Here is a 57209-nt window from a genome sequence, read left to right as displayed (position 1 = left end):
CGGTGATGCTCGCGGTCATCGCCGTTGGTGCGATCGGCATCGCCGCCGCGGCGATCGCCGCCAGCCGACGCATCGCACGCTGAGCGCACTCACTCCTCGTCGCGCGGCGGGACGACCCGGCGCGGGCGCTCGGTGGCCTTCTCGTCGAAGTCCACCTTCTTCATCTGGTGGGACATGCTGCGCATGAGGAAGAAGAGGCCGACGCACAGCCCCAGGATGATCAGGAGCGCCACCCAGCCGGCAGGCTTGAAGTTGGTCTGCGCGGCGGCGGCGAGCACGGCTGTGGACATGACTCCAGCGTACGCCCGCGCCTGCCGCCCTCAGCGACCGCAGCCCAGCACCCTGCCGATCAGCGGAGCCCCGCACTCTGCCGATCAGCGGAGCCCCGCAAAGAGGTCGTCCTCCGGCACGGTCGTCTCGACGAAGGACTGGACCAGCTCGTAGTCCTCGGTCGGCCAGGCCTCGGCGCGCACCTGCTGCGGGATCGCGAACCAGTGCCCGTCCGGGTCGATCTGCGTGGCGTGGGCCCGCAGCGCGTCGTCCGCCACGCTGAAGTAGTCCGCGCACGGCACCCGCGTCGTCAGACGCTTCTCGTCCTCGGGGTCGAACTTCCACTCCTTGAGCCGCTCGCGGTAGGGCGGCTCGAGCCCGTGCTGCTCCATGGCGGCATCGATGGCCTCGAAGCGCGCCCGCGACCAGCTGCGGTGGTAGTAGAGCTTCTGCGGCTGCCACGGCTCGCCGAGCTCCGGGTACGCGTCGGCGTCCCCGGCCCTCTCGAACGCGTAGACGCTGATCTTGTGGCACATGATGTGGTCCGGGTGCGGGTAGCCGCCGTTCTCGTCGTACGTCGTCACGACGTGCGGCCGGAACGACCGCATCAGCGCGATCAGCGGCTTGGCGGCGTCCTCGACGGGGACCAGTCCGAAGCAGCCCTCGGGGAGCGGGGGCTGCGGATCGCCCTCGGGCCAGCCCGAGTCGACGAAGCCGAGCCAGTCCTGCTTGATCCCGAGGATCTCGCGGGCCCGGTCCATCTCCTCGCGGCGGATCTCGCCGATCAGCTCGGGGTTCTCGAGGATCCCGGGGTGCTCGAAGCTGGGGTTCAGGATCGAACCCCGCTCGCCACCCGTACACGTCGCCACGTGCACGTCGACACCCTCGGCGACGTACTTCGCCGTGGATGCCGCCCCTTTGCTCGACTCGTCGTCGGGATGGGCGTGCACGTGCATCAGGCGCAGCTTCTCCGCCACAGCAGTCCTCCGGTCGATCGCGTGACTCACTCAGTCACAATGGTGTCATGCCCAGCACGGAGCCCGACCTGTCCACCACCCGGTACGGCGGCCGCAAGCCGCTGTCACGGCGCACGTGGGCGATCATCTCCGTCGTCGGAGTGACCCTGGGCGTCGTTGCTGCGTGGTTCGTCTCGGACGCGTACAACAGCAACCGGTTCCACGCCGACGTGATGGCCTACGAGGTCACGTCGGACCATGCGATCTCGGTGACGATCCGGGTCGACCACTCGTCCGGCGATCCCGCCCAGTGCGACGTGGCAGCACAGGCGGCCGACCACACGTACGTGGGCGAGACGACCTTCGACGTCCCCCGTACGGACGGGGACGAGTCGATCGTCACCGACGTGGTCGCGACCGAGCGCCGCGCGGTGACCGCGGTCGTCCAGGAGTGCCGACTCCTCGACTGAGTCCTTGGCGCTGGGCCCGAGGCTTGCTAGGCTCGATGTTTTCCAGCCCCAGGCGTGATGTCTGGGGTTTGTTACATCCGAGGAGCTATCCCCATGACGACGCCCAACGCTGAGAAGAACACGATCTGGCTGACCCAGGAGGCGTACGACCGTCTCCAGGCCGAGCTGGACCATCTTCGCGGGCCGGCACGCACGGAGATCGCCACCAAGATCGCGGAGGCCCGCGACGAGGGCGACCTGAAGGAGAACGGCGGCTACCACGCCGCCCGCGAGGAGCAGGGGAAGTCCGAGGCCCGGATCCGCCAGCTCGAGGACATGATGCGTCGCGCCGAGGTGGGCGAGCAGCGTGCCGACGACGGTCTGGTCGAGTCCGGCATGGTCGTGACGATCAAGTTCTCCGGCGACGACGACACCGAGACCTTCCTTCTCGGGTCCCGCGAGATGCTCAGCCTGGACGCCTCCGTCGACACCGACGTCTACTCGCCCCAGTCGCCGCTCGGCGCCGCGATCCTCGGCAAGCGGGCCGGCGACACCGCCACGTACGAGGCCCCGAACGGCCGCGAGGTGACGGTGGAGATCGTCGACGCCAAGCCGTACGTCGCCTGACCCGTCCACGCCTGACTCACCCGCCGTCCTCGAGGGGCGGCGGGTGATTCACGTGTAGGTGATGACGTACCCGTGCTCGCGCAGCGCCTGCTCGACCGCGAAGCGGTGCTCCGGCCCTCTGGTCTCCACGCTGAGCGTGACCTCGACCTCGTCGATCGCGAGGGTGGACGCGGTGCGTTCGTGGACGACGTCGAGGACGCTCACCGCCATCTCCGCCAGCACGCGCAGCAGGACGTCGAGCGAGCCCGGCCGGTCGGAGATCCGAACCCTGAACGACAGGAACCTGCCGGCCGCGGCCAGCCCGTGGCGTACGACGTTCATGAGCAGCAGCGGGTCGATGTTGCCCCCGCTGAGGACGCACACGACCGGGGCGTCTCCGCCGTCGGCGAAGACCTCCGGGTGCTGCATGATCGCGGCGACGCCCGCAGCTCCAGCGGGCTCGACGACCATCTTGGAGCGCTCGAGGAGGAGCAGCAGCGCCTGGCTGAGCGACTCCTCGGTCACGGTCACGACGCGGTCGACCCAGCGCGAGATCTCGGCGAAGGGGACGTCGCCCGGGCGTGAGATCGCGATGCCGTCGGCCATGGTGCGCTGGGCCTCCACGGCGGTCGGGCGCCCCGCCTCGAGCGAGACCGGGTACGGCGCGACGCGCTCGGCCTGGACGCCGATCACGCGGACGTCCGGTCGCAGCGCCCTCACGGCGAGCGCGACGCCGGCGACCAGGCCGCCTCCACCGACCGGGATCACGATCGTGGAGGCATCGGGCACCTGCTCGAGCAGCTCCAGCCCCAGCGTGCCCTGGCCGGCGACGATGTCGGGATGGTCGAACGGGTGGATCAGCACGGCGCCCGTGCGCTTCGAGAAGTCGTGCGCTGCCTCGAGGGCCGTCTCGACCGAGGTTCCTGCGAGCTCGATCGTCGCACCGTAGTCACGCGTGGCCGCCAGCTTCGGCAGCGGCGCGCCCTCCGGCATGAACACCGTGGCGCTGGTGCCGAGCAGCGAAGCGGCGAGCGCCACACCCTGGGCGTGGTTTCCCGCACTCGCGGCCACCACGCCTCGGGCCTTCTCCTCGGCCGTCAGTCGGGCGATCCGGACATACGCACCGCGGATCTTGAACGACCCGGCGCGCTGCAGGTTCTCGCACTTGAGCAGCACCGGACGGCCGAGCCTCTCGGCCAGCGGGCGGGAGGACTCCACGGGAGTCCGGACGGCCACGCCTGCGAGAAGGGACTCAGCGGCACGGACGTCGTCGAGCGTCACGGTCATGGGATCAGCCTAGGTCGCCGCAGGGGGTGGTTCTCCGGCCGCCGCAGCCTGGACTGCGTCCGCTCGCGCCGACAGGTGGCGTACGACGGCGTTGATGCAGGCTGCGAGCGGCACCGCGATGAGCGCGCCGACGATGCCGGCGACGGTCAGACCGGCTCCGATCGCGAGGATGATCGCGAGCGGGTGCAGCTGTACGAGGTGCCCCATCAGGAACGGCTGCAGGATGTGCGCCTCGATCTGCTGGACCGCGATCACGCCGGCCAGCATGAAGAGAGCGTCCCAAGGACCTTCTGCGACGAGGGCGACGAGCACCGCGACGAGACCGGACACGAACGCACCGACGATCGGGATGAAGGCACCCAGGAAGACGAGGGTGGCGATGGCCAGCACCAGCGGCACACCCAGGAGCCAGGCGACGAGGGCGATGCCGATGGCGTCGACGAGGGCGACGAGCACGGTGGCTCGGACGAACGACGTGAGCGATGCCCAGGCGATGCGCCCCGACGTGTCGGCGTGCTCGCGAGCGTTGCGCGGGAACAGCCGCACCACCCAGTCCCAGATGCGACCGCCCTGGTAGAGGAAGAAGTACGTCGCGAACAGGACGATGAAGAAGCCGGCGAAGAAGTGCGTGACCGTGGTGCCGACCTCGGTGACCCGGTCGACCACGCCCGGGCCGCTGCCTCCCCACTCCTCGACGGAGTCCGTCACACGGTCGATCCAGCTGTTGAGCTGGGCGTCGCTGAGCCCCAGCGGGCCGGTGCGCGCCCAGTCCTGGATCTCGTGCAGACCGTCGACCACCTTGGTCCAGAGGTCGTCGAACTGGGTCGAGACCTGCTGGCCGACCAGGGTGAGCATGCCGACGACCGCGCCGATGCCGAGCACCATCACGACGAGGGTCGCGAGGCCGCGGTGGATGGAGAGGCTCTCGACCCTGTTGACGGCCGGACGGACGAGCGCCGTGACGAGGATGGCCACGGCGATCGGGACGGTGATCTCGGAGAAGTAGCCGAGCAGCCACATGACGCCGTACGCCGCGCCGGCGATGACGATGACGCGCCATCCCCAGGCTGCCGCGAGGCGTACGCCGAACGGGACGCTCGGTCCGGCGCCGTCGTGCGGCACCGGCTGCACGGCTACGGCGGGGGCGGCGTACGGGCTGGAGGCCGGGACCGGGTCACCCAGGACGCCGCGACGCTCCTCGAGCATGGCGAGGTCCCGGCGCGCCGTCGACCGCATCCGCTCGACGAGCTCGTCGAGCCGCTCTCGGCGCGACCTGGCAGCCGCCACCTCCTCGATGGTCGGTTCGCCGGCCGCTTGCTCGCCCGGGGTCGGCACATCGCCGGCTCGGTCGCCGGGGGTCGGCACGTCAGTGGACGCATCGCCCGCGGGCGTCGCGCCCTCGTCGCCGCTGCCGGTCACCGCGCCAGCCGCTCGAACGCCTGGGCGAGGTCGGCGACGAGATCGGCGCCCGTCTCGATCCCCACGCTGACGCGCACGAGATCTGCCGGGACCTCCAGCGGCGACCCGGCAGCCGAGGCATGGGTCATGCGTCCGGGGTGCTCGATGAGCGACTCGACCCCACCCAGCGACTCGGCGAGGAGGAAGAGCTCCGTGTGCTCGACGACGTCGAGCGCCGCCCGCTCCCCCGCTGCCATCCGGAACGACACCATCCCGCCGAAGCGCTTCATCTGGCGGGCGGCGACGGCGTGACCCGGGTGCTCCGCGAGGCCGGGATAGATCACCTGCGACACCTCGGGTCGGTCCTGGAGGAACGCCACCACCTGCTCGGCGTTGTCGCTGTGGCGCTCCATCCGCAGGGCCAGCGTCTTGAGCCCCCGGAGCACGAGCCACGAGTCGAACGGGCCGGCGACGGCACCCATGGAGTTCTGGTGGAACGCGATCTGCTCGGCCACGCCCTCGTCGCGGACGACCAGCGCACCGCCGACGACGTCGGAGTGGCCACCGGCGTACTTGGTCGTCGAGTGGACGACGACGTCGGCGCCGTGCGCGATGGGCTGCTGGAGGTAGGGCGACGCGAAGGTGTTGTCGACGACGAGCAGGGCGTCGGCAGCGTGCGCCACCTCGGCGAGCGCGGCGATGTCGGCGATGCCGAGCAGCGGGTTCGTCGGCGTCTCCACCCACACGATGCGGGTGGTGCCGGGGACGATCGCGGACCTGACCGCGTCCACGTCGGTGATCGGCACCGGGTCGTACGCGAGACCCCAGCGCGACTCGACCTTGTCGAACAGCCGGTACGTGCCGCCGTACGCGTCATTCGGGATGATCACGTGGTCGCCCGGTCTGGTCAGGGCGCGCAGGAGGGTGTCCTCGGCGGCGAGCCCGCTCGCGAAGGCGAATCCGCGGGCGCCGAGCTCGAGCGATGCGATGCACTCCTCGAGCGCGGTGCGCGTCGGGTTCGCGCTGCGTGAGTACTCGTAGCCCTCACGCAGGCCGCCGACCCCGTCCTGCTTGTAGGTGCTGGTCGCATAGATGGCCGGCACGACCGCCCCCGTGCGGGGGTCGGGCTCCTGGCCCGCATGGATGGCACGCGTCTCAAAACCGAAGTCGCTCACCTGTGCGAGCGTAGTCTCTGCGGCGATCGCATGCGGGACAGGAGCCAGGGAGGGCGTCGTCAGCGGTTCGCTGACGCCAGGCGGCTCGACCGCGCACGGACGGCGAGGTCGGGGAAGTCCGAGAACACACCGTCGACGCCGAGCGCGTAGAAGGTGCGCAGCTCACCGTCGAGGTCGCCGTGGGCGTTCGGATCGGTGCCCTCTCGGAACTCGACGGGGAGGAACTGGTTCTCGGCCCGGAACGTCCACGCGTAGACGTCGAGACCTGCCCGATGTGCATCACGGACGACGTTCGTCGGCGTGCCGAGCGCCCCGGACGGGGTGCGCGGGATCAGGACGTTCTTCTCGGCGCTGAGGACGTCGGCGTACTTCGCCATCGCCTTCAGCCCCGCAGGGGTGACCATGTCGGCGTACGTCGTCGGATTGCCGGCGACCACGTGGTCGTACGGCGCGCCGCTCGGGCTCACGTTCTGGGCGATCGGCACCCGGACCCGCTTCGACAGCGCCTTCAGGTTGGCGGACTCGAACGACTGGATCGTCACCGGCGACCAGCGGTGGTTCAGCCCACGGCGGTTCAGAGTGCGGACCAGCGGATCTTCGAGGTTCTTGCCGATCGACTGGAAGTAGGTCGGGTGCTTCGTCTCCGGCGCGACCCCGATCAGGCGCCCGCGGCGGATGCTCTCCTTGCGGGCGAGGTCGAGCACCTCGTCGAGCGTGGGAACCGTGTAGCGCCCGTCGTACGCCGTGTTGCCGGGGCGGACCAGCGGCAGACGCTCCTCGGCGCGGAGGGTCTTGAGCTCGGCGAGGGTGAAGTCCTCGGTGAACCATCCCGTGACGGGGCGGCCATCGATGGTCTTGGTCGTCTTGCGGGCGGCGAACTCGGGGTGGTCAGCCACGTCGGTGGTGCCCCCGATCTCGTTCTCGTGGCGCGCGACGAGGACCTTGTCCTTGGTGATGACGACGTCGGGCTCGATGACGTCCGCGCCCTGACGGATCGCGAGCTCGTACGCGGCGAGGGTGTGCTCGGGTCGGTACCCCGACGCGCCGCGGTGGGCGATGACGATGGTGGCGCGCACGTGGTCGCGGCCTCGAGAGTCGAAGGCGTCGCGGTCGTGGGTGGTGGCGGCCGAGGCGGAGGACGCGGCGGTGACGATCATCGGCGCAGCCAGTGCGGCAACGACGCCGGCGAGGACGGTGGTGGGAATCGATCTCATGCCTCGATGCCACCGGCGCAGGGTTGCGTGAGCGCGGCTCCCCGAGGTGGGTCGCGTGAACGATGGGCGAACGCCGGTGGATCTGGGGTACGAGGCGGCGCTCGAGCGTGGCAGAGACTCGACTGAGAGTGATCGGTCAGCGGCGTGACACAGTCACCAGGTGCTGCAGTCGGGCTTCCATCGGTGACCACGTGCCGGTCGGCGGCGACGTGCCGCTCAGCCGGGCGACGGCTGCGTGCTGTCCGTGGCGTGACTCGTACCGGTGGCCGGTCGGTGTCGACCAGGTCAGGACTCCGTCGTGGTCGCGGTCGACGCGCCAGCCGCGGGTCTCCTTGACGAGGTTGTCGGCGCGGCAGTCGCCGTCGGCGTTGTCCAGGACGGACTCGCCGCCGCGCGCGTGCGGGAGGACGTGGTCGATCTCGCGCACCCGGCACTCGCACCACAGCCGCGCACACAGGTCGTCGGCGGCGCGAACCAGCCGTGCGACGCCGGCGGGAAACCTGCGGCGCCTCGGGTCGGCGGCTTCGAGGCGGTGTCCGTCCGGCCGGGTGAAGAAGCGCCGCAGCCAGCTGCGCTCGCCGGTGGCCAGCTGTCGGGCGAGCTCACCGGGGATCGGACCGTAGCCCTGGAGCACCGCTGAGGCGTCATCGGCGCCGTAGAGCGTCTCGGGCCGCATCAGCACTCCGACCTCGACGCCCACCTGCGCCGAGCCGTCCGTGGCGACCCTGATGCCGGTGAGTGCCTCGACGGCGGCGTCGCACGCGATCTTCGCGATCGTGCGCGGGTCACCGTCAACGCGACGGGCGGACGCCTCGTTGTCGAAGCGCTGCCAGGCGGCGACGAGCTGAGCCGCCGGGGCGTAGACCGACAGCGTCGCCATCGCGTCGAGCTCTGGTCGCAGCCGGACATGTCGCTCCTCGCGGGCGCGCACGGTGCGCTCGAACGCCGCGTGCGGCTCCTTGTCGATGACCAGCCGCCGCGCCGCCGCGGCGGCACGCTTGGGCCCGAGCTCTGCCAGGGCAGGGGCGAGCTCGGCATCGACCTCGGCGCGCCGCTGCGGGTCGAGGAAGACGGTCTCCCGGCAGACCGCCGCCACCACCGACTGGTTCACACGACCCTCGTGCAGCAGCGCGTGCGCCTCGGGGTGGTCGGCGAGGTCGCGGGTCAACCGGTACGTGGACTCGCCCGCGGTCGCCGAGACCTGCCGGGCCAGCCCGATCTCGGCGAACAGCGAGCGACACAGCTCGCGCTCGTCGACCGACTCGCCCACCACCTCACGCCGTCGGACGTCGAGGACTGCCACCGCGTCAGCCTGCAGACCCTGTGCGATCCGCACCACCGACTCGCACAGCCCCACCACCTCGACAGCACCTGAGCCGGCCGCGATCTCGAAGTCGTGAGCGGCATCGACACGCACACCGGCAGCCGCGGCCGCATCACCGACCCGGCCGAGCAGGTCGGCGATCAAGCGGTGTGCCACCGGATCGCTCATACGTTCGATTCTCGTGCGTCGCTCGGACAGCGCCGGACGTGGTGCACAACCCCGACGGGAACACGCGAGGGGGTGCCATGGTTGTGAGTGGTGGACCAGAGGAGGAACCAGATGTTCTCGTTCAAGACGCACCTCATCTCTCCGGACCAGGCGCTGCCGGGCCGGGATGACCGACCGTTCGCGGTCGGAGACCAGCACCTCGTGCTGGGCACACCGATCATGGCCGATCCGCCGGACGGCTACGAGGTCGTGGTGCTCGGTCTCGGCTGCTTCTGGGGTGAGGAGCAGACCTTCTGGAACGTCCCCGGCGTCTGGTCGACGTCGGTCGGATACGCCGGAGGCTTCACGCAGAACCCGACGTACGAGGAGGTGTGCTCGGGTCGCACCGGTCACGCCGAGGTCGTACGCGTGATCTACGACCCCGCCAAGGTCTCCTTCGACGACCTGCTCAAGGTCTTCTGGGAGAACCACGACCCGACCCAGGGGATGCGGCAGGGCAACGACCGTGGCACGCAGTACCGATCCGTCATCTACACCACGACGCCAGAGCAGCAGGAGCAGGCTGAGGCGTCCCGCACGGCGTACCAGAAGCGGATGACCGCGTCCGGCTACGGCGAGATCACCACGACGATCGCGCCGCTGCGTGACTACTGGTACGCGGAGGACTACCACCAGCAGTACCTCGTGAAGAACCCGTTCGGCTACTGCCCGAACCACTCCACGGGCGTCGCCTACACGACCAGCTGATCACGCTCCGTCCGACGAAGGGCCGGGGTCGCCTCGCGGCGGCCCCGGCCTTCGCCGTCGGGACGACTCAGCTCAGTCGGTGAACTCGTCCTTCACGTGGACCGGGTAGTAGATCACGTCCCTCCCCTGTCCGTTGTCGGGGCCACCGCCGGAGCCGGGCTCCGACATCGCGATCTTGATGCCGACGCTCAACGGGATGTTGTGGCGGTGCGGCGTGTGCTGGGAGTACGTCGGCTCGGTGAACCCGAGCTCGGTGTACGTCCCCGAGATCGCCATCGCGTGGTCGATCCTCCCGTCAGGCTTCTCGTCCGGGTCCCAGTCCGCGTAGAGCAGGTCGCCGGGCTCGAGGTCCCAGATCCTGTCCGTCTCGCTCGGCCGTCCGGACTTCCAGTGCTCCGCGCGGTCGGAGTGCTTGCCGTACCGCCATTGCTGGTACGCGATCGTCCATGTCTCGGAGGCGTTCGACGGCCCCCAGAGCGAGTCGGTCCAGTTGTCGAGGTCTCCGGGATCGATGCCACCGTTCGTGGTCCAGCCGCCGGCGTACAGCATCTGCGACGTGAAGTTCGTGCAGTCGTTCACGTCCGACGGGTGCTCCTCCCACACGTGGTCCCAGTCGCTGTTGTACCGCGGGACCACGAAGGTCGTCCCCAGGAACGTGATGCGGTCCGATCCCGACCAGTACCGGGCATACTGAGCAGCCGCCTCACGGTCGTACGTGTGGGTGTCGAGCGTCCCGACGTCCTTGGCGTCGGCCGGGGAAGCGCGCCTCGCGGCGGCCTTCCGGTCCACGTTCGACCGTGGCTTCGGCCTCCCCGCCGAGCCGCGAGCGGACTCCTCGGTCGTCGGCGGGTCGACGAGCGAGACCTTCACGATGCGCCAGTCGCCGCCCGGTGTCGACACCTTGCCCCGAGTCCGCGTGAGCTCGACCCGGTAGGTGTCGGCGAGGCTGGACTCCCCGAGCTTCTGGTCGGCCCATTCCAGGAAGGTCGTGGGCGTCGTCGTGACCGTCGCGCGGTGTCCGCGGATCTTCACCTGCGTCCTTCTCGGGAACGCCGTGCTGACGTCCTCGACGACGAGCCCGCGCTCCTCCGCCGCCGCCCGCGCGACGTCGTCGACCTCCTGCGAGACGGCTGCGGGCTGGGCCGCGACGCGCGAAGCGGCGACCGCGGGTGCAGGTTGCTCGGTCGGCGGCAACCACCCTCGGTCCCGGTCGGTGAAGTAGTCCTGGACCACCGCCGTCACCCGCTGCTTCTGCCCGTGTGAGGGGTGGCCGCCGTGGCCCGGATGTCCGTGGTGCGCGGGTGCCGATGCACTGAGAAGCGCAGCGGTCAGCCCGGCGCCGGCGATCGTTGCCAGAGCCTGGACGTGCATGGTCGTCCTCCTCGTCTCGTGAGTTCGTGACCCGGCCACGCTGCTCCCGCCCGCTTTCACCGCGGTTTCACCTGCCGCGACAGCAGGGTCGCAGGGCAGACTGGTCCTATGCGGATCACGCCGGTACGCACGGGGGTGGCCGCGATCGCCCTTCTGGCGACCGCGGCGTGCACCGGCGAGCGCACCGAGGACGACGCCGGGCCGACAGGACCGACGGCCACGGCGCCCAGCACGGCCACGGCGACCGACCCGCCACCCCCGGCCGCGCCGAGCCCGAGCCCCAGCGCGCCGCCCCCCACGCCACCCGCTCTCCCGACCGCCGAGAGCACGGTGTCGCTCCCGGCGCTGATGGCCAAGGAGTACGACGGCCGCGCCCTGCGGCTGCGGGAGACGCTCGCGCGCACCGACTCGTACGTCCGTCACGCGGTCACCTACCGCAGCGGCGACCTGCGGATCTCCGGCATCCTCAACATCCCCCGTGGCGACGGCCCGTTCCCGGTGGCGATCCTGGCCCACGGCTACATCGACCCGGCGATCTACACGACCGGGCGCGGCATGATGCGCGAGCAGGACTACCTGGCGCGTGAGGGCTTCGCGGTCCTGCACGTCGACTACCGCAACCACGCGTCCTCCGACGACGACCCGACCGCTGAGCGCGACCTCCGGCTCGGCTACACCGAGGACGTGATCAACGCCGTCCACGCCGTGCGACGGTCGGACGACCCGAGGCTGGACGGCGAGCGCGTCGGTCTGGTCGGGCGTTCCATGGGCGGCGGCGTCGTGCAGAACGTGCTGGTGACGCAGCCCGGCCTCGTCGACGCCGCGGTGGTGTTCGCCTCGGTCAGCAGCGACACCGTCGACAACTACGAGCGGTGGATCGCGAACGACCGGCCCGAGGTTGCCGCGAGGATCGTGCGTGCCCATGGCACCCCCGAGGAGAACCCGACGTTCTGGGCGCAGGCGTCGCCGAGGACGTACGTCGACCGGGCGACGGAGCCGCTGCTCATCCTGCACGGCACCGCCGACGACACCTGTCCGCCACGGTGGGCCCGACAGACGGCTGCCGCGTTCGAGGGTGCAGGCAAGGCCGTACGGCTCGTCTGGTTCGAGGGGGAAGGGCACGCCTTCGGACCGCAGTGGCCGGCGTCGATGCGGCAGACCGTGCGGTTCTTGCGAGCCCAGACGTCCTAGCTCGCGAGCGTCCCGTAGCGCTTTGCCGCACGGGCCTTCGCCTTGGCGGCCTCGACCTCGCGGTCCTTCGGCGGCGCCTGCGTCACCAGGTCTGCGAGGAGGTGCTGCGTGATGTGCGCGATCTCGTGGACCGCCCTCTCGAACACCTCCTCGTTGGCCTGCGAGGGCTTGTTCATCCCGCTGACCTTGCGGACGTACTGGAGGGCCGCGGCCTCGATCTCGGTGTCGGTCGCGTGCGGCTCGAAGTTGTGAAGGGTTCGGATGTTGCGGCACATGCTTCCACGCTACGCCCCGGCACCGACGACGTCAGCCGTGCGACCGCCCGGTGCAGTAGAGTCCCGCGCCATGGCGGACAACGGAGCGACGCGATCGTGGTGGGGCTGGGGCACTGCTGAGGGTGCGCTCGACCCGCTCGAGACCGACGCCCTGGTTCAGCGCGTCTCCGGGATGCTGCCCGACGCCGACCTGACGGCACACGAACCCCCTGACGTCGGAGTCGACGCGCTGCCCGCCGTCCGCGTCGAGGCACCCGCCTCCTTGGCAGACCTCTGCAGCACCGACCCTGTCGACCGGGCGGCGCACACCCACGGCAAGGCGTACCGGGACGTCGTCCGCAACCTGCGCGGCGACCTGGCCCACGCTCCTGACGTGGTGGTCCGGCCACGGACCGAGCGCGACGTCGTCGACGTGCTCGACTGGTGCTCGCGCGCAGGCGTCGCCGTCATCCCGTACGGCGGTGGCAGCTCGGTCGTCGGCGGGGTCGAGGCACGGCTCGAGGGTGACTACGCGGGTGCTGTCTCCCTCGACGTGACGGCGATGGACCGCGTGCTGGAGGTCGACCGCACGAGCCGTGCCGCCCGCATCCAGGCCGGAGTGCTCGGCCCCCACCTCGAGGGCCAGCTGCGACCGTACGACCTCACACTCCGGCACTTCCCGCAGTCGTTCGAGTTCTCCACGCTCGGCGGCTGGCTCGCGACCCGCGCCGGCGGCCACTTCGCCACGCTCCACACCCACATCGACGACCTGACCGAGTCGCTGCGCGTCGTGTCGCCGTACGGCGTCGGCGAGTCGCGGCGCCTTCCGGGGTCCGGCGCGGGCCCGTCCCCCGACCGGATGTTCCTCGGGTCCGAGGGCACCCTCGGGGTGATCACCGAAGCCTGGATGCGGCTGCAGGACCGGCCGCGCTGGCGCGCCGGGACGTCGGTGCACTTCGACGGCTGGGAGTCTGCGGTGGCGGCGACCCGCGAGGTGGCGCAGTCCGCGCTCCACCCGGCGAACTGCCGTCTGCTCGACCCGGCCGAGGCCTACCTCAACGCCGGTGCGACGGTCGGCGGCGGCGTGCTCGTACTGGGTTTCGAGTCGGCAGACCATCCCGTCGACGTCGCACTGGCTCGCGCGGTCGAGATCTGTCGCGACCACGGCGGTGTCCCGACCGACGACGGCTCGACCGGCGGCGCGACCGACAGCGGCGCGACCGCACGCGATGCGTCGGCATCGGCATGGCGCTCGTCGTTCCTCCGGATGCCGTACCAACGCGACGCACTCGCGGCGCGCTCGGTGATCGCGGAGACGTTCGAGACCGCGACCACCTGGGACCGGTTCCCTGCCCTGCACGCGGCGATCACGGAGGCCGCGACCGCCGCCATCACCGAGGTGTGCGGCGTCGGGGTCGTGACGTGCCGCTTCACCCACGTCTATCCCGACGGTCCTGCGCCGTACTACGGCGTGTACGCGGCGGGCCGGTGGGACAGCCTCGTCGGCCAGTGGGACGAGGTGAAGGCGGCCGTCTCGGAGGCGATCATCACCCACGGCGGCACGATCACGCACCACCACGCGGTGGGTCGCGACCACCGGCCCTGGTACGCCCAGCAGCGCCCCGAACCGTTCGCCGCGGCGCTCGCAGCAGTGAAACGCACGCTCGACCCGGCCGGGATCCTCAACCCCGGCGTGCTGCTGTGACCCTCACGGCCGACCCCCACCCCCGGTCCACGCGAGAAGGTCGTCGAGCGGCCAGCTGTTGACCACCCTGTCCGCGGTGATGCCGACGGCCTCGGCCCGTGCACAGGCGAGCCCCTGCCACGACAGCTGCCCCGGCGCGTGCGCGTCGGTGTCGATCGAGAACAGGCACCCTCGCTCCACGGCGACCTCGAGGAGACGTGACGGCGGGTCGCGCCGCTCAGGTCGGCTGTTGATCTCCAGCGCCGTCCCGAACTGCTTGCAGGCCTCGAACACCAGCTCCGCGTGGAACGCGGACTCCGGACGCTTGCCACGCGAGCCCTCGACGAGGCGCCCGGTCACGTGACCGAGGATGTCGGTGTGGGGATTTGCGACGGCGGTGACCATGCGGCGCGTCATCGTGTCTGCGTCGTCCTTCAGCCGCGAGTGGATGCTCGCGACGACGACGTCGAGCCGGTCGAGGAGCTCAGGCTCCTGGTCGAGGCTGCCGTCGTCGAGGATGTCCACCTCGATCCCGGTGAGGATCCGGAACGGCGCCAACTCCTCGTTCAGCCGTGCGACGACGTCGAGCTGTTCTCGGAGCCGCTCGGGCGAGAGCCCCCGGGCGACGGTCAGCCTCGGCGAGTGGTCGGTGAGCGCGCAGTAGTCGTGGCCCAGCCGGATCGCGGTCCGCATCATCTCCTCGATCGACGCGCCACCGTCCGACCACGTCGAGTGCGTGTGAAGGTCGCCTCGCAGCGCCGCCCGGAGTGCGGTGTCGTCGCCGACGACGGGGTCGGCGCTCGCGCGGAGGCGCGCGAGCGTCTCCGGGACGTCGCCCGCCAGCGCCTGCGCGATGACCGCCGCCGTCTTCGGGCCGATGCCCGAGAGCTCGGCCCACGAGTCTCGGCGCGCGAGAGCCTCACGGCGCTCGTCGTCGAGCTCGTCGTAGACGTCGGCCGCCTTGCGGTACGCCATCGGCCGCCGCGGCTCGGCCCGTTGGCGTTCGAGCCAGTACGCGATCTCCCGCAGCGCAGACGACGGCCCGGAGTCGGCGGTCGTCACGCTCGACTCCGGACCGTCAGGCTCTGCGGTGCTCGGATCGGGACGCGAGGCTCAGACCCGCATCTGGTAGGTGAGGCAGTCCGCCTTGTCCTTGCCCGGACCCACCCGGATCGCGTCGGCGCTGCACTCGAGCTCGTCGTTGTGAACACAGTCCGTACGGTGGCATGCTCCGACGCGCGCCACCATCTTGGCCAGCCCGCCGCTCGCTCCCAGATCGATGAACGTGCCGCACGTAGCGTCGTGCGGGCTCCCGGAGATGGTGATCGCTCCTGCGTGGCAGGCGTGCTCGTGGTTGTAGGAACAGCCGTCGGCTGCGCACTCGTTGACCTCGGGAAGCTCCATGACACTCATGCCGTACCCCCTGATCGATGACCGTGACCTCAGGCTAGGCCCGGGGGTCAGACGTAAGGCAAGACTGTGAGCGCGCGGGCTAAGGCAAGGCTCGCCGTGTCCGAGCACGACACTGGGTCCGGTGCCGTCCCTCCCGGACACCGGACCCAGTGGTTCGTCGAGCTCCGCGCGTGACCGTGGGCAGATCACGCGCGGAGCTCAGTCGTGGTGCTCAGAACTGGATCGGGCCAGCCTGGAGCGACATGGTGTTGCCGGGGCCCGCGAGGAGCGAGGTCAGCAGCAGGTCGCGGCCGCTCGTCGGGCCGATCTTGAAACCACAGCCCTCGAACTTCGGGATGGTGAACTCGCCCTCGAGGCTGACCGGCTCGGTCAGCGAGAACGGCGAGGTCGACTGCAGCGTGGTCTTGATCTCGCCGGTGTGGCAGCCGCTGCGCACGATGTTGAGGAACGGCAGGAGGTCGGAGGAGACCCGGGGGACGTCGAGGCGGAAGGTCAGGTCGACGTTGACGATGCCACCCTCACCGACCGACGCCTTGGTCTGCGCGGTCTGGACGAGGTTCACCTTGGAGGTGGTGTCGCCGAGGCCGGGGATGCCGAGGAGTCGGATCTCGGCGTTGATCGTCGGGATGTTGACGTCGCCGACCACCGAGATCGGCGGTCCGAAGTTGAAGTCACCCGTGAGGGTCGCGCCCTCGGGGATCGTCAGCGTGGCGTTCTGTGCGGCGACCGTCGTCGTGCCGGTGATCGGCAGCGTGACGGGCTGGGCGTTGGCCGGGGCGGTGCTCGCTGCGAGGCCGCCGAAGATCAGGGCGCCGACAGCGGCAACGCCTGCAAGGCGCTTGTGGATGGACATGGGTCTCCCTCCCAGTCGGACGGCACTTCGCGGGGTTGCCCTCGGGGCAGGGCCGTCTGTGTCGTGGGTCACGAACATACTGAGAAGTAACCTGTACTGCAACCCTCTGTTACAAAGCGAGATTCACGTGAGGCGACGCTCCCTCGCGGTCAGTCGACCAGCCGCGCACGGACCCGATCGATCACGTCCGCCTCCGCGCCCGCGTCGTGCAGCCATCCAGCGGTGCCGCCGGGGTGCGCGTCCCACACGTCGAGCACGGCGTCGATCGCCTCCTGCGGAATCGCCAGGTACGACCGGGGAGCGGGCCTCGACACGTCCAACGGCGGCGCCAGCCGCAGCCGCTGGAGCACCGCATCCATGGCGGCTCCGGTCGCCAGGTAGTCCTTCACGACCGCGTCGCGCTCGACACCCGCCGTACGGAGCAGCATCGCCACCGCGACGCCGGTGCGGTCCTTGCCGGCAGCACAGTGCAGCAGCGTCGCTCCGTCGTGGTCGGCGACCAGCGTGGCGACCTGTGCCAGCTCCGCCCGGGCAACCTCGAGCATGCCGAGGTAGAGCGCCTCCAGCCCGCCGCTCGCCATGCGCGCGACGACCTCAGGGCTCGCGGACTGGGGACCGTCGGGACGGAGTGCCTCCAGGAGCGAGATCTGGCGGACCGTCGCACCGGCGCCGGCGAGCGGGTGGTCCGGACCGGACTCCGCCGACGACCGAAGGTCGAGCACGAGGCTCGGCGGCCACGGGACGCCGTCGAGCCCACGGTCCTCGGCGCTCGGCATCGCCGACCGGAACAGCACGCCGTACGACGTCGTCGCACCGTCCTCGGTCGGGAGACCACCAAGGTCGCGCAGGTTGGGGACCGAGGAGTGCGACTCAGACATCGGTGACCGCCGGCAGGACCTGCTCGCCGAGCAGCGCGACGTGGTCGAGGTCGGCTAGGTCGAGCACCTGGAGGTAGACGCGCTCCGACCCTGCCCCGGCGTAGGCGGAGATCCGTTCGGCCACCTCGTCGGGCGTGCCGCAGAGACCGTTGACGCGAAGCTCGTCGACGTCGCGGCCGATCGCGGCGGCGCGTCGTACGACCTCGGCGTCGTCACGTCCGCAGCACACCACCAGCGCGCTCGAGTAGGTCAGGTCGTCGGGATCGCGGTCGACATCGTCGCAGGCCGCGCGCACCCGGTCGTACATCGCACGATGCTCGGCGACCGGGACGAAGGGGAGGTTGAACTCGTCGGCGTATCGGGCAGCCAGCGCGGGGGTCCGCCGGGCGCCCTTGCCCCCGATGAGCACGGGAGGCCGCGGGGACTGCACCGGCTTCGGCAACGCCGGCGAGTCGACGAGGGTGTAGTGCTTGCCGTCGTGGTCGAAACGCTCACCGACCGGGGTCTCCCACAGCCCGGTGAGGATCGCCAGCTGCTCCTCGAACCGGTCGAAGCGCTCGCCGGTCGCAGGGAACGGGATGCCGTACGCCTCGTGCTCCGCCGCGAACCAGCCCGCGCCGATGCCGATCTCGGCACGCCCACCACTCATCTGGTCGACCTGCGCCACCTGGATCGCAAGGACCCCGGGGTGGCGGAACGTCGCCGACGTCATCAACGTGCCGAGCCGGATCGTGCTCGTGTCGCGCGCGAGCCCGGCCAGCGTCGTCCAGGCGTCCGTCGGCCCGGGCAGCCCCTGACCGTCCCCCATGGCGAGGTAGTGGTCGGACCGGAAGAAGGCACCGAAGCCCTGTTCCTCGGCCGTCCGAGCGACCGCCAGGAGGTCGTCGTACGTGGCGCCCTGCTGTGGCTCGGTGAAGATGCGCAGCTCCATGCGCTCACTCTGCCACCCGGCCTCGGGCGCCGAGTACGCGGTGGACGCAGAAAGGCTCCCAGAGGGTGGCGGCCGACAGTTCGGTTGCCCTAGGTTGGGTCAGCCGCACCCGGACGCTTCGGGTGCGGTCTGCACGACCAACCCCCCGGTCGACCCATCGCTGCCTACCCCCGCGGCGTGACGGGTCGAGGAAGAAGTCGAACCACCGTGCCTTCCGCAAAGAAGTCCGTCGCGGTGGCGGGACTGGCGCTGCTCCCTGCGCTCCTGGTCTCCGCCCCCGCCCATGCCACCGTCTCCGCCACCTCGGGTCAGAGCGTCTGCGAGGCTCTCGACTCGGGCAAGATCGACGTCCAGGGCGACCACGAGTCCGTCACCGTCACCGCCCCTGAGGGCAAGCTCATCGCCGGCTACTGCGTCAAGGCCGGGTCGGACAGGAGCGACGCCGGGATCGAGTACGTCGAGCTTGAGGCGCCCGCGAAGACCGTCACCATCACCCACCCGTCCGGCAAGGACGTGAGCCACTACTCCCTGGTGTACGTCGACATCGTGTCGCCGACGCCGACGGCTTCCCCGACGCCGACCGCAACGGCGACACCGCCGACGACTCCGCCGACGACGGAGCCGACCGCCCCGGAGACGAGCACGACACCTCCCACGACTCCGCCGACGACGGGGCCGACCACGGAGCCCACCACGCCGGCAACCAGCACGACCCCCTCCCAGGGCGTCGCGTCGGCCACCGAGACGGCACCGGGTGACGACGACTCCGGCGACGACTCCGGCGACGACGACCAGGACGTCGCGGGCGACGACGAGTCCGGCGCGCCGACCGCCGTCGACGCAGGCCTGACGAGCAGCACGACGCCGGGTTCCACGACGTCGATCGCGACGGTGGCCGGTCTCGCCGGTGCCGCGCTCCTGGCGGCGTCGGGTCTGCTGATGCGGATGCGCAAGCGCGGTGACCACCGAGCCTGACCTCGTCGCCGTCCGCCGCGAGGCGCGTGCCCGTCGCCGGGCACGCGCCCGCGTACGGACGGTGGTCGGTGTCGTCGCGGGTGCCGCGGGCCTCCTGTGCCTCTGGGTGGCCTACGGCGCCTCCGCATCCTTCGACGGTGTCGGGGCGGGCGAGATCCCCGCCGAGACGAGAGCGCCGGAGACCGCAAAGTCTCCGCTCGCTCCGGCTCCCACCCGGACGCTGCCCGCAGGACGCGCTGCCCTGCCGGTGTCGGTGAGCGTCCCCGAGCTCGGCGTCGACGCACCGGTCGCCCCGATGAGCGCGGTCGACGGAGTCCTCACCCCGCCACCCGATGCGTCCACCGTCGGCTGGTGGGACGCCGGGGCGCGCCCCGGCGCCGCGAAGGGCACCGTCGTCGTCGCCGGTCACACCGTCCACACCGGCGGAGGTGCGTTCGACGACCTCGGGACTCTCGACGAGGGCGCGCGGGTCGCCGTCCGGACGCGACGCGGTGTCGTGCGCTACGAGGTCCGCCGGGTGGAGACGTACGACCGGGCGGCCCTCGCGGCGAAGTCCGCGCGCCTGTTCCGGCGGACCGGCACCCCACGCCTGCTGCTGATCACGTGCGAGGACTGGGACGGCGAGGGTTATCGCTCGAACACGGTGGTCGTCGCCGCCCCCGTCCCGGCGCCCTGACGAGAACCGGCCGCCTAGTTCTGGTCCACCAGCCTCGCTCCGCGACGCCGCCGCCACGCCAGCAGCCATCCGCCTGTCAGCATCATCAGCAGCGCGGCCACTGAGATCCAGCCCGCGGGGCCTCCGGCATCGGGAAGCCCTGGCCCGTCCGGCGTCGTGGGTGTCGCCCTGGGCGGTGTCTCGTGCGTGGTCGTACGGCAGTCCTCCTGCGCCGCCGCACGGGAGGACGAGAGGTCAGGGCCCTCGGGCGGGCACGGCTGCGCACCGTCACCGGTGACCACGTTGCGCAGCACCACGTCCTCGGCGTCGCCCGCGACCGTCACCTTGTAGGTCAGGGTCTGCGTCCCGGTCAACGTCCCGATGTTCCAGGTCAGCGACGAGCCTGAGAGGGCCGTCGATCCCGCGCTCGCGGTGATGCTGCCGCCGACCAGGCTTGCGTGCACGAGGACGTTCGAGAGGTCGTCGACCACGGTGACGCCGTCCACGCTCGTGCCGGAGACGACCCCAGCCCGCACCGTGTACGTGACGACGTCGCCCGGATCGACCTTCGAACCCGACGGCGGGTCGCTCGACTTGACGACGGTCCAGGTGCTCGCCGGGGGTGTCGCGTCGTCGTCGTTCGTGATCGTGCAGGTCACGTCGTCCCGCGCGGCGAGCGTCACGGTCGCCCCGTCGAGGGTGATCGGGTCGCCGCGGTTCGTGCACACCCAGTCGGAGGCGGTGTAGCCGTCAGGACCGGTCTCGGACAGGGCGTAGTCGCCTGCGCCGACGAAGACGGTCGTGACGGCGTCGTCGCCGGTCGCGCCGGAGACCGGGGTCGGACCGTCCGCCGACAACGTCCAGTCCGTCGCGACCGCCGTGCCACCGTCGTCGTTCACGACCACCTTCACCAGCGTCAGCCGCGACGCGGTGTGCGTGTTGACGATCGTGCAGGTGACGTCTCCGCCGTTCGGGACCACCACCGACGCGCCCGTGACCGAGCCGCCCTCGCACGTCCAGTCGCCGGCGGCGTAGAGCAGCGGGCCATCAGACTCGGACAGGTCGTACGACCCCGCGTCCACCGTTGCGTCGGTCACGGCCGGGTCGCCGGTGACGCCTTCGACACCGTCTGTCGGACCGTCCGCCGTCAGCGTCCAGTCCGTCGGCTCCGCCGAACCCCCGTCGTCGTTGACGACCTCCTTGACGAGCGTCAACGTCCCCGGCTCGTCGTCGTTGTTGATCGTGCACGTCACCGCAGTGTCGAGGGGGACCGTGACGACACCATCCACCACGGTCGCGGCGCCACAGTCCCAGTCGCCTGCTGCGTAGCCGTCGGGGCCGCCCGACTCGGAGAGCGTGTAGTCGCCCGCCGAGACCGCGGCATTGGTTACTTCAGGATCGCCGAGAGAGCCCTCGACCCCCTCCGTCGGCCCGTCAGCAGCAAGCGTCCAGTCCGTCGCCTCCGCCGTGCCGCCGTTATCGTTCGTGACCGTCTTCACCAGGGTCAGCTCACCCGGTTGGTCGTTGTTGGTGATCGTGCAGGTGACGGCGCCGCCGTTCGGGACGGTGACCGTTGCGCCCTCCAGCTCGGCGTCCTCGCAGTCCCAGTCCGTCGCGGTGTACCCATCGGGGCCGTCGTCCTCCAGCAGCGAGTACTCGCCGGCAGTCACGTCGACAGCGGTGACCGCGTCGTCACCCGTCGGCCCCTCGATGCCGGTGGTCGGACCCTCCGCCGACAACGTCCATTCCGTGGCCTCCGCCGTACCGCCGTTGTCGTTCACGACCTCCTTCACCAGTGTCAACGTTCCGGGCTGGTCGTCGTTGTTGATCGTGCACGTCACGTCAGCGCCGTTCGGGACAGTGACGACTCCGTCCTCGATGGTCGCGTCGCCGCAGTCCCACTCGCCCGCGGTGTAGCCGTCCGGGCCGCCGGACTCCGAGAGCGTGTAGTCACCGGCGTCGACCGTCGCGCCGGTCACCGCGTCGGAGCCGGTCGTTCCCGTGATGGGAGTCGGACCGGCCGCGCCGAGCGTCCACGCAGTCGGGAGCGCCGTGCCGCCGTTGTCGTTCGTGACCGTCTTGACCAGGGTCAGCTCACCTGGTTGGTCGTCGTTGGTGATCGTGCAGGTGACGGCGCCGCCGTTCGGGACGGTGACCGTTGCGTCCTCTAGCTCGGCCTCGCCGCAGTCCCAGTCCGACGCGGTGTATCCGACAGGCCCATCAGCTTCCGACAGCACATAGTCGCCTGCCGACACGGTCACTGCGGTGACCGCGCCGTCACCTGTCGGACCCTCGATCCCGGTGGTCGGGCCGTCAGCCGACAGCGTCCACTCCGTCGCCTCGGCCGTGCCGCCGTTGTCGTTGACGACCTCCTTGACCAAGGTCAACGTGCCGGGGTCGTCGTCGTTCACGACCGTGCAGGTCACGTCGGCACCGTTGGCGACCGAGACAACGCCGGCCACGACGGGAAGTGCGCCGTCCGGACCGACGCACGACCACACGGATGCCGTGTAGCCGCCGGGCCCGGTCTCGGCGAGCGCATACGAACCGGCGCTCACGGTCACGTTCGTGACGGTGGGCGACCCGGTCGGTCCCGTGATCCCCGTCGTCGGTCCGACCGCGGACAGGGTCCACTCCGTCGCCTCGGCCGTACCCCCGTCGTCGTTCGTGACGGTCTTCACCAACGTCAACGAGCCGGGTTCGTCGTCGTTGACGATCGTGCACGTGACGTTCCCGCCGCTCGGAACGGTGACGACCGAGCCAGCGAGGTCACCGCCCTCGCACTCCCAGTCACCCGCCGTGTATCCGCCCGGCCCCCCGGACTCGGCGAGCAGGTACTGTCCGGGAGCGATCTGCGCGTCGGTCACCTCGGGCGAGCCCGAGACGCCGGAGATCGGGCTCATCCCGTCGGCGGACAACGTCCAGTCCCCTGGCTCTGCTGTCCCGCCGTTGTCGTTGGTGACCTCTTTGACGAGCGTCAGGAAAGCCGGCTGCTCCCGGTTGGTGAACGTGCAGGAGCCGATGAACAGCGGCGGGACGGTGACGGTGTCGACATCGCGAGGCTCGCCCTGCGCGATCTGGCAGGTGGGTGGCCCGATGGGCGCGTAGCCCGCAGGTCCGCCGGACTCGGTGATCCGGTAGATGACCCCTGGCCGGATGTTGAACGGCACGAGAACGGCCGAGCCCGTCACCGTGACGGGCTCGAGCCCTGCTGGCCCGTTGAGCGGAGTTGCCGTGAGCGACCAGTCGGACGGCACGGCGCTGCCGCCGTAGGCGTTGACGACGAGCTTGCTCAGTGCGAGTCGAGCGCCGTCGTTGAAGGTCGTACACCGGACGTCGTAGCCGACCGGCACGTTCACGCCGCCGTTCAGGCCGTCACCGTAGCCCGGGATGACCTCGCCGTCGGGTCCGACCTGCTGACAGGTCCAGCTCCCGGAGTTGCCAGGCGGGATCACCGCATTGGAGTCGACGAACTGGATGAAGTTCAGGTCGCCCCCGGACTCGGTCAGCCCGTAGCGGACGCCGGGCGTCACGTCGACCGACGTCACGCCAGCGCTCCCGCTCGCGCCTGCGGGTCCGGTGAGTGCGCCCGCGGGGGCGATCGACGTCAAGGTCCACAGCGTGGGATCGGCGACGGCGCCACGCACCTCCTTCGCGAGCGTCAGCGTGGAGACGCACGTGAGCACGTTCGTGATCGTGTACGTGTTCACAGCCGCTGTCAGGGTCTCCTCGGCCGGCAGGTCGATCGACACGGTCGCACCGTTGCGCGAGGTGAGCTGCTGCGAGACGAGCGTGCAACCGGTACGGGTCGTGAGGTCGACCGTCTCGCCGATCGCCACCTCGTCGTTCAGGAAGAAGCCGACCTGCGCCGCGCCCCACGGCACGGTCGTGCCGTTCAGCGTCCCGTTGGCAACGAGACCCTCAGGTTGGGTCCCATCCGCGAATGCGGTGCCGTTGATCACCCACGTCTTGTTCACAGTGACCGTCGCGGGTGGGTCGGGTGCGCGGTTGTAGACCGTGCAGGTGATCGGGAAGGCGCTGTTCGCCGTCACCAGGAACCCGAGGGCCCCCGAGTTCGTCGACGGAACCGCAGCCCCTGTGTCCGTCCTCGTACAGGTCGCGTTGTTCCCGTTGACCTGCTGGAGCGTGAAACCCGCCTGTTGGGTCTCGGCGAAACCCACGGTGCCGGACGTGACCCCTCCGGTGAACTCGAGCGGAAAGTTCACAGCGCCGGTCGCACCGGTCGTCCTGGAGGCGGGCGGGGTCACAATGACCGACGACGAGAAGGTCTCGGCGGCGAATTCCCAGCCGGGAGCCGCTACGGCGCCCGCCGTCGATCCCGGAGGCGCCGTCGGCGGCACGATCTGCTTGACGACGGAGACCGATCCCAGGCACGAACCGAGCGCGAGCGCGCGGAGCTGCTGACCGGCCTCGACGTAGTTGGCCGTCTGGTAGTAGTCGGAGCCAAGGTTGGGTCCCGAGATCGATCGAAGGTTCAGTCCGCTGCCGGTGTTGCTGACACCGTCGCCCACACCGAACGCGATCACCCTCGTGTTCTTCGCCTTGATGGCGTTGGCCGAGAAGATGCCGTTCTCCACCTCGCGGAACCGCGTCCTGGACCCCGGGCCCTCGACGTTCTGTCCGTAGTAGGTCGGGTTGCCGTCCGTGATGATGACCGCGACGTCGAACTCTGTCGTCGACTCGGCGACCTGGGCGAACCCACGGTCCCAGTTCGTGCCGCCGCCGGCTCCGCCGGGCTTGGTGATCCCGGCGATGCTGGCCTTGACGGCGGTCGCCCCTCCGGGGGTCGCGACGGACGTGAGCGGGAAGGTCGCGTTCGCTGCACCCGCAGCCGGCGCGCTGCTCGCGAACGTGAACGAGCTGACGGCGGACGGCGTCCCGGTGAGCGAGTCGACGAAGGCCGCGCTCGCCGCCTTCAGACCGACCAGCTGTGCGTCCGTGACGGAGTTGGAGAGGTCGTGGACGATCGCGACGTTGACCCCGCACTGGGCGGGGAACACCGGGTTGGCCAGCGAGTTCTGCCAGACGCCGCCCGAGGCCTCGTTGTTCGTGTTGCCGGTACCGATCATGAAGTTCACGGTCGAGCTGTAGGTCTGGCCGTTCTGCAGCGTCGTCCCGGTCTGGAAGCGGTACGGATCGCTGGCGACGGTCTCTCCCGTCCCGAGTGACGGGTTCGTGTACCACCCGGTCGGCGCTGCGACCTGGCGCACCCAGAAGCGCCGGTTCCGGTTCGATCCACCGATGGCCTGGGTGTCGGGCACGACGATCGAGCAGTCGCCGTCGGCGTCGGACGTGCACGTGAACGCTGGAGTCCCGCCGGTCGCGTTGTCGTAGAAGCCGAGCTGGACGCCGCTCAGGCTCGAGACGCCGCTCGAGCCCGTACGGCTCCCGCCGACCTTCACGGTGATCACCGCGTTGTTGCCGGTCGCCGGTGGAACTGCCTGCGGCACGACCAGGTCAGGCAGCACCGCCGGAGCCGGCGCCGCGACCGCGCTCAATCCAGCCGTCAGCGCGACCGCGCCCAGCACAGCGGCAAACCGCCGCCAGCGACCCGAAGGGCTGCCTCCGACCATGGATCCCCCAATCCAGATCGCCCGCCGAGCAACGCACGGCAGACCTCTGCATCATGCCGCACTTTCGGACATGCGCACGCGAGATGGGAGAACTCGCCCAGGGGGTCGGGTCAGAGCGTGGCGACGTACCCCAACAGGTCCTGCCGGGTCAGCACGCCCACCGGGTCGCCGTCGTCGTGCACGAGCACGGCGTCGGCGTTCTCGAGCTCCGCGACCGCCTCCTCGACGGGCTCACCGGCGCCGACGCTCGGCAGCGGCGGCGCCATGTGCTCCTCGACCATGTCCGAGAGCGACGCGACACCGTGGAAGAGCTTGTCCAAGAGGTCGCGCTCGCTCACCGCGCCCGCGACCTCGGCCGCCCGCACCGGAGGCTCCGCGAGCAGCACCGGCATCTGCGAGACGCCGTACTCGCGGAGGATCTTCACCGCCTCGGCCACCGACTCGTGCGGGTGCGTGTGCACCAGGTCGGGGAGGCGCCCGTCCTTGCCTCGGAGCAGGTCGCCGACATGCTTCTCGCCGCGCGGCGGGGCCAGGAACCCGTACCGGGAGAGCCACTCGTCGTCGAACACCTTCGTCAGGTAGCCGCGGCCACCGTCCGGCAGGAGCACCACGATCACCGCGTCGGGATCATCCAGCTCGTGGGCGAGGCGCACTGCCGCGGCGGCGGCCATGCCCGCCGAACCGCCGACGAGCATCGCCTCCTCGCGGGCGAGACGGCGCGTCATCGCGAACGAGTCGGCGTCGCTGACCTCGATGATGCGGTCGGCCACCTCACGGTCGTACGTGTCGGGCCAGAAGTCCTCGCCGACGCCCTCGACGAGGTACGGCCGACCCGTCCCGCCCGAGTAGACCGACCCGTGCGGGTCGGCTCCGACGACCTGCACCCGTCCGTCGCTCACCTCGTTGAGGTAGCGCCCGGTCCCGGAGATCGTGCCGCCCGTGCCGATGCCCGCGACGAAGTGCGTGATGCGCCCCTCGGTCTGCTCCCACAGCTCAGGGCCGGTGGTCTCGTAGTGAGCGCGCGGGTTGTTCGTGTTGGCGTACTGGTTGGGCTTCCAGGCGCCTTCGATCTCGCGCACGAGACGGTCGGAGACCGAGTAGTAGGAGCCCGGGTGCTCCGGCGGCACGGCCGTCGGGCACACCACGACCTCGGCGCCGTACGCCTTGAGGACGTTGCGCTTGTCCTCGCTCACCTTGTCCGGGCACACGAAGACGCAGTGGTAGCCCTTCTCCTGAGCCACCATCGCCAGCCCGACACCGGTGTTGCCGCTCGTCGGCTCCACGATCGTGCCGCCGGGCTTGAGCTCGCCGGCCTCCTCCGCGGCCTCGACCATCCGGGTGGCGATGCGGTCCTTCACGCTCCCGCCCGGGTTGAAGTACTCGACCTTGGCGAGCACGAGGCCCGGTGCGTCGTCGGTCACTCTCCTGAGCTTGACCAGCGGCGTGTTGCCGACGAGGTCAAGCAGCGCGTTAGCGTAGTCCACACTCGCAGTGTAGATCGGAGAGGAACGGTGGCCCGGGGCGATGACTCGAGCACGGGCGGCACGCAACCTCGCAGCAGCCGCCGTCGTCGGCGGCAAGGGCCTCGGCGTCCTCGGGCTGCTCGGTGGCAGTGCCTTCGGCATCCTCAGGCTCCAGGCGGGGCACGCACGCAAGGCGATCGGGGTCTCGGACGCGCGCCCACCGTCGCCCGACGGGGTGTACGGCGCCGACCTGCTCGGTGACCCGATCCGCTTCGTGATGCTCGGCGACTCGACCGGGGTCGGGTACGGCATGACGCGAGCCGAAGACACCCCTCCCGCCCTGTTCGCAGCCGGTCTGTCGCAGATCGCAGGCCGCCCAGTCGAGGTCATGAGCCAAGCCGTCGTCGGCGCGGTCTCGTCGGACCTCGCCGGCCAGATCGAGCTCGCGCTGCCGTCCAGACCGCAGGTCGCCGCGATCGTCATCGGCGCCAACGACGTGACCCACGTGAAGAGCGTCGCCCGCTCCGTCGCAGCACTCGGCGAGGCAGTCCGAACCCTCCGCGAGAACGGGTGCGAGGTCGTCGTGGGCACCTGCCCCGACCTGGGCACCGTACGCCCGCTCGGGATTCCGCTTCGGCTCGTCGCGCGCCGGATCAGCCGGCGGCTCGCCGCCGCGCAGATGATCACGGTGGTCGAGGCAGGCGGGCGCGCCGTCTCGCTCAGTGATCTGCTCCAACGCAACTTCTGGATCGCGCCGACCGAGATGTTCGGCGACGACCGGTTCCACCCGTCGGTCGCGGGGTACGCCAGCATGGTGGCGGCGATGCTGCCGTCGGTCGCCGTCGCCATCGACGTCTGGGACGACGACGAGGAGTCCGCCGGCTATCCCGGTGGCGTCGTGCTGCCGGTGTCGTTCGCCGCCGCCGAGGCCGCCGACAACCCGGGCACGGAGGTCTCGCGCACCGAGGTGGGCGGCTCCGACCGCGGTCCGCGCGGGCGCTGGGCGGCGTTGCGCGTCGTACGCCGCTGACAGTCGCGGACCGCTCCCTCCCGGTCGTACGGTGTGGCCATGATCTTCGACCGGGCGACACTCGACGGGATCGTCTCGGGGCGGGTCGACCGAGCGTACCGGCGATGGACGCACCCGCAGGTCAAGGCGGGGAGTCAGCAGCGCACCGCGGTCGGTGTCATCGAGTTCGGTGCCGTCGAGCAGGTCGACGCCGACGCGATCTCCGACGCCGACGCCCGCGCGGCAGGACAGCGCGACGCCGTGACGCTCCGCAAGAAGCTCGCGCGCCGAGTAGAAGGCGAGGTGTGGCGCGTGGCGGTCCGGTACGCCGGCGCCGACCCTCGCGTGGCGCTGCGTCAGGACGCGGACCTGAGTGCGGACGACCGTGCCGACCTCGACCGCCGGCTGGCCCGGATGGACGCCGCGGCGGACGAGCCGTGGACGCGTCCCGCGCTCGAGGTCATCCGCGACCAGCCCGCCGTCGTCTCGACCGAGCTCGCCGCTTCGCTCGACATGGAGCGCTTCGTGTTCAAACGACGAGTACGCCGGCTCAAGGAGCTCGGACTGACCGAGAGCCTCGAGGTCGGCTACCGCATCTCGCCGAGGGGTGCGGCGTACCTCGACGGCAGCCAGGGCTGAGACGCACAGCGCCCCGTCCCTCTGACGAGGAACGGGGCGCCGAGGTCTCGACAGGCTAGTTGTCGCCCCGCAGGATCGCGAGGATCCGCAGGATCTCGAGGTACAGCCAGATCAGCGTGACCGTCAGGCCGAACGCCGCACGCCACGACTCGCGGTCCGGGAGGCCGGCACGGATGCCGTTCTCGACGAAGTCGAAGTCGAGGATCAGGCACAGCACACCGAGGACGACCGCGATGACGCTGACGACCAGGCCGAGGCCCGTCATGTCGCGAAGCCCGAAGTCGGCCCCGAAGAAGCTGAGCACGAAGTTCACCAGCAGCACGGCGACGAAGCCGAACAGCACCGCCGTCACGCCGCGGCGGAACTTGTCGGTGACCTTGATGTTGAAGAACCGGTAGACGAACAAGGTGCCGGCGAACGCGGCGATCGTGCCGAGGACCGCCTGCGCGACGATCGTCGGATCGCCGACCCACGACGAGATGACCTTGGAGAAGGCGCCGACGAACACGCCCTCGACCAGGGCGTACGCGAGCACCAGCGCCGGGCTGATGACCTTCTTGAACGAGTTGACCATCGCCAGGACGAAGCCGATGATCGCGCCGCCGGTGGCGAGAGCGCCGGCCGTGGCGAGCTTGCTCTCGTCGACGGTGATGTCGCCGAGCATGAACCAGACGACCGCGGCGCTGACCGCGGTGAGTCCGATCGTGAGTGCGGTCTTCTGGACGACCGAGTCGATCGTCATCCGGTCGGCGACGGCGGTGCCGTAGGGGGGCTGGCCGGAGCCGCCGCCGTAGCCGTCGGCCTGACCGCCGACCTGCCAGGTGCTCGGGTCGGTGTATCCGGCCTGGGCGGTGCCGGACTGGGCCGCGCGACCGTTGAACTCGTCGCTGCGGGCAAAGACGGGGTTGCTGCTCTTCATCAATCCTCCGTACGCGGGCGGGCTCGGACTGGAGTCCGTCGTGGCAAGCGTACCGGAACGAAGGCAACCCAAACTTACGTACGGTTTCCTGGGTGGATTCTGTTGGGAAATCAAAGAATCAAGGTGTTCTGCACGCGGTATCCGGTGCGTAACTTTCCAAGAATCGCGGTTACGAATTCGTTACGGGTGTTCCTTCGCCGCCTCTCGGTGGGGCAGGATCGACACAGCCTCCCGGCCGGATGGGAGGCCCACTCTTGGAGGCAACTGTGAAGACTGCTCGACTGGCTGCGGGGCTCACGGCCCTGGCCCTGGTGGTGACCGGCTGCGGAGGCGGCGACGGAGACGACTCCGAGGGCGACGGAGATGCGACTGTCAAGCTGACCCTCAGCCAGGACGTCGACACGCTGCTGCCCATGGACTCCAACGTCGGGGACAACATCAGCGTCCTCGACGTCGTCTACGACGGCCTGGTCCGTTACGACCCGAAGACGACCAAGCCCTACAACTACGTCGCCGAGGACATCTCCTCGACCGACAACACGGTCTGGACCATCAAGATCAAGGACGGCCTCACGTTCCAGAACGACGAGCCCGTCGATGCCGACGCCTTCGTCCGCGCGTGGAACTACGCCGCGTACGGACCGAACGCGATGGCCAACAACTACTTCTTCGAGCGTTTCGCCGGCTACGACGAGATGCAGGGCGAGTACGAGGAGGACGACGAGGGCAACGTCACCGTCACCACCGAGCCGACCGCCAAGGAGCTCAGCGGCCTCAAGGTCGTCGACCCGCAGACGCTCGAGGTGACGCTCAACGGCCCGTTCGCCGGCTTCGCCACGATGCTCGGCTACACCGGCTTCTTCCCGGTTGCGCAGGAGTGCATCGACGACGTCGAGGCCTGCGCGGTCAAGCCGATCGGCAACGGCCCGTTCGAGATCGAGGAGTGGGACCAGGGGCAGAGCCTCTCGGCCGCGAAGTGGGACGACTACTCCCTCGAGGAGACTCCTGACTACGGCCGCATCGAGTGGGTCGAGTACTCCGGCGACTCCGACTGGGCCGACTTCGAGGCAGGCGACGTCGACGCGTCCTTCCCGCCGCCCGCCGAGTGGCAGGCCGCGGTCAGCGATCCCGACCTCTCCTCGCGCATGGTCGAAGGACCGGGCGCCGCGCTGACCTACATCGGCTTCCCGATGTACCTCGGCAAGCCGTTCGACGACATCGAGTTCCGCAAGGCGATCTCGATGGCGATCGACCGCGACACGATCATCGAGAAGGTCGTCCCGGGCCGCTTCGTCGCCGCCGACAGCTGGGTCGTCCCGGACGGCGTGCCCGGCGGCGTCGCCGGCACCTGCGAGTTCTGCACGTTCGATCCCGCCGCCGCGAAGGCCGCACTCGCCAAGGCCGGCGGCTGGCCGAAGGACAAGAAGCTGATCATCCACCTGGGTGAGGACGAGGAGAGCGAGGCGATCTTCAAGGCCGTCGGCGACTCGATCCAGCTCAACCTCGGCATCCCGTACGAGCTCGACCCGACGCCGGACTACTTCGACCGTCGCTCCGCACGGGACTTCACCGGCATCATGCGCGCGAACTGGTTCCCGGACTACCCGTTGAACGAGAACTACCTCGCGCCCGTGTACGCCAGCGGCGATCCCAAGCTGGGCAACACGAGCTTCGGCTACTACAACGCCGACTTCGAGGCCCTCATCAAGGAGGGTGACAGCGCTCCCGACCTCGAGAGCGCCGTCACGAAGTACCAGGAGGCCGAGAAGGTCATCGCGTCGGACATGGCGTCGGCACCGGTCGCGTTCAGTCGGAACGTGATGTTCTACAGCGACCGGCTCGACAACGTGGTCCTCGACCCGTTCAGCGGTGAGGTCAAGCTCCGCCAGCTGAAGGTCAACTGATCACGGCCGGTGGCCGGTGCCTTCGCGGCACCGGCCACCGGTCCCCCAGCCGTCCGTCGCGCTCCCCCGCGTCGTACGGCTCCGAGACGAGGAGATGAGCGAGACTTGGGTCGCTACATCACACGGCGAGTGCTCCAGGGCATCCTCACGCTGTTCCTGGTGATGTTCCTGCTGCACCTGCTGACGACGCTGGCGATCCAGCTCAACGGCAACCCGGCCCAGGCGTTCTTCGGGGACCGTACGCCGAGCCCGTCGCAGCTGGCCGCTGTCGAGGCGCGCTACGGCCTCGACGACCCGTGCTACGACCAGCTCGGCAACCCGTGCATCGGCCCGTTCGTGGAGCGGCTCGGCGACTACGCGCAGGGCGACTTCGGCGAGAGCCTCCGCGGACGTGAGGTCACCGACATCGTCTCCACCGCCGCCCCCAACACGCTGCGCCTCTTCGCGGTCGTGACCGTGACCTGGCTGCTGATCGGCATGACGCTCGGCGGCATCGCCGCTCGACGCCGCGGCAAGGCCAGCGACCACGGCATCCGCGGTCTGTCGATCCTCATCGACGCCCTGCCGGTGTTCGTGATGCTCCTCGTCTACAAGTACATCTTCTCCGTGCCCGCGAGCCGCTGGGCGAAGGAGACGTTCGGCGCGGACAGCTTCCCGGCGCTGCTCTTCAAACCGTCCTTCTCACCGCAGCACGCGTGGGTGACCGTCATCATCCCAGGCATCCTGCTCGGCCTCGCCGGCTCCGCGGCGTTCATCCGCCTGGTGCGCGCCGCACAGCTCGAGACCTACAACGCCGACCACGTCCGTACGGCTCGGTCCAAGGGCCTGAGCGAGCGTCACGTCTCGCGGCACCACGTCGTACGCAACTCCGCCATCCCGGTGGTCACCGCCGTCGGCATCGTCTTCACCGAAGCACTCGCCGGTGCCGTCATCACCGAAGGGATGATGAACATCTACGGCATGGGCGGCGTGCTGTGGAAGGCAGTCCAGGACAGCGACGTCAGCGTCGTCATCGGCATCGTGACGCTGCTGGCCGTCGTGACCGTGGTGGTGATGATCGTCGTCGACGTCGTCTACGCCGCCCTCGACCCGAGGATCCGCTATGAGTGACCCCAGCGTCTCCGCGCTGATCGCGGAGGAGACCCAGAGCGGCGGCCCGTCCCGGTCGCTGTGGTCGGAGGCGTTCCGCTCGCTGCGGCGACGGCCCGACGTCATCCTCGCGACGATCGTCGCCGTCTTCTTCCTGCTCGTGGCGCTGTTCCCCTTCCTCTTCACGTCGAAGGACCCGCAGCGGTGCGACATCGCCGACTCGCGCATCCCACCGCAGTGGTTCGGTGGTGAGCACCCGTTCGGCACGAACGCGTACGGCTGCGACGTGCTCGCACAGCTCGTGCACGGCACCCGACCGTCGCTGCTGCTGGCGTTCATCGTCGTCGCGGTGTCGGTGCTCATCGGTGTCACGCTCGGCACGATCTCCGGCTACTACCTCGGCATCGTCGACGCCGTCGTCTCGCGGATCGTCGAGGTCTTCCTGGTCATCCCGCTGCTGCTCGCCGCGTTGCTGCTGCTGTCGCTGTTCCGCAACGTGGACCTCGGCGACGGGCCGGTGACGACCATCGCGCAGCCCGCGATCGTGCTGACGATGTTCGCGTGGATGGGCTACACCCGCTACGTCCGGGCGAGCGTACTCGAGACGAAGAACCTCGACTACGTCACGGCGGCACGCGTGATGGGCGCCTCCGACCTCCGCATCATGGTGCGCCACATCCTCCCCAACGCGATCGGCACCGTGACGGCGCTGGTCCCGACGGCGATCGCGGCGGTGATCGGCACCGAGGCGGTGCTGGCGTTCCTCGGCATCGGCGTGCGGCCGCCGGCGGTGAGCTGGGGAATCATGATCGAGGAGGGGTCGCAGTGGTTCACCGGTGGCTCCGAGTACCTCCTGCTCTTCCCGCTCGGCTGCCTCATGGCCACGGTGCTGTCGTTCGTCGTCATCGGCGACAACCTCCGCGACGCTCTCGACCCGAAGTTGAAGTGAGGGCTGACGTGACCTTGGATCCCACCCCGAGCGGCACCCCCGCTCCCCTCCTCCAGGTGGAGGACCTCGCGATCGAGTTCGCCACCCCGGACGGGGTCGTGCGTGCCGTCGACGGACTCTCGTACTCCGTGACCGCCGGTCGCACGCTCGCGATCGTCGGTGAGTCCGGGAGCGGCAAGAGCGTGAGCTCGCTCGCCGTGATGGGGCTGCTGCAGCAGCCCCCGGCGCGCATCGTCCGCGGCTCGATCACCTTCGGCGGCACCGACCTGCTCGCCCTCGGCCAGAAGGCTCACCGCGCGGTCTGCGGCGAGCACATCGCGATGGTCTTCCAGGACGCCCTCGCTGCGCTGAACCCGGTCCACACCGTCGGCTGGCAGCTCACCGAAGCCCTCCGCGCGCGGCACGGGTTGTCCCGACGCGACGCCACCAAGCGCGCGATCGAGCTCCTCGACCTGGTCCGGGTCCCGAACGCCAAGCAGCGCGTGAAGGAGTACCCGCACCAGTTCTCGGGCGGCATGCGCCAACGCGTGATGATCGCGATGGCCCTGTCGATGGACCCGGAGGTCCTCATCGCCGACGAGCCGACGACGGCGCTGGACGTCACGGTCCAGGCGCAGATCATGCGACTGCTCAGCGAGATCCAGGCAGAGCGCGAGATGGGGCTGATCCTCATCACCCACGACATGGGGGTCGTCGCGAACGTCGCCGACGACGTCACGGTCATGTACGCCGGCCGTGCTGTGGAGCAGGCCTCGGTCTTCGACGTGTACGCGGCGCCCGCCCATCCGTACACGCGCGCGCTGCTCGGGTCCATCCCACGCCTCGACCAGAAGGGTGGTGGGCTCGCGGTCATCCCCGGTCGACCGCCGGACCCGACCAACGTCCCCGCCGGGTGCGCGTTCCATCCGCGCTGCGTGTTCGCCGAGGACGTCTGCCGGAGCGACCCGCCGCCGCCCCAGGTCTCCCTGCCGTACGACCGCACGTCCGCCTGCCACTTCGCCGAGGAGGTGATGAACCATGACCGACCATGACGTCGTGCTCGAGGTCCGTGACCTCGCGAAGTTCTACCCGGTCCGCCGTGGTGTCGTCCTGAAGCGGCAGGTCGGCGAGGTCAAGGCGGTCGACGGGGTGTCCCTGTCGCTGCGCCGAGGCAAGACGCTCGGTCTCGTCGGGGAGTCCGGCTCGGGCAAGTCGACGCTCGCGAAGGTCCTCGTCGGCATCGAGAAGCCCACCCGGGGTCAGATCCTCGTCGACGGCCAGGACGTCTCGGACCTGGGCAGAGCCGACCGCCGCGAGCTGCGCCGCCACATCCAGATGGTCTTCCAGGACCCGTACACGTCGCTCAACCCACGCATGTCCGTCGGCGAGATCGTCGGTGAGGCGTACGCGATCCACCCGGACGCCGTACCCCCCGGCGGCAAGGAGAAGGCCGTCCGCGACCTCCTCGACCGGGTTGGGCTGAACCCGGACCACATCCACCGCTTCCCCCACCAGTTCTCGGGCGGGCAGCGCCAACGGATCGGTATCGCGCGAGCCCTCGCCGTCAGCCCCAAGATCCTGCTGTGCGACGAGCCGGTGTCCGCGCTCGACGTGTCGATCCAGGGCCAGGTCATCAACCTGCTCGAGGAGCTCCAGGACGACCTCGGGCTCTCGTACCTGTTCATCGCCCACGACCTCTCGGTGGTCCGCCACATCGCCGACGAGGTCGCCGTGATGTACCTCGGCCGGCTGGTCGAGAGCGGCACCGACGCCGAGGTGTACGAGGCGCCAGGTCACCCGTACACACGGGCGCTGATGTCGGCCGTCCCCGTGCCTGACCCGACGCTTCGCGACCAGCGGCGAGAGATCGTGCTCGAGGGCGACATGCCGTCGCCTGTCGACCCCCCGCAGGGGTGCCACTTCCACACGCGGTGCTGGTTGGCGCCGCTGCTGGAGTCGCGGGTCGACCCCTCGTCGTCGGAGCGGCGCCCGATCCCCGTCGTCTGTCGCACCGAGAGCCCGAAGCTCGCACCACAGGCATCTCCCGACCATCTCGCCGCCTGCCACTTCTCCGCCGATGTCACCGCGCACTGACGACGGCGCGACGACCCGCCCTGCGGTCCTCGTCGTCCAGAACTCCCCCACGAGCGGCCCGGGTCGCCTCGTCGGATGGCTGGAGGCCGCCGGACTCGACGGCCACGTCGTCTCAGGCGACGAGCTGCCTCGGTCGCTGGACGCGTACGACGGGATCGTCACGCTCGGTGGCGGGTTCATGCCCGACGCCGACGACCGTGCCCCCTGGTTGCCTCATGAGCGCGAGCTCACGGTCGAGGCGCTCAAGCGCGAGATGCCGCTGCTCGGCATCTGTCTCGGAGCACAGATGCTCGCACTGTGCGCGGGCGGCGACGTCACCGCCGACTCCGGCGAGACCGAGCGCGGCTCGTGCCCCGTCGACCTGCTGCCCGCTGCGGCGGAGGACCCGGTCTTCGGTGACCTCGTCGCGGACGTCTCGCTGCGGATGATCCAGAACCACCGCGACAGCGTCACGGCCCTGCCCCCGGGCGCGGATCTGCTCGCCACCAGTGATGCCTGCACCGTGCAGGCATTCCGGGTCGGCGTGTGCGCCTGGGGCCTGCAGTTCCACCCCGAGACCGGGCCTGACCGGCTGCGCACCTGGAACGAGGCGGAGCTCGCCACCGACGGGTTCGACCGTGCGGCGCTGGTCGCAGCAGCAGAGGACGACGCAGAGGTCAACGAGCGCCAGTCACGGGCGCTCGTCGAGGCCTTCGCGCGCGTCGTCCACGAAGCCACGAGAAAGGCAGGATGACATGTCGGTCAAGGCCACCTACAGCGACGGGACACCGGTCATCGCGTACCGGATCGCCACCGCGAGCGGAGACGTGCTCGCAGAACGGGGGGCCCGCGAGGTGTTCTATGCGGCGAGCACGATCAAGCTCGCGCCGCTCGTCGCTGCGGTGCGCCTCATCGAGTCGGGCGACCTGACGCTCGACACGCCCCTGATCAGCCGTGACACGTTCACCAGCCAGGTCCCTGACGCGCCCGAGTATCGTCTCGTGCCCGACGACGTCGACCACGGCATGGCGCCCGCAGGCGAGCCGATGCCGCTCGGCGACGTGCTCGAGCGGATGATCATCGTCTCCTCGAACGAGGCGACCAACATGGTCATCGAGCGCGTCGGCCTCGACGCCATCGCGACGGTGCTGTCCGACGCCGGAGCACACGACAGCCGGATGCACCGTCAGTACGGCGACCAAGCGGCCGCCGACGCGTACGGCGCGAGCAACCTCGTCACCGCCGCGGACCTCACCGCGCTGATGGCTGCCATCGTCTCGGGGCAGCTCGCCGGGCCCGAGAGCACCCGGTTCATGACCGACCTGCTCGCCCGCCAGACCGACCCGCTGATCGCGGCCGAGATGCCGGACGGCGTCGTGTGGGGCAGCAAGTCAGGGTCGGTGGACGCCATCCGCCACGACGTCGCATTCCTCGGTGCGCCGGGCGCCGGCTCGGTGGTGATGGCGGTGTGCACCCGTGGCTATCCCGACGAGGACGCCAACGAGGCGGTCCGAGCGCTCGGCGCGATGGCGATCGCCCTCACCGGCGTCGCCCGCTGACCTTCAGCCGCGCCAGGGTCGCAGCTTGTCGGGGTTGCGCACGATCCAGACGTCGCTGACCCTGCCGCGGACCACGTGAAGCGCGAGGACCGACACGATCTCACCGTCGAGGCGCACCACCAGCCCGGGCTCTCCGTTCACGACCCGCCCCTCGATCTCCAGGCCCCGCGCGCGGTCGCGCACCCCGAGGAAGAACGCCGCAGCATCGGCGTCGCCGACGACCGGGTGCAGGGCGGCGGCCACCTTGCCGCCGCCGTCCGCGACGACGGTCGCGGCCGGGTCGAGCACGGCAAGAAGAGCCGCCAGGTTGCCGGTCTCCCACGCCGCCCGGAAGGCCGAGACCACGTCGGCGTCGTTCCGCTGGCGGACGCCCCCGACCTGCGCGGTGCGCACGCGTCGGCGCGCCGACGTCGCGAGCTGGCGGCACGCGGCCGGGCTGCGCTCGAGCACCTCGCCGACCTCGGCGAAGGTGAACGCGAACACGTCGTGCAGCACGAATGCGACCCGCTCGGCCGGTGTCATCGTGTCGAGCACGACGAGCATCGCCATGCCGACCGACTCGTCGAGGGTCACGCGGTCGGCCGGGTCGCTGGAGGACGCTGCCGCGGCCTGGCTGGACCAGCGTCCGTCCTCGGGAAGCGGCTCGGGCAGCCACTCTCCGACGTACTGCTCGCGGCGGACACGCGCCGAGCCGAGGACGTCGAGGCAGATGCGGCTCGCCACCCGGACGAGCCACGCGGTGGGGCGCTCGATCTCCTCGCGCTGGGCGTCGGACAGGGCGAACCAGCGCGCGTAGGTCTCCTGCACGACGTCCTCGGCCTCGACCGCCGAACCCAGCATGCGATAGCTCACGTCCATCAGGGAGCGTCGCTGACGTGACTCTCCGGCCGTCGTCTCGTCGCGGTCGAGCACCAGTTCCATGAGTCCGATACTGCCCTGAACCACCGACAGACCTCACATCCGTGCACGCTGCGTCGTCGTAAGGGTAAGAGACCAGAAATCGACCGAGGAGCACCGATGACCGACTACTCCGCACTGCGCCGCCTCCTGACCGGGACGCTGACGACGCGCGACGAGGGCGACCACACCGCAGGAGCGACGGCGTTCAACCTCTCCATCCAGCACGACCCCGACGTCGTGGTCCACGCGGCCACCGAGGAGGACGTGGTGGAGACCGTCCGCTTCGCTCGCGCGGAAGGACTCGCGCTCCACCTGCACTCGACCGGCCACGGCGCCCACGCTCCGTACGCGTCCGGCATCGTGCTGGCGCTCGGCGACCTCTCGTCCGTGGTGGTCGACCCCCAGGCGAGGACCGCGACGGTCGGCGGGGGCACCCGCTGGGCCGACGTCGTGACCGCCGCAGCCGAGCACGGCCTCGCTCCCGTCAGCGGGTCTTCGACCAACGTCGGCGTCGTCGGCTTCCTCGTCGGTGGAGGCATCGGGCCGCTCGCACGCAGTCACGGCTTCGGCTCCGACCACGTCATCGCCGCCCGCGTGGTGACCGGGCACGGCGCCGTGGTCGAGGCGTCGGAGGACGGCGACGCCGATCTGCTCTGGGCGCTGCGCGGCGGCAAGACCGGCCTGGGCGTGGTCACGCAGATCACCGTCGCGCTCGCCGAGGTGCCGTCGCTCTACGCCGGGACGCTCTTCTTCGACCTCGAGGAGAGCACCGACCCGTACACGCGCTGGCTCGACTGGACGACCACCGCGCCCGCTGACGTCACGACCAGCGGCATGATCATCCGCTTACCCGACCTGCCCTTCATCCCCGACCCGATGCGGGGCAAGCACCTCCTCGCGCTCCACGTCGCCTACCCCGGCGCGGTCGACGACGCCGAACGGATCACCAAGCCGCTGCGCGAGCTCGGCACGGTCTATCTCGACGACCTCGGTCCGCTCCCGCTCGCCGAGGTCGCCCGGATCACCAACGACCCGACGGAGCCAGGACCGTCGTTCCTGCGTGGCGCCTTCCTCACCCACGTCAACCGCGACCTCGCCGACGCCGTGCTCGGACTCGCCGGTCCGGGCACGACCCTGCCGATCATGGGTCTGGAGGTCCGGCACGTCGGCGGCGCGATGAAGGCCGGGTCGCCGCAGCAGTCCGCGGTCGGCTTCCGGGACCTCGACTACACCCTCACGATGCTCGGTGTCCCCGACCCGGCGCTCTTCGCCGACGTGCTGCCCGGCGCGTTCGCGCAGGTCGAGGAGGCGATCGCGCCGTGGCGCTCGCCGCACCTCTCGCCCAACTGGATGAGCGACCCGTACGACCCCGACCAGGTCGCGCGGACCTGGCCCGCGGACGTGCTCGACCGGCTCGACGCCGTACGCCGTGCTCACGACCCGGACGGCCTGTTCGCGCGCTGAGGCGGGCTAAGGCGATGCGACACTAGTCTGGCGTCCATGGCACCAGAGACCTACGAACCGCGCCTCGCGACACCGGAGGACGCCGAGGAGATCGCCGGGCTGCTGCACGACTTCAACATCGAGTACGAGTGGCCCTCACCGGGAGCCGACGTGCTCGCCCCTCGGCTACGTACCCTTCTCGGCGGGCCGGAGACGTTCGCGATCGTCGCCGGCTCGCCGATGCGGGCCGTGGCACTCGTGACGCTGCGTCCCAACGTCTGGGTCGAGGGCAGCGTGGCGCTGCTCGACGAGCTCTACGTGATCCCGCCCTTGCGCAGCCAGGGCATCGGGTCGGGAGTGATCGAGCTGCTGCTCGCCCACGCGCGCGACCACGCGATCGACCTGATCGAGATCAACGTCGACGAGGGCGACGTCGACACGCAGCGCTTCTACCAGCGGCACGGGTTCACGATGATCGAGGCCGAGACCGGCGAACGCGCCTTCTACCTCCACCAGGAGATCGCCCGCTGAGGCACGCGTTCGAGTGCTCCCGGCGGGATTCGAACCCGCACTGCGACGGGTTTAAGCCGTCTGCCTCTGCCGGTTGGGCTACAGGAGCGTGCGCCCATTCTGACGCACGCCCGCGAGTGGCTCGCGAACGCGCGCGAGTGGCTCGCGGTCAGGCGGTGGCGGTCGTGCCGGTGATCTCGTACGCACGGACCGATCGGCGCTCGAGGTTGTCGCGCACGAGGACGAGGGAGACCTTCCACATCCGTGCGTGCTGGGCGCCGACCGCGTCGACGACGGCGTCCCAGTGCTCGTCGAGCCGGCGGCCCACGTCGCGCAGGCGGTCGCGCTCGTCGGAGACCACCTCGCGTACGGCGTCGACGACGAGACCCTCGCTCTCCCACCGCGCGATCGAGGCGCTCAGCGGCGCGGGGTCGGTGTAGACGATCTCGGCGCGTCCCGCGCCCTCGTCGCCGCCGTGCGCGAGGACCGTGTCAGCGAGCGCGGGCGGCAGCTCCGCACGCATCTGGCCGGTGACGTCCAGATAGCCGGTGACCGCGTCGACCGGTTCCGACGGCCCTCGCGGCGCGGGACCGACGGCGCCGAGCTGGACGGTGAGGCGCAGCACCTCCCGACGGTCGGCCGGCTCCAGCGCACGCTTGGCGGAGGCGTGCTCGACGTAGTCGCGCATCAGGCGGACAGCCGTCTCGAGGTCGCCGTCGATGGTGAGCTCACCGGCGATGTACGCGCGGGCGATGCCCTCCTGCCCGGGGGACCACATCAGGCGGCGGACCGTACGCCGTGACTCGATGCGAGCCTCGATCGCGACCTCACCTGACTCGGGCTCCACGCGCGAGCCGTCCCACGCGGTCAACGTGACCGGCGGCGCCTCGCCGTACACCTGCACGAGAAGGTCGACCAATCGGCCGGCAACTCCGGTGGCGTGCGTCTGGGTGATCTCCTCAGTCATCGCTGACCTCCTTCGCGCGGGTCATGACGGCGTCGAGCATGGGCTCGGTCAACCGTCCTGTGAACGTGTTCTGCTGGCTGGGGTGGAAACAGCCCAGGAGCTGGACCGTACCGCCCTCAGGTTTCGGGAGTGTGGCCTCGACCGCGTGTCCGAACTTCGGCCGCGGCCGTGGGACCACGGCACCCGACGCCGCCATCGTCCGCAGCGTCGCGTCCCAACCGTAGGAGCCGAGAGCGACGATCACGCGAACGGAGGGCAGCACCTGACGGAACTCCTCCTCCAGCCAGGGTGCACAGGTGTCGCGTTCATCCGTGGTCGGTTTGTTCGCAGGCGGCGCGCAGCGGACTGCCGCGACCATGCGACCGCCGATCAGCCGCTGGCCGTCGCCGGCGTGCATGCTCGTCTCCTGCGCGGCGAGCCCGACACGGTGCATCGACGCGAACAACCAGTCGCCCGACCGGTCCCCGGTGAAGATGCGTCCGGTGCGGTTGCCGCCGTGCGCGGCCGGCGCGAGACCGACCACGAGGAGCTTCGGCGCCGGGTCGCCCCAGCCCGGGATCGGTCGCCCCCAGTACGGCTCGTCGGCGAACGCACGACGCTTGATGACCGCCACGTCCTCCCGCCACTCGACCAGCCGGGGACACGCGCGGCACACGCTCACGCGCGCCTCGAGCTCGAGCAGCGCGCCGGCTCCGGCGGCGAGCTCCCGCACCTCGGCCGCGTCCTGCGCCACCGGCGTGCGAGGAGTCGCGGGATCGTCCGGCCATCCCGTGCCCGGCGTGACGGGTGAGGTGAACTGCATGGACGTCAGTGGGCCACCGCCCCTTCGCGCGCGAGCGCGTCGTCGGCGGCGTCGAGGATCTCGTCCCAGTGCGCGTCTGCCCACGCGCACATCGCGTCCAGCGGGACGAGCAAGCTGCGACCGAGGTCGGTGAGGGCGTACTCGACGCGCCGCCCCGGGAGCTCTGTGCGGGCGACGAGCCGCTCGCGCTCGAGCGTCCGAAGCGACGACGTCAAGACCTTCGCCGTGATCCCCCGCAGCGGGACCCGCAGCTCGCCGAAGCGACGGGGACCGTCGGCGAGGCACCGCACGATCAGGGCGCCCCACTTGTCGCCCACCCGCACCGGCGACAGCGACGACGGGCAGACGGGATCGAACATGTCCGGATCGAGTGGCGCAAGCACATGTCCAGCCTAGTCGCGGCCCGTGACGGTTTCCGAACCGAAACCAGCCTCCGGGCTAGCGTCCACCCGCCGGCAGATCGTCGGTGAGAGCACAGGAGGTTCGGCATGGGGAAGATCATGATCGTCGGGGCCGGAGGGCGCGCCGGACGCGCCGCCACCACCGAGGCCGTACGCCGCGGACACGCGGTGACCGCCGTCGTACGCGACCCGGCACGGTACACCGATCTCAGCGGTGAGAGCGTCACGCTCGCGGCGGGAGACGTCACGGACGCGGACGCGCTCGCCGCACTCGCGGTGGGTCACGACGCGGTGATCGCCACCGTGTACGACCTGTCCGCGACGGATCCGCGCGCGTGGTTCGTCGCCGCCTCGCGGGCCCTGGTGTCGGGACTGGAACATGCCGGAGTCCGGCGGCTGGTGTGGGTCGGTCTCGCCTCGCTGCTGCCGACCACCGACGGGACGGCGTTGATGGACACCGACGCCTACCCGAACGAGCACCGCGCCTTCTACCTGGCCCACGCCGCGGCGACCGAGGGGTTCGCGGCGGCCGCGGAGCGCCTCGACTGGGTTGCCCTGTCGCCCTCCGGCGACTTCGACCACGGCGGCACCTCGACGGGCGGGTACGCCGTGGCGCCCGCCGACGCGGACAGCCGCATCACGTACGACGACTTCGCGCTCGCACTGCTCGACGAGGTCGATGCCCCCCGTACCTCTCGGATGCACGTCGGGGTCGAGCGCCGGGTGTCGTAGCGCGTGAAGCCAACCTTCACCGGCCCGAAACCCTCTCGACACGTGGCGCCCGTAGCGTCCACGCCACGCAGCCACGAGGGGAGGTCCGATGGTCGTCGACCCCTTCATCGGCACGTCCGCGACGGACCTGCCGACCTCGACCGGCCTGGCAGCCACCTGGTGGTCGCCGAAGCCGCAGGTCGGCAACACGCACCCCGGTGCCTGCCACCCCCTCGGGATGGTCTCGGCGTGCGCCTACTCGGGCGCCTACCCGACCGGCTACGGGCGCTACGACCTGAGCACGGAGGGCGTGCCGACGGCGATCTTCGACGACCAGGTGGCCTCCGGGTTCACCCACTTCCAGCAGTCGGGGACCGGCGCGATCCGCAAGTACTACAACTACTTCCGCGTCACCCCGATGCTCGAGCCGCTCGATGCGCTCGGTCGCACCTGGGGCCTGTACGAGGAGGAGGCCGGACCCGGTTGGTACGCCGCGACGCTCGACTCCGGGGTCCACTGCGAGGTCACCGTCGGGCCCAAGAGCGCGGTCCACCGCTACACCTTCCCGGCACACCACGACGCCCGGCTCGTCGTCGACCTCTCGCTCGGCGGCCTCGCCATCCCGTACGGCGCCACCGTGCCCCTGCGGTCGCACCTCGAGTCCGTCGCACCCGGCGTCGCCCGCGGCGAGATCGTCGTCGAGGGCGCGCCGCTCGCCGTGCACCTCGAGAGCGACGCAGAGCGCTGGCGGCAGATGCTCTGGTACGACCGGCGGCTGATGGCCGGCGGCAGCCGCCTCGACTTCAGCGACATCCGGACGACGACGTTGCGCCCCTTCGGTGTGATGTGGGCCGGCCCGACGACCGCGGGTCAGGTCGTCGAGCTGCGCCTCGGCTTCTCACTGCGGGGGACGGACCAGGCGCGTGACAACCTGCACGCCGACTGCGGCCCGTCCCGGACCAGCTTCGCCGTACGCCGGAAGGACACGGCGCGTGCGTGGGACGAGCACCTCGGTCTGATCGAGATCGACTGCCCCGACGCGGACCGCCGCACAGTCTTCGAGACCGCGCTCTACCACTCGCTCGTCAAGCCCTGCCTGGCCCCGAACGAGAGCCCGTTCTGGCCGACCGACGGCCCGTTCGCCTTCGACATCAGCACGATGTGGGACATCTACCGCACGCAGCTGCCGTTGCTGACCGCGCTGGTGCCCGAACGCGCCGCCGAGCTCGCCAACGCCCTCCTGCACGTGTGCGAGGAGGAGGGCAACCTCCCGATCGGCTACCGCATGGCGCGCGGAGCCGACGTGTTCTCCCGCCAGGCCAGCGCGCTCGCGCAGACGTTCCTCGCCGACCTGTGCGCCCTCGGGATCGGTGGGATCGACTGGGACTGGGCCCTCGTGCACATGCACAACGACCTGCGGCGGGCGTACGGCGAGGACTACCTCCTCCGCGGCGTCGCGCACCCGATCAGCCACACGCTCGACCTGGCGTTCGGCTACTGGTGCACCCAGCAGGTCGCGCAGCACGTCGGTGACAAGGCGCTGGTCACCGAGCTGGAGCCGTACGCGGCCGGCTGGACGAGCGCCTTCGACCCCGAGACGGGCCTGCTGCTCGACTCGACGTACTACGAGGGCGGGCGGTGGAACTACTCCTTCCGGCTCGTGCACGACATGGCGGCACGGATCGCGCTGGCCGGAGGGGCGGAGACGTTCGTCGCCATCCTCGACCGCTTCTTCGGGTACGGCGCCGCCGCGGTGCAGCAGCCCGGCTCGCGTCCCGGTGCGGAGGAGATGGCCGTCGGCTACGCCCTGGACCGCTTCGAAGGACTCAACAACGAGCCGGACATGGAGGCGCCCTGGGCGTACCACTACGCCGGGCGTCCGGACCGGACCGCCGAGATCGTGCACGCGGCGGTCCACCAGCGGTTCGGCACCGGTCCAGGCGGGCTGCCGGGCAACGACGACTCCGGCGGACTGAGCTCCTGGTACGTCTGGGCGTCCCTCGGGCTGTTCCCGGTCGCGGGCCAGAACGTCTTCCTCGTGAACGCGCCGTCGTTCTCCGCCGCCACCCTCAATCTCCCCTCGGGGCGGCTCGAGATCGAGACGACAGGCTTCGTCCAGCCGGGCCCGGACACTCCCCCGCAGTACGTCCAGGCCGCCTGGCTCGACGGCAGACCGCTCGCCCGCACGTGGCTCGACGGCGCCGAGCTGCACCGCGGAGGACGCCTGCTCCTCGAGCTCGGCCCCGTACCCAGCTCGTGGGGACGCGATCCCGCGTCCTTCCCCCCGTCCTTTCCCGCCGGCACCCGCCGCGCGGACGTCCTCGCCGTCTCTCCACCGAACGGGGTGTCATGATCATGCAGCCGCCGAACCGTCTCGTCATCGTCGTCCGCGCAGATCCGGTGATCTGCGGGCACTCCGGGGAAGCGCGCAACCTCGCGGAGGCTGCGCTGTCTCGCGGTTTCACCGACGTCCGCATCGTCACGTGGCCGGTCGACCGCCTCGAGGAGGCCGGGCTCCCGCTCAAGCCGCTGGACTCGGTCCTCCCGTACTCGCCCGGGATCACCGTCGAGCGGCCCGAGCCCGTCGGGGACTACAAGGTCCCTGACGGCCGCTTCCTGGCGGGGATCACCGGGCGGCTCGTGGAGCTGTTCACCGACGGCGTCCCGACCGTCGCGCTCTCGCTGTACCTCAGCCCGCACACGACGGCCGTGACCGACGCCGTACGCATCGCACGTACGACGGGCCTGCCCGTCGACGTCACCACGGTCGCGGAGGCGGTCGGCTCGGACGTCACGAACGTCGTACGGTCCTGCATCGAGGCGGACCGCTTCGGTGCCGCCGCTCACGTGCTCTCGACCTACCTGAGCAACGACGTGTGCCTCGCCGTCTCCGAGTACACCCGCGACCTCGTTGTCGCGTGCGCCGAGGACGTCGACGCCCGCCACGGCACGCGGTACGCGGAGCAGTGCCGCACCCGGATCGGCATCTCGTACCCCGCTGTCGACACCCGCGCCTACACCGACCTGGAGCCCGGCGCCGTCGACGCCGCGCTGGCAGCACGGGGCCTGGAGCGCGACGGCTACGTGTTCTTCCTGTCGCGGCTCGCGGCCGCCAAGGGCGTCGACGACCTCATCGACGGGTACGCCCGTAGTGCCGCCGCAGGCAGGGTGCGGCTGGTCGTCGCGGGACGCGGGCCCGAGGCGGCTGAGCTGCGGGCGTACGCCGCCGCCTCCCCGGTCGCCGACCGGATCACCTTTCTCGACGACGTGGACGACGTCGAGAAGCCCCTGCTGATGGCGGGGTGCGCGGCGTTCGTCCTGCCGAGCAAGCCGCGCCCCGAGTTCGTCGAGACCTTCGGCATCGCCCTCGTCGAGAAGATGCTCGCCGGCGGCGGACCGATCGTGACGACGCAGACCGGTGGCATCGGTGAGGCCGTCGGAGACCACGCGACGATCGTCGGCGTCGAGGACCCGGACGGCATCGCCGCTGCGATCGACCACGCCGTCCTGCACACCAGTCCCGACGACCGGGCCCGGCAGGCCGAAGCCGCACGGGGGTACGCGCTCCAGTTCGATCGGACCGACGTGCTGGACGGGATCCTGCGTCAGCTGTGGGCGGTGCGGGTCCCGGAGGCGATCGGCGCCTGAGGCCTACGGAGCGAGCGCGGGCTCGATGTCGGTATGGCGGAAGTCGTCGCCGACGAAGAGCAGGGGCTTGGCGGCATCGGTGGCCAGCGCGTAGGCGAAGCAGTCGCCGAGGTTCAGGCGAGCTGCGTGTCCGCTGCCCCGGCCGAAGTCACGGTAGGCGTCGCGGGCGATGACCGCCTGCGCCGGCGTGAACGGCACGACCGCGATGCCGTACGCGTCGAGCAGTCGGTCGAGCCTGCGACGCTGCTGGGGAGTCGACCGGCGATCGACGACGGCGTACAGCTCGACGAGAGTGGCCGCAGACATCGTCGGCTCGATGGCTGAGAGAAGCGCGCTGGACAGGGCCTCAGCGCCGGGTTCGTCGAGCAGGATCGCCACGATCGCCGACGTGTCCACGATCACTGCGGCAGGCCCTGCTCGTCGTACAGCGTCTCGTCTGCCCGGCGCATCGCCTCGCGGTCGTCGTCGGTCAGATCTCGGCGGAACTCGACGAGGAGCCTGTCCACCCGCATCGCATCAACCGATCGGCGCGCGGGCACGCTCGACTCAAGCTCGGCGAGCCGACGGCGTACGGCGTCGTCGACTGCTGCTGTCTGGCTCGTGCCGGACAGCTCCGCGAGTCGGCGGACGAGCGCATGGGTGCGCTCGTTCTTGATGTTGAGACTCATGGAAGGAGTCTACCTTCTACCAGAGACGGTCCGCCCATGGTAGAAGCCTCACGCCAGCGACCAGGCGATGCCGTCGAGGATGTCGTGCTCGGAGATGACGAGGACCTCGGGCGTCGTCCGTGCCAGCAGCCGCGCGACGATCAGGGCGCCGCCTCCGATGACGTCCGCGCGCCCCGGGTGCATGAACGGCCACGAGCGCCGTTCCTCCACCGACGCGGCGATGATCGCCTCGCACGCGGCGATCACGTCGGCGACAGCCAGGTGCGCGTGGTGGATGCGAAAGGAGTCGTACTGCTCGAGCCCGAGGACGTACGCGGCCACCGTCGTGATCGTGCCGGCGACGCCGACGACCGTGCGCGCCGCACCGACGTCGACCTGCGCCCGGTCGAGCGCCGCGTCGACGTCCGTGACGCACGCCGCGATCTCGGCCGCGGTCGGCGGGTCGCTGCGCAGGTGGCGTTCGGTCATCCGGACCGAGCCGATGTCGAGCGACTGCTCGGCTTCCGCGCGGCCGTCGCGACCGAGGATCAGCTCCGTCGAGCCACCACCGAGGTCGACGACGAGCACGGGCTGATCGACGTCCGGGAGATCACGCGCCGCACCGGCGTACGACAGCGCGGCCTCCTCGGACCCGCTCACGACGTCGGGGCGTACGCCGAGCCTCTCCTGGACGCCTGCCGCGAACTCCGCGGCGTTGTCCGCGTCACGGGTGGCCGACGTCGCGACGAACCGCATGTGCTCCGCCCCCGCCTCCGCGATGACGCCCGCGTAGTCCTCGCACGCCGCGAACGTGCGGGAGAGAGCACGTTCGTCGAGGTGCCCTGTGCGGTCGACGCCGTAGCCGAGCCGGACGATCTCCATCCGGCGTACGAGGTCGTCCGCCGTGCCGGCCTCCGCGTCGAGATCGGTGACGAGCAGCCGGATCGAGTTTGTGCCGCAGTCGATCGCGGCCACCCTCCGGGTCACTGCCCGCCTGCCCCGCGTGCGGCCTGCGCGGCGACGTACTGCTCCGGCGGCGCGCCCGGTCCGTCGCAGGTGCTGCCCGTCCACCAGTCACCGAGCAGCACGACGGCCTCGTCGCCGAGCGGGTTCACGCCGGGCCCGGTGGCGAGCGCGTGCCCGACGAGCACGTGGAGGCACTTCACGCGGGTCGGCATCCCGCCGGCGGAGACGCCGTCGATCTCGGGGACGTCGGCGATCGCCCGGCGCGTCGCCAGGTAGTCGTCGTGCGCACGCGCGTACGCCGCGGCGAGCTCGGTGTCCTCGCCGAGGCGTTCGCTCATCTCGCGCATCAGGCCGGAGCCCTCGAGCGTGCCGATCATGCCGTTGAGGCGGGTGCACGTGACGTAGTAGAGCGTCGGGAACGGCGTGCCGTCCGGCAGGCGCGGCTCCGTCTTGACGACGTTGGGGTGACCCGACGGGCAGCGGCTGGCGATCGAGACGACCCCGCGGGCAGGACGGCCGAGCTGCTCCTGGATCGCGTCGAGATCGGCCTGGGTCGGGGGTACGTCGGTCACTGGTCCTCGTCCTGCTGCTGGGGTTTCACGACCTCGTCGCTGGGCTTCGGGGTCGTCTTCTGCGGCACTCCGCCCGCGGTCTCGACGGACGTCCACAACGACGCGTACCACTCGGGTGCGGCAACCTCCGCCGGAGACGCGTCGGGAAGCTCCGGGCCCTTGCCGACGGCGTTGCCGTCCGCGTCGATGACGGTGAAGCCGATCTCCCCCGGCTTGACCCAGCCGAAGCGGGACCGCGCCAGTGCCTCGATGTACTCGGGATCGTCGAACCGCGTCTTCTGCGCCTCGAGGTCTTCGATGGCGGCACTCGACTCCGCGATCTGCGCCCTCGCCGTCGCCAGCGCGTCGCGCTGCTGGAGGAAGGCCTTCAGGCTCGAGGCGTACGAGATGGCGAGCACCAGGAGGACGAGCAGGAGCACCGCCATGCGGCGCGTGACGCGAGGAGCGCCGTACGTGGTGACGACCTCCTCGGAGGCCGCCGGCGTCGCGGCTCGCCCGCGTCTCGCGGTGCCCGGCCGCGCGGCCGGGCGCCTCGTGACGGGACGACGCGACGTCGGCGGCACCGCGTCAGGCCTTCAGCCGCGGGAAGGAGGCACGACCCGCGTACTTCCCGGCGTCGTCGAGCAGCTCCTCGATCCGCAGGAGCTGGTTGTACTTGGCGACCCGCTCGGAGCGTGCCGGAGCACCGGTCTTGATCTGGCCGCAGTTCGTCGCGACCGCGAGGTCGGCGATCGTCGTGTCCTCGGTCTCGCCCGAGCGGTGGCTCATCATGCAACGGAACCCGCTGCGGTGTGCCAGGTCGACGGCCTCGAGCGTCTCGGTGAGCGTGCCGATCTGGTTCACCTTGACGAGCAGCGCGTTGGCGGCGGACTCGTCGATGCCGCGCTGCAGCCGCTCGGTGTTGGTGACGAAGAGGTCGTCACCCACCAGCTGGACCTTGTCGCCGAGCTCGCTCGTGATCTGCGTCCAACCCTCCCAGTCGTCCTCGTCGAGCGGGTCCTCGATGGACACGATCGGGTACGACGCGACGAGGTCCGCGTAGTACGCCGTCATCTCGGCGGCCGACTTCGGGGCCCCCTCGAAACGGTAGGAGCCGTCGCTGTAGAACTCCGACGCGGCGACGTCGAGCGCCAGCGCGACGTCGGTGCCGAGCTTGAGCCCGGTCGTCTCGACCGCCTTCGCGATGAGGTCGAGCGCCGCACGGTTGGAGCTGAGGTTCGGGGCGAAGCCGCCCTCGTCGCCGAGGCCGGTCGCGAGGCCGTCGGACTTGAGCACCGACTTCAGCGCGTGGTAGACCTCGACGCCCTGGCGCAGCGCCTCGGCGAAGCTGTCGGCACCGATCGGCGCGATCATGAACTCCTGGACGTCGACGTCGGTGTCCGCGTGGGCGCCGCCGTTGAGGATGTTCATCATCGGGACGGGCAGGACGTGGGCGTTCGAGCCGCCGACGTACTGGAACAGCGGGAGGCCCGCGGAGTCCGCAGCCGCGCGAGCGACGGCCAGCGAGACGCCGAGGATCGCGTTGGCGCCGAACTGCGCCTTGTTGGGCGTGCCGTCGAGGCGGACGAGCGTCTGGTCGATGTAGCGCTGCTCGTCGGCGTCGAGGCCGACGATCTCGGGCCGGATCGCCTCGTTGACGGCGTCGACGGCCTTCTGGACGCCCTTGCCGCCGTAGCGGTCGCCGCCGTCTCGGAGCTCCACCGCCTCGAACTTGCCGGTCGATGCACCCGACGGGACGTCAGCCCGACCGATGGTGCCGTCGTCGAGAGCAACCTCGACCTCGACCGTGGGGTTGCCGCGCGAGTCGAGGATCTCTCGAGCTCCGACAGCTTCGATGCTTGCCACTACGGACTCCTCATGAGGGATGGTCTGTGTCGTCCTCATCCTATGATCACGACGCGCTCGCACCGTCCGCGTCCGTCCCTGGCGCGCCGCAGCCCCTCGCGCCGGTCGAGGCGCGAAGCGATCGCTGGTCGAGGCGCGAAGCGATCGCTGGTCGAGGCGCGAAGCGATCGAGACCTACTCAGCCGCGGGCACCAGTGCGTTGACCGTACGGCGCAAGGCTGCCTCGGCGTCCTCGCCTGCCGCACGCGCCTCGAGCACGAGAGCGAGGAGGCGCTCGCCGAGCGTGGACCCTTCGGGCGCGGCGAGCGCACCGTCACGCTGGAGGCGACCCACCACCTTGTCGGCGTACGCGAGGGCCGGGAGCGTCGGCGGCACACCGTCGAGGACGGAGCTGCGCTGCTTCTCGGTCGCCTTGAGCCGCTGCCACGCGGCGTCGACCTCTTCGGGGGTGGCGGCGTCACCGTCGGCGAAGACGTGCGGGTTGCGGCGTACGAGCTTCTCGACGATGCCTGCGGCCACGTCGTCGATGTCCCATCCGTCACCGGCCGCCGACGCATGAGCAGGTCGGGCGGCGACCGCGGCGTGGAAGACCACCTGCATCAGCAGGTCACCGAGCTCCTCGCGGAGCTCGTCGGTGTCACCGCGGTCGAGGGCGTCGAGCACCTCGTAGGACTCCTCGAGAAGGTACTGCTGGAGCGAGGCGTGCGTCTGCTCGCGGGTCCACGGACACTCGGCGCGCAGCTGGTCCATCACGGCGACGAGATCGAGGAGGCGTGCCCCCGGGAGGTCGTACGACCCGAAGACGACCTCGACGGCAGCGGACGGGTCGCTGTCGGCAGCGTCGGAGACGGCGTCGGCGGACGCGACCAACGTGTCGGCGAGGCGGCGTGCCCACACGAGGTCACCGGTAGGCGCGATCCAGAGGGTCTCACCGTCGTCGGACGGCTGGACGGGAGGCGACGGCACGACGTCGACGGCGAACCCGGCCTGTCGGACGGCTTCGACGGTGGGGTCGTCGGCGTCGGGGGCGAAGATCCGGTCGGCCTCGCGGACGGCGTCCCAGGCCGCCAGGGTCATCAGGCCCGGAGCGACCCGGGGGCTGGTGACGAGGATCCTCACTCGCTCGACTCTACGCCGTGGCACTGCTGGTTCGAGGGGAGCGTCGACGGGTCGACCTCGGCCAGCTGCTCGCTCGACGCCGACAGGCTGAGCGAGGGGTCGGGCTGCCCGGTGCCGTCGAGGCCGAAGCGGGGGTCGACGCTCGGATCCAGGCGGTTCAGCTCCTCGGCGACCGCAGCCGAACCGAGTTGCGTGAGCTGCTCGGTGTTCTCCGGGGTCACCGGCTCACCGGCCTGCCGGCCGCCGATGGCTGCTCGCAGCGCCAGGCTCTGGTAGTCGCGCTCCAGGAGCTCCTTGGCCGTCTCGAGCTCGTCGCCGTCGAACATCTCCTTGAGCTGTTCCTGCTGAGCGAGCGGGAGCTCCCACTGAGCCTCGGGAACCTCGATGCCCTCCTTCGCGGCGAGCGCCACGGCACCCTCGAGCTGGAGCTCCTGCGACACGATCACCTGGCGCACGGCGCCCTGACCGGGCACGGGGGAACCCTGTGCCGTCGCCGACGTCGCGAGGAACGTGCAACCGGCGTCGGCGAGCTCGTCCAGCTCCGTCATCGAGAGCCGCGAGTCACCGACGACGACGGCGTCACCCGGCTGGACGGTGCCGCAGCCTGCGAGGACGAGCGACGCGGCAGCGGCGGCGAGGAGCGGACGGAGCGGCAGGCGGCGGAGCATGGGGATCCTCTCGTACGACGGGCTTCGCGTGATGCGAAACACACGCAGGCACAGCCTAGCCAGGGTGGGCGACGCCTGGGCCACGGGGACGCGGCTCGCCCGGTTCGGCGCCGACGAGCCCCGTATCCGCCCGAGCCTCGTACGGCCCCTCGCCAAGCCCGTTTGAGGTGCCCGCGCCCGAAACGACCGGATCCCACCCCGTCTGAGAGGTGGGATCCGGTCAGTCGAGGTGTTCGCACCTCAAACGGGGAGGTCGGCCGAGCTGTACGTCCGCCTGGCCCTGGAGCGTACGGCCAGCCGGAGGTCCGCAGGCGATCAGGCCGCCCCCGGCGCGATGACCGTGTCGATCAGCGTGCGGCACCACTCCATGAGCTCGGTGTCGCGCAGCGGCTGCCCCCCGACCTTCGCCGTCTTGGGACGCGGCACGAGCAGCAGGTTGGCGGTGGACTTCACCACGGATCCCGGGTAGACCCGCTTGAGCCGCATCTGTCGCGACTCCGGCAGGTCCACGCCCGCGATGCGGATGTTGTTGCCGGCGACCGTGAGCTCGGAGATCCCCGCGTCACGCGCCCGGACCCGCAGCCGCGCCACGCCGAGCAGTGCCTCGACCGGCGCGGTCGGCTCGCCGTACCGGTCGACGAGCTCCTCGCGCACCTCGGCCACCTCGGCGTCGGAGCGTACGTCGGCGAGCCGCTTGTACATCTCCAGCCGCAGGCGCTCGCTCTCGACGTAGTCGTGCGGGAGGTGGGCGTCGACGGGGAGCTCGAGCTTGACCTCGAGCACCTCCTCGCCACGGTCGCCGCGGAACTCGGCGACGGCCTCGCCGACCAGGCGCACGTACAGGTCGAACCCGACGTCGGCGATGTGGCCCGACTGCTCACCGCCGAGCAGGTTGCCCGCACCGCGGATCTCGAGGTCCTTCATCGCGATCGCCATGCCGCCGCCGAGCTCGGAGTGCTGAGCGATCGTCGAGAGCCGCTCGTGCGCGGTCTCGGTGAGCGGCTTCTCGGGCGGGTAGAGGAAGTACGCGTACGCGCGCTCGCGCGACCGGCCGACGCGTCCGCGGAGCTGGTGCAGCTGCGAGAGTCCGAGCATGTCGGCACGCTCGACGATCATCGTGTTGGCGTTGGACACGTCGAGACCCGACTCGACGATCGTCGAGCAGACCAGCACGTCGTACTTCTTCTCCCAGAAGTCGAGCATGATCTGCTCGAGCTGGTGCTCGCCCATCTGTCCGTGCGCCATCGCGATACGCGCCTCGGGCACCAGGTCCTTCAGGCGCTTGACGGCCTTGTCCATCGAGTTGACGCGGTTGTGGATGTAGAACGCCTGCCCGTCGCGCAGCAGCTCGCGCCGGATCGCGGCGACGACCTGACGGTCCTCGTACGGGCCCACGAAGCTGAGCACCGGGTGACGCTCTTCCGGCGGGGTCTGGATCGTGGACATCTCGCGGATGCCCGTCACCGCCATCTCGAGGGTGCGCGGGATCGGCGTCGCCGACATCGACAGAACGTCCACGGCCGCGCGGAGCGTCTTGAGCGCCTCCTTGTGCTCGACGCCGAAGCGCTGCTCCTCATCGACGACGACGAGCCCGAGCTTGGGGATCTTCACGCCCTTCTGGAGCAGCCGGTGGGTGCCGATGACGATGTCGACCGAGCCCTCGGCGAGCCCGTCGAGGACCTCCTTGGACTCCTTCTCGGTCTGGAACCGCGACAACGCCCTGAGGGTCACCGGGAACTGGGCGTACCGCTCCGAGAACGTCGCGAAGTGCTGCTGGACGAGGAGCGTCGTCGGCACCAGCACGATCACCTGCATGCCGTCCTGGATGGCCTTGAACGCGGCACGCACCGCGATCTCGGTCTTGCCGTAGCCGACGTCGCCGCACACCAGGCGGTCCATCGGGACCGGCCGCTCCATGTCGCGCTTGACCTCGTCGATCGTGGCGAGCTGGTCGGGGGTCTCGTGGTACGGGAAGGCGTCCTCGAGCTCGCGCTGCCACGGGGTGTCCGGCCCGAAGGTGTGGCCCTGGGTCGCCTGACGCGCGGCGTACAGCTTGATCAGCTCGCCGGCGATCTCCTTGACGGCCCTGCGGGCGCGCGACTTGCGCTTGTTCCAGTCGGCGCCGCCGAGCCGGTCGAGGGACGGCTGCTCGCCGCCGACGTAGCGGGTGACCTGGTCGAGCTGGTCGGTGGGGACGAAGAGCCGGTCCGCCGGCTGACCGCGCTTGGACGCGGCGTACTCGATCACGAGGTACTCGCGAACGGCGCCCTGGACGGTCCGCTGCATCATCTCGACGTACTTGCCGACGCCATGCTGGTCGTGGACGACGTGGTCTCCGGGCGCGAGCTCGAGCGGGTCGATCTGCTTGCGGCGCCGCGACGGCATCTTGCGGTCGTCGCGCGGTGCGGCGGCCGTCTGGCCGACGAGGTCGTCCTGGGTGAGCACCACCAGGTTGATGCCCTCCCCCACGAGACCGTGATCGATCTCGCCGCAGACGACGTGCACGACGTGGGGGGTGAGGTCGTCGGCGGTGATCGTGGGATGGAAGCGCGCCGGGATGTCGTGCTCGGCGAGCACCTCGACACCGCGCGCTGCCTGTCCCTCGCCCGGGGTGACGAGGGCGACGCGCGTGCCGGTGGACAGCCAGCCCTTGAGGTCGACGAGGGCGCGCTCGACCTCGCCTCGGTACGACGGGGTGGGCGCGAACGGCAGGTTGACGCTCTCGGCGTCGAAGCGGTCGAACGCCTCGCCGGTGGTCGAGGCCCCGGTGGTCGAGGCCGGAGCGCCAGCCCCACCCCCGGTGGTCGAGGCCGGAGCGCCAGCGGAGGATCGAGACCCCAGCTCCTCGTCCAGCAGGAACGGCGACGTCGACCACCAGGCACGCGCGGACGCGAGGACGTGCTGACGGACGTCGGCGAGCGACCAGTACGCGGCGGCGCCGAGGTCGATCGGCGCCTTGCCTCCGCCCGCGGCCGCCGCCCAGGACGCCGCGAGGAACTCCTCGCTGGTCGCCACCAGGTCGTGCGCGCGCGTCCGGACGCGTTCGGGGTCGCACACGAGGATCGTCGCGTCGGCCGGCAGCAGGTCGACGAGGAGCTCCATGCCGTCCACGAGCGCCGGCGCGAGCGACTCCATGCCCTCGACGGACTGGCCCTCCGCCAGCTTCTCCAGCATCTCGCCGAGCTCGGGGTGGGCCGCAGCGAGCTCGCGGGCACGCGCACGGACGTCGTCGGTCAGCAGCAGCTCACGGCACGGCGGCGCCCAGACGTGGTCGACCGGGTCGGTGGAGCGCTGGTCGGCGACGGAGAAGTGACGGATCTCGTCGACCTCGTCGCCGAAGAACTCGACACGGAGCGGATGGTCCTCGGTCGGCGGGAACACGTCGATGATGCCGCCGCGGACCGCGAACTCGCCGCGCTTCGTGACGAGGTCGACCCGGGCGTACGCAGCGTCGGCGAGGCCGCGGACGACGTCCTCCAGCACGGCGTCGTCGCCACGACCGAACGCCACCGGCTCGAGGTCGGCGAGTCCCTTGACCTGGGGCTGCAGCACCGAACGGATCGGCGCGACCACGACCTGCAGCGGCTTGGCGTCGGGCGTCGACCCGGGGTGGACGATGCGTCGCAGGACCGCGAGGCGGCGCCCGACCGTGTCGGAGCGGGGTGAGAGACGCTCGTGCGGGAGCGTCTCCCAGGCCGGGAAGTCGACCACGTTGTCCGGGCCGATCAAGGACCCGATCTCCTCGGTCAACGTCTCGGCCTCGCGCGCCGTCGCGGTCACGACGAGGACGCAGGAGCTCGCCGGCACGAGCGTGGCGGCGAGGAACGGACGGAGGGACGGTGGGGCGGAAACGTCGAGCGCGGTCACCCCGGACCGGCGGTCGGAGACCACGCGGACGAGAGTGGGGTCGGCTGCGACGGCCTCGGCCAAGGCGTGCAAAGACATAGGGTCCCCAGGATAGTCCGCTGCACCGACGCATCCCACGGCGCCGGCATCGCGGGTCCGAGGCCGCTAGGCCGTCTCAGGCTCCATGTCGTCGTACACCAGGGTGATGCGCTCCACGGGCCCCCGCGCCTCCCCCGCGACCAGCCCGACGACCTCGAGTGCACGCGGCCAGACGTTGCGGAGCCGGTAGCGCTTCACCGGCCTCAGCTCGGCGTCGTACAGGACGACGACGGCGTTGCGACGTGCGTCGTCGATGTCACCGGAGCGCACCTGGGCCAGCCAGGCGTCGGCGTCGCCGTCGGCCGTCACGCGCCGCGACACGATGCACTCGCCACCGCGCGGTCGGCCCGGGAGCTGTCGTACGACGACGTGTCCGTCAGCGGTCGACTCCTTGAACTGGATCACGTCCTGCTCGGTCTTCAGTCCCACGATGTCGGCGATCGCCCACGGGCCGAAGCCGTCGATCTCCAGACCGAACGACATCCCGGTGGGGTCGACCTCGGGAAGTGCCACGACGACTCCTTCCGGCCGTGGACGCGGGACGGGTTTCGACCCCGTCCCGCGTCCCCAGTCGTGTCAGCGGTGGTGGTGTCCCCACGACAGCGGGTACTTCACGACCATGCCACCAGGCGGGTCCGTCGGCGGCTCAGGACCCATCGGAACCCCGATGAGCGCGCCCGTCGTCGCGTACAACGCCTTGGGCGTCCACTCGACTGCCGCGGGAAGCACGGCCTCGGCGTACGTCGTCGGCGTCTTCGCCCCCTTCTTCAGCAGCGAGATGCGGTTGGCGAAGAGCTCGGTGACGTAGACGTCGCCCTTCCGCGACACCGCCAGGTTGGTCGCGCCGGAGAACCCGTCGGCGACCTTCTTGAACTTCCCGGTCACAGGGTGCACCCTGTACACCGCTCCGGTACCCGGGGCTTCCAGACCGCCGGGCAGGAGCGTGACGTACAGCCAGCCGTCCGGCCCCCACTCGAGGTCCGTCGGGACGGCGTCGCCGTAGTACTTCAGTCCGACGACGCACTCGGGGAACCCTGCCCCGGCGGCATCCTCGGCCGTCGCGACCGCCGGCACGGGCGGGAACAGCGC

At 70.6% G+C, this 57209-nt stretch carries 54 protein-coding genes and 1 tRNA gene (2 of these 55 only partly in view); 22 read left to right on the top strand and 33 right to left on the bottom strand.

Translation table 11 applies throughout. From position 1 onward, the window contains the following. A protein-coding gene (locus AB3M34_RS05685) for a Pr6Pr family membrane protein (RefSeq protein ID WP_370618117.1) crosses the window boundary here: on the top strand, positions 1–83 show its final stretch. 562 nt of this gene lie to the left of the window's left edge; only the last 83 of its 645 coding nucleotides appear in the window; its start codon lies off the left edge, out of view; the stop codon is at positions 81–83. A gap of 6 nt (positions 84–89) precedes the next feature. On the opposite strand, the gene AB3M34_RS05680 is transcribed toward AB3M34_RS05685, so the two are convergent. Continuing rightward, positions 90–290, bottom strand: coding sequence for a hypothetical protein (locus tag AB3M34_RS05680; protein WP_370618116.1), 201 nt, complete (start codon positions 288–290; stop codon positions 90–92). Between the two features lie 84 nt (positions 291–374). After that, a complete protein-coding gene (mca, locus tag AB3M34_RS05675) occupies positions 375–1247 on the bottom strand; it encodes a mycothiol conjugate amidase Mca (RefSeq protein ID WP_407070175.1) in 873 nt (290 codons plus the stop codon). 47 nt (positions 1248–1294) lie between these two features. Here mca and AB3M34_RS05670 point away from each other — a divergent pair, with 47 nt between their 5' ends. Both AB3M34_RS05670 and greA read left to right on the top strand, forming a co-directional pair. Further along, positions 1295–1696, top strand: coding sequence for a DUF4307 domain-containing protein (locus tag AB3M34_RS05670; protein WP_370618115.1), 402 nt, complete (start codon positions 1295–1297; stop codon positions 1694–1696). Positions 1697–1789: 93 nt separating this feature from the next. Next, complete coding sequence (gene greA / locus AB3M34_RS05665) at positions 1790–2302, top strand: transcription elongation factor GreA (RefSeq protein ID WP_370618114.1); 513 nt, start codon at positions 1790–1792, stop codon at positions 2300–2302. Between the two features lie 48 nt (positions 2303–2350). Here the strand turns inward: greA and ilvA are convergent, their stop codons facing one another. The 5 genes from ilvA to AB3M34_RS05640 form a co-directional block, all read right to left on the bottom strand. Continuing rightward, on the bottom strand, positions 2351–3568 hold the full coding sequence (gene ilvA, locus AB3M34_RS05660) for a threonine ammonia-lyase (RefSeq protein ID WP_370618113.1): 1218 nt from the start codon (positions 3566–3568) through the stop codon (positions 2351–2353). A 9-nt stretch (positions 3569–3577) separates the two neighbouring features. Next, complete coding sequence (locus AB3M34_RS05655) at positions 3578–4987, bottom strand: AI-2E family transporter (RefSeq protein ID WP_370618112.1); 1410 nt, start codon at positions 4985–4987, stop codon at positions 3578–3580. Continuing rightward, complete coding sequence (locus AB3M34_RS05650) at positions 4984–6141, bottom strand: cystathionine gamma-synthase (RefSeq protein ID WP_370618111.1); 1158 nt, start codon at positions 6139–6141, stop codon at positions 4984–4986. Before AB3M34_RS05650 ends, AB3M34_RS05655 begins: the two co-directional genes overlap by 4 nt. A 59-nt stretch (positions 6142–6200) precedes the next feature. After that, positions 6201–7355, bottom strand: coding sequence for a glycerophosphodiester phosphodiesterase (locus tag AB3M34_RS05645; protein WP_370618110.1), 1155 nt, complete (start codon positions 7353–7355; stop codon positions 6201–6203). Positions 7356–7491: 136 nt separating this feature from the next. Further along, positions 7492–8847 (bottom strand): HNH endonuclease, encoded by a 1356-nt coding sequence (locus AB3M34_RS05640; RefSeq protein ID WP_370618109.1) that lies wholly within the window; start codon positions 8845–8847, stop codon positions 7492–7494. Positions 8848–8958: 111 nt separating this feature from the next. On the opposite strand from AB3M34_RS05640, the gene msrA reads away from it, so the two are divergent. Beyond that, positions 8959–9594: a peptide-methionine (S)-S-oxide reductase MsrA gene (gene msrA / locus AB3M34_RS05635; protein ID WP_370618108.1), complete on the top strand. Its 636-nt coding sequence runs from the start codon at positions 8959–8961 to the stop codon at positions 9592–9594. Between the two features lie 72 nt (positions 9595–9666). Here msrA and AB3M34_RS05630 read toward each other — a convergent pair whose 3' ends face one another. Then, positions 9667–10965, bottom strand: coding sequence for an amidase domain-containing protein (locus AB3M34_RS05630; protein ID WP_370618107.1), 1299 nt, complete (start codon positions 10963–10965; stop codon positions 9667–9669). Between the two features lie 108 nt (positions 10966–11073). On the opposite strand from AB3M34_RS05630, the gene AB3M34_RS05625 reads away from it, so the two are divergent. Continuing rightward, positions 11074–12156, top strand: a complete 1083-nt coding sequence (locus AB3M34_RS05625; RefSeq protein WP_370618106.1) for an alpha/beta hydrolase family protein — start codon at positions 11074–11076, stop codon at positions 12154–12156. Here the strand turns inward: AB3M34_RS05625 and AB3M34_RS05620 are convergent. Further along, positions 12153–12431, bottom strand: a complete 279-nt coding sequence (locus tag AB3M34_RS05620; protein WP_370618105.1) for a DUF2277 domain-containing protein — start codon at positions 12429–12431, stop codon at positions 12153–12155. The two genes, AB3M34_RS05625 and AB3M34_RS05620, sit on opposite strands and share 4 nt — an antisense overlap. A gap of 70 nt (positions 12432–12501) precedes the next feature. Here AB3M34_RS05620 and AB3M34_RS05615 point away from each other — a divergent pair, with 70 nt between their 5' ends. Further along, on the top strand, positions 12502–14115 hold the full coding sequence (locus AB3M34_RS05615; protein ID WP_370618104.1) for an FAD-binding oxidoreductase: 1614 nt from the start codon (positions 12502–12504) through the stop codon (positions 14113–14115). A 3-nt stretch (positions 14116–14118) separates the two neighbouring features. Here AB3M34_RS05615 and AB3M34_RS05610 read toward each other — a convergent pair whose 3' ends face one another. The 5 genes from AB3M34_RS05610 to AB3M34_RS05590 form a co-directional block, all read right to left on the bottom strand. Next, positions 14119–15156: a PHP domain-containing protein gene (locus AB3M34_RS05610; RefSeq protein WP_370618103.1), complete on the bottom strand. Its 1038-nt coding sequence runs from the start codon at positions 15154–15156 to the stop codon at positions 14119–14121. Positions 15157–15207: 51 nt separating this feature from the next. Next, a complete protein-coding gene (locus tag AB3M34_RS05605) occupies positions 15208–15507 on the bottom strand; it encodes a DUF1540 domain-containing protein (protein ID WP_370618102.1) in 300 nt (99 codons plus the stop codon). Positions 15508–15718: 211 nt separating this feature from the next. Next, positions 15719–16360 (bottom strand): hypothetical protein, encoded by a 642-nt coding sequence (locus AB3M34_RS05600; protein ID WP_370618101.1) that lies wholly within the window; start codon positions 16358–16360, stop codon positions 15719–15721. A gap of 149 nt (positions 16361–16509) precedes the next feature. Then, the gene (locus AB3M34_RS05595) at positions 16510–17238 is read right to left on the bottom strand and encodes a tyrosine-protein phosphatase (protein ID WP_370618100.1); all 729 of its coding nucleotides are present in this window, start codon (positions 17236–17238) and stop codon (positions 16510–16512) included. Beyond that, positions 17231–18169, bottom strand: a complete 939-nt coding sequence (locus AB3M34_RS05590) for an LLM class F420-dependent oxidoreductase (RefSeq protein WP_370618099.1) — start codon at positions 18167–18169, stop codon at positions 17231–17233. Before AB3M34_RS05590 ends, AB3M34_RS05595 begins: the two co-directional genes overlap by 8 nt. A gap of 207 nt (positions 18170–18376) precedes the next feature. On the opposite strand from AB3M34_RS05590, the gene AB3M34_RS05585 reads away from it, so the two are divergent. Beyond that, positions 18377–19144 (top strand): hypothetical protein, encoded by a 768-nt coding sequence (locus AB3M34_RS05585; RefSeq protein WP_370618098.1) that lies wholly within the window; start codon positions 18377–18379, stop codon positions 19142–19144. Next, the gene (locus AB3M34_RS05580) at positions 19128–19820 is read left to right on the top strand and encodes a class F sortase (protein WP_370618097.1); all 693 of its coding nucleotides are present in this window, start codon (positions 19128–19130) and stop codon (positions 19818–19820) included. The genes AB3M34_RS05585 and AB3M34_RS05580 overlap by 17 nt, the downstream gene beginning before the upstream one ends. A gap of 14 nt (positions 19821–19834) precedes the next feature. Here AB3M34_RS05580 and AB3M34_RS05575 read toward each other — a convergent pair whose 3' ends face one another. After that, complete coding sequence (locus AB3M34_RS05575; RefSeq protein WP_370618096.1) at positions 19835–25393, bottom strand: hypothetical protein; 5559 nt, start codon at positions 25391–25393, stop codon at positions 19835–19837. Between the two features lie 110 nt (positions 25394–25503). Next, on the bottom strand, positions 25504–26877 hold the full coding sequence (locus AB3M34_RS05570) for a cystathionine beta-synthase (RefSeq protein ID WP_370618095.1): 1374 nt from the start codon (positions 26875–26877) through the stop codon (positions 25504–25506). Positions 26878–26917: 40 nt separating this feature from the next. On the opposite strand from AB3M34_RS05570, the gene AB3M34_RS05565 reads away from it, so the two are divergent. Both AB3M34_RS05565 and AB3M34_RS05560 read left to right on the top strand, forming a co-directional pair. Then, a complete protein-coding gene (locus tag AB3M34_RS05565; protein ID WP_370618094.1) occupies positions 26918–27886 on the top strand; it encodes an SGNH/GDSL hydrolase family protein in 969 nt (322 codons plus the stop codon). Between the two features lie 39 nt (positions 27887–27925). Beyond that, positions 27926–28504, top strand: a complete 579-nt coding sequence (locus AB3M34_RS05560; RefSeq protein WP_370618093.1) for a hypothetical protein — start codon at positions 27926–27928, stop codon at positions 28502–28504. Positions 28505–28559: 55 nt separating this feature from the next. Here AB3M34_RS05560 and AB3M34_RS05555 read toward each other — a convergent pair whose 3' ends face one another. After that, positions 28560–29423, bottom strand: coding sequence for a Bax inhibitor-1/YccA family protein (locus tag AB3M34_RS05555; RefSeq protein WP_370618092.1), 864 nt, complete (start codon positions 29421–29423; stop codon positions 28560–28562). A gap of 266 nt (positions 29424–29689) precedes the next feature. Here AB3M34_RS05555 and AB3M34_RS05550 point away from each other — a divergent pair, with 266 nt between their 5' ends. The 7 genes from AB3M34_RS05550 (at position 29690) to AB3M34_RS05520 (ending at position 36976) form a co-directional block, all read left to right on the top strand. After that, positions 29690–31327, top strand: a complete 1638-nt coding sequence (locus AB3M34_RS05550) for a peptide ABC transporter substrate-binding protein (RefSeq protein WP_370618091.1) — start codon at positions 29690–29692, stop codon at positions 31325–31327. Between the two features lie 105 nt (positions 31328–31432). Beyond that, positions 31433–32437 (top strand): ABC transporter permease, encoded by a 1005-nt coding sequence (locus AB3M34_RS05545; RefSeq protein WP_370618090.1) that lies wholly within the window; start codon positions 31433–31435, stop codon positions 32435–32437. After that, positions 32430–33365 carry an ABC transporter permease gene (locus AB3M34_RS05540; protein WP_370618089.1) on the top strand — a complete coding sequence of 312 codons (936 nt, stop codon included), beginning with the start codon at positions 32430–32432 and terminating at the stop codon, positions 33363–33365. Before AB3M34_RS05545 ends, AB3M34_RS05540 begins: the two co-directional genes overlap by 8 nt. 14 nt (positions 33366–33379) lie before the next feature. Beyond that, entirely contained in the window at positions 33380–34396 is a 1017-nt protein-coding gene (locus AB3M34_RS05535; protein WP_370619948.1) for an ABC transporter ATP-binding protein, read from the top strand. Further along, the gene (locus AB3M34_RS05530) at positions 34383–35438 is read left to right on the top strand and encodes an ABC transporter ATP-binding protein (RefSeq protein WP_370618088.1); all 1056 of its coding nucleotides are present in this window, start codon (positions 34383–34385) and stop codon (positions 35436–35438) included. Before AB3M34_RS05535 ends, AB3M34_RS05530 begins: the two co-directional genes overlap by 14 nt. After that, positions 35422–36171: a type 1 glutamine amidotransferase gene (locus tag AB3M34_RS05525; RefSeq protein WP_370618087.1), complete on the top strand. Its 750-nt coding sequence runs from the start codon at positions 35422–35424 to the stop codon at positions 36169–36171. Before AB3M34_RS05530 ends, AB3M34_RS05525 begins: the two co-directional genes overlap by 17 nt. A 1-nt stretch (position 36172) precedes the next feature. Further along, positions 36173–36976: a serine hydrolase gene (locus tag AB3M34_RS05520; RefSeq protein ID WP_370618086.1), complete on the top strand. Its 804-nt coding sequence runs from the start codon at positions 36173–36175 to the stop codon at positions 36974–36976. A gap of 3 nt (positions 36977–36979) precedes the next feature. Here AB3M34_RS05520 and sigJ read toward each other — a convergent pair whose 3' ends face one another. Beyond that, positions 36980–37897, bottom strand: a complete 918-nt coding sequence (sigJ, locus tag AB3M34_RS05515) for an RNA polymerase sigma factor SigJ (protein WP_370618085.1) — start codon at positions 37895–37897, stop codon at positions 36980–36982. A 96-nt stretch (positions 37898–37993) separates the two neighbouring features. Here sigJ and AB3M34_RS05510 point away from each other — a divergent pair, with 96 nt between their 5' ends. Together AB3M34_RS05510 and AB3M34_RS05505 are read left to right on the top strand one after the other, a co-directional pair. Beyond that, positions 37994–39340 (top strand): FAD-binding oxidoreductase, encoded by a 1347-nt coding sequence (locus AB3M34_RS05510; protein ID WP_370618084.1) that lies wholly within the window; start codon positions 37994–37996, stop codon positions 39338–39340. Positions 39341–39376: 36 nt separating this feature from the next. Continuing rightward, entirely contained in the window at positions 39377–39850 is a 474-nt protein-coding gene (locus AB3M34_RS05505) for a GNAT family N-acetyltransferase (RefSeq protein ID WP_370618083.1), read from the top strand. Positions 39851–39864: 14 nt separating this feature from the next. On the opposite strand, the gene AB3M34_RS05500 is transcribed toward AB3M34_RS05505, so the two are convergent. From AB3M34_RS05500 to AB3M34_RS05485, 4 genes are all read right to left on the bottom strand, one after another. Next, positions 39865–39938: transfer RNA gene (locus AB3M34_RS05500), tRNA-Leu, on the bottom strand. 60 nt (positions 39939–39998) lie between these two features. Further along, complete coding sequence (locus AB3M34_RS05495; RefSeq protein WP_370618082.1) at positions 39999–40796, bottom strand: hypothetical protein; 798 nt, start codon at positions 40794–40796, stop codon at positions 39999–40001. Then, entirely contained in the window at positions 40789–41598 is an 810-nt protein-coding gene (locus AB3M34_RS05490; RefSeq protein WP_370618081.1) for a uracil-DNA glycosylase, read from the bottom strand. Before AB3M34_RS05490 ends, AB3M34_RS05495 begins: the two co-directional genes overlap by 8 nt. A 5-nt stretch (positions 41599–41603) precedes the next feature. Next, entirely contained in the window at positions 41604–41957 is a 354-nt protein-coding gene (locus tag AB3M34_RS05485; protein ID WP_370618080.1) for a winged helix-turn-helix transcriptional regulator, read from the bottom strand. 129 nt (positions 41958–42086) lie between these two features. On the opposite strand from AB3M34_RS05485, the gene AB3M34_RS05480 reads away from it, so the two are divergent. From AB3M34_RS05480 to AB3M34_RS05470, 3 genes are all read left to right on the top strand, one after another. After that, positions 42087–42731 (top strand): NAD(P)-dependent oxidoreductase, encoded by a 645-nt coding sequence (locus AB3M34_RS05480; protein WP_370618079.1) that lies wholly within the window; start codon positions 42087–42089, stop codon positions 42729–42731. Between the two features lie 88 nt (positions 42732–42819). After that, positions 42820–45063 (top strand): glycoside hydrolase domain-containing protein, encoded by a 2244-nt coding sequence (locus AB3M34_RS05475; RefSeq protein ID WP_370618078.1) that lies wholly within the window; start codon positions 42820–42822, stop codon positions 45061–45063. Then, on the top strand, positions 45060–46358 hold the full coding sequence (locus AB3M34_RS05470) for a glycosyltransferase (protein ID WP_370618077.1): 1299 nt from the start codon (positions 45060–45062) through the stop codon (positions 46356–46358). The genes AB3M34_RS05475 and AB3M34_RS05470 overlap by 4 nt, the downstream gene beginning before the upstream one ends. Positions 46359–46361: 3 nt before the next feature. Here AB3M34_RS05470 and AB3M34_RS05465 read toward each other — a convergent pair whose 3' ends face one another. The 11 genes from AB3M34_RS05465 to AB3M34_RS05415 form a co-directional block, all read right to left on the bottom strand. Further along, positions 46362–46760 (bottom strand): type II toxin-antitoxin system VapC family toxin, encoded by a 399-nt coding sequence (locus AB3M34_RS05465; protein WP_370618076.1) that lies wholly within the window; start codon positions 46758–46760, stop codon positions 46362–46364. After that, entirely contained in the window at positions 46757–47026 is a 270-nt protein-coding gene (locus tag AB3M34_RS05460; protein ID WP_370618075.1) for a type II toxin-antitoxin system VapB family antitoxin, read from the bottom strand. Before AB3M34_RS05460 ends, AB3M34_RS05465 begins: the two co-directional genes overlap by 4 nt. 48 nt (positions 47027–47074) lie before the next feature. Beyond that, a complete protein-coding gene (locus AB3M34_RS05455) occupies positions 47075–47992 on the bottom strand; it encodes an exopolyphosphatase (RefSeq protein ID WP_370618074.1) in 918 nt (305 codons plus the stop codon). Then, positions 47989–48543 carry a DUF501 domain-containing protein gene (locus tag AB3M34_RS05450; protein WP_370618073.1) on the bottom strand — a complete coding sequence of 185 codons (555 nt, stop codon included), beginning with the start codon at positions 48541–48543 and terminating at the stop codon, positions 47989–47991. Before AB3M34_RS05450 ends, AB3M34_RS05455 begins: the two co-directional genes overlap by 4 nt. Continuing rightward, the gene (locus AB3M34_RS05445; protein WP_370618072.1) at positions 48540–49106 is read right to left on the bottom strand and encodes an FtsB family cell division protein; all 567 of its coding nucleotides are present in this window, start codon (positions 49104–49106) and stop codon (positions 48540–48542) included. Before AB3M34_RS05445 ends, AB3M34_RS05450 begins: the two co-directional genes overlap by 4 nt. 4 nt (positions 49107–49110) lie before the next feature. Continuing rightward, on the bottom strand, positions 49111–50388 hold the full coding sequence (gene eno / locus AB3M34_RS05440; protein ID WP_370618071.1) for a phosphopyruvate hydratase: 1278 nt from the start codon (positions 50386–50388) through the stop codon (positions 49111–49113). 174 nt (positions 50389–50562) lie between these two features. Then, a complete protein-coding gene (locus tag AB3M34_RS05435) occupies positions 50563–51507 on the bottom strand; it encodes a MazG family protein (protein WP_370618070.1) in 945 nt (314 codons plus the stop codon). Then, positions 51504–52175 (bottom strand): hypothetical protein, encoded by a 672-nt coding sequence (locus AB3M34_RS05430; protein ID WP_370618069.1) that lies wholly within the window; start codon positions 52173–52175, stop codon positions 51504–51506. Before AB3M34_RS05430 ends, AB3M34_RS05435 begins: the two co-directional genes overlap by 4 nt. A 315-nt stretch (positions 52176–52490) precedes the next feature. Further along, positions 52491–56120, bottom strand: a complete 3630-nt coding sequence (mfd, locus tag AB3M34_RS05425; protein ID WP_370618068.1) for a transcription-repair coupling factor — start codon at positions 56118–56120, stop codon at positions 52491–52493. A 66-nt stretch (positions 56121–56186) separates the two neighbouring features. Then, on the bottom strand, positions 56187–56633 hold the full coding sequence (locus AB3M34_RS05420; protein WP_370618067.1) for a phage tail protein: 447 nt from the start codon (positions 56631–56633) through the stop codon (positions 56187–56189). A 63-nt stretch (positions 56634–56696) separates the two neighbouring features. Further along, positions 56697–57209 carry the 3' end of a ScyD/ScyE family protein gene (locus AB3M34_RS05415; RefSeq protein WP_370618066.1) on the bottom strand. Its footprint extends 642 nt past the window's final position, so 513 of the gene's 1155 nt are visible here — the last part of the coding sequence; the start codon falls outside the window, past its right edge — the gene reads right to left on this strand; it ends in the stop codon at positions 56697–56699.

It is taken from the genome of Mumia sp. Pv4-285 (genome assembly GCF_041320275.1).
Classification (GTDB): Bacteria; Actinomycetota; Actinomycetes; order Propionibacteriales; family Nocardioidaceae; genus Mumia; species Mumia qirimensis.
This window is presented reverse-complemented; position numbering and strand designations above follow the sequence as displayed.

Coding starts and splice junctions, on each gene's coding strand:
- ilvA (WP_370618113.1), bottom strand. CDS start 3,568: ATGACCGTGACGCTCGACGACGTCCGTGCCGCTGAGTCCCTTCTCGCA.
- AB3M34_RS05460 (WP_370618075.1), bottom strand. CDS start 47,026: ATGAGTCTCAACATCAAGAACGAGCGCACCCATGCGCTCGTCCGCCGA.
- AB3M34_RS05640 (WP_370618109.1), bottom strand. CDS start 8,847: ATGAGCGATCCGGTGGCACACCGCTTGATCGCCGACCTGCTCGGCCGG.
- AB3M34_RS05575 (WP_370618096.1), bottom strand. CDS start 25,393: ATGGTCGGAGGCAGCCCTTCGGGTCGCTGGCGGCGGTTTGCCGCTGTG.
- AB3M34_RS05560 (WP_370618093.1), top strand. CDS start 27,926: ATGATCTTCGACCGGGCGACACTCGACGGGATCGTCTCGGGGCGGGTC.
- AB3M34_RS05605 (WP_370618102.1), bottom strand. CDS start 15,507: ATGAGTGTCATGGAGCTTCCCGAGGTCAACGAGTGCGCAGCCGACGGC.
- AB3M34_RS05490 (WP_370618081.1), bottom strand. CDS start 41,598: ATGCAGTTCACCTCACCCGTCACGCCGGGCACGGGATGGCCGGACGAT.
- AB3M34_RS05595 (WP_370618100.1), bottom strand. CDS start 17,238: ATGTCTGAGTCGCACTCCTCGGTCCCCAACCTGCGCGACCTTGGTGGT.
- AB3M34_RS05540 (WP_370618089.1), top strand. CDS start 32,430: ATGAGTGACCCCAGCGTCTCCGCGCTGATCGCGGAGGAGACCCAGAGC.
- AB3M34_RS05615 (WP_370618104.1), top strand. CDS start 12,502: ATGGCGGACAACGGAGCGACGCGATCGTGGTGGGGCTGGGGCACTGCT.
- AB3M34_RS05505 (WP_370618083.1), top strand. CDS start 39,377: ATGGCACCAGAGACCTACGAACCGCGCCTCGCGACACCGGAGGACGCC.
- AB3M34_RS05620 (WP_370618105.1), bottom strand. CDS start 12,431: ATGTGCCGCAACATCCGAACCCTTCACAACTTCGAGCCGCACGCGACC.
- AB3M34_RS05670 (WP_370618115.1), top strand. CDS start 1,295: ATGCCCAGCACGGAGCCCGACCTGTCCACCACCCGGTACGGCGGCCGC.
- AB3M34_RS05520 (WP_370618086.1), top strand. CDS start 36,173: ATGTCGGTCAAGGCCACCTACAGCGACGGGACACCGGTCATCGCGTAC.
- AB3M34_RS05600 (WP_370618101.1), bottom strand. CDS start 16,360: ATGTCCATCCACAAGCGCCTTGCAGGCGTTGCCGCTGTCGGCGCCCTG.
- AB3M34_RS05480 (WP_370618079.1), top strand. CDS start 42,087: ATGGGGAAGATCATGATCGTCGGGGCCGGAGGGCGCGCCGGACGCGCC.
- AB3M34_RS05555 (WP_370618092.1), bottom strand. CDS start 29,423: ATGAAGAGCAGCAACCCCGTCTTTGCCCGCAGCGACGAGTTCAACGGT.
- AB3M34_RS05530 (WP_370618088.1), top strand. CDS start 34,383: ATGACCGACCATGACGTCGTGCTCGAGGTCCGTGACCTCGCGAAGTTC.
- mfd (WP_370618068.1), bottom strand. CDS start 56,120: ATGTCTTTGCACGCCTTGGCCGAGGCCGTCGCAGCCGACCCCACTCTC.
- greA (WP_370618114.1), top strand. CDS start 1,790: ATGACGACGCCCAACGCTGAGAAGAACACGATCTGGCTGACCCAGGAG.
- AB3M34_RS05510 (WP_370618084.1), top strand. CDS start 37,994: ATGACCGACTACTCCGCACTGCGCCGCCTCCTGACCGGGACGCTGACG.
- AB3M34_RS05630 (WP_370618107.1), bottom strand. CDS start 10,965: ATGCACGTCCAGGCTCTGGCAACGATCGCCGGCGCCGGGCTGACCGCT.
- AB3M34_RS05525 (WP_370618087.1), top strand. CDS start 35,422: ATGTCACCGCGCACTGACGACGGCGCGACGACCCGCCCTGCGGTCCTC.
- AB3M34_RS05475 (WP_370618078.1), top strand. CDS start 42,820: ATGGTCGTCGACCCCTTCATCGGCACGTCCGCGACGGACCTGCCGACC.
- AB3M34_RS05680 (WP_370618116.1), bottom strand. CDS start 290: ATGTCCACAGCCGTGCTCGCCGCCGCCGCGCAGACCAACTTCAAGCCT.
- AB3M34_RS05495 (WP_370618082.1), bottom strand. CDS start 40,796: ATGACTGAGGAGATCACCCAGACGCACGCCACCGGAGTTGCCGGCCGA.
- AB3M34_RS05470 (WP_370618077.1), top strand. CDS start 45,060: ATGATCATGCAGCCGCCGAACCGTCTCGTCATCGTCGTCCGCGCAGAT.
- AB3M34_RS05485 (WP_370618080.1), bottom strand. CDS start 41,957: ATGTTCGATCCCGTCTGCCCGTCGTCGCTGTCGCCGGTGCGGGTGGGC.
- AB3M34_RS05645 (WP_370618110.1), bottom strand. CDS start 7,355: ATGAGATCGATTCCCACCACCGTCCTCGCCGGCGTCGTTGCCGCACTG.
- AB3M34_RS05565 (WP_370618094.1), top strand. CDS start 26,918: ATGACTCGAGCACGGGCGGCACGCAACCTCGCAGCAGCCGCCGTCGTC.
- msrA (WP_370618108.1), top strand. CDS start 8,959: ATGTTCTCGTTCAAGACGCACCTCATCTCTCCGGACCAGGCGCTGCCG.
- AB3M34_RS05430 (WP_370618069.1), bottom strand. CDS start 52,175: ATGCTCCGCCGCCTGCCGCTCCGTCCGCTCCTCGCCGCCGCTGCCGCG.
- sigJ (WP_370618085.1), bottom strand. CDS start 37,897: ATGGAACTGGTGCTCGACCGCGACGAGACGACGGCCGGAGAGTCACGT.
- AB3M34_RS05625 (WP_370618106.1), top strand. CDS start 11,074: ATGCGGATCACGCCGGTACGCACGGGGGTGGCCGCGATCGCCCTTCTG.
- AB3M34_RS05590 (WP_370618099.1), bottom strand. CDS start 18,169: ATGGAGCTGCGCATCTTCACCGAGCCACAGCAGGGCGCCACGTACGAC.